Source organism: Paenibacillus sp. FSL L8-0641 (assembly GCF_038006265.1).
In the GTDB taxonomy this organism is placed as follows: domain Bacteria; phylum Bacillota; class Bacilli; order Paenibacillales; family Paenibacillaceae; genus Paenibacillus; species Paenibacillus polymyxa_D.
The window spans coordinates 2,858,156-2,915,826 of sequence record NZ_JBBOUW010000001.1 but is presented as its reverse complement, the minus strand read 5'-3'; the positions used below and the strand labels follow the sequence as shown (position 1 = coordinate 2,915,826).

The 57,671-nt window shown below is 45.2% G+C and carries 52 protein-coding genes and 1 riboswitch (2 of these 53 running past the window's edge); of the genes, 44 read left to right on the top strand and 8 right to left on the bottom strand.

What is annotated here, in order from left to right; translation table 11 throughout:
- The 26 genes from metH to MKY16_RS12785 all read left to right on the top strand — a co-directional run.
- On the top strand, positions 1–1,866 hold the 3' portion of the coding sequence (gene metH / locus MKY16_RS12910) for a methionine synthase (RefSeq protein WP_340955619.1). The gene continues 1,575 nt to the left of window position 1, outside the view; the window shows 1,866 of its 3,441 coding nt (coding positions 1,576–3,441); the start codon falls outside the window, past its left edge; its stop codon occupies positions 1,864–1,866.
- Between the two features lie 79 nt (positions 1,867–1,945).
- The gene (gene rnz / locus MKY16_RS12905) at positions 1,946–2,875 is read left to right on the top strand and encodes a ribonuclease Z (protein ID WP_029517417.1); all 930 of its coding nucleotides are present in this window, start codon (positions 1,946–1,948) and stop codon (positions 2,873–2,875) included.
- A 464-nt stretch (positions 2,876–3,339) separates the two neighbouring features.
- Positions 3,340–4,188, top strand: a complete 849-nt coding sequence (locus tag MKY16_RS12900; RefSeq protein ID WP_080658623.1) for a TIGR01457 family HAD-type hydrolase — start codon at positions 3,340–3,342, stop codon at positions 4,186–4,188.
- A gap of 73 nt (positions 4,189–4,261) precedes the next feature.
- Positions 4,262–5,080: an Fpg/Nei family DNA glycosylase gene (locus MKY16_RS12895; protein WP_025724124.1), complete on the top strand. Its 819-nt coding sequence runs from the start codon at positions 4,262–4,264 to the stop codon at positions 5,078–5,080.
- Positions 5,070–5,918 carry a deoxyribonuclease IV gene (locus tag MKY16_RS12890; protein WP_185156338.1) on the top strand — a complete coding sequence of 283 codons (849 nt, stop codon included), beginning with the start codon at positions 5,070–5,072 and terminating at the stop codon, positions 5,916–5,918. Before MKY16_RS12895 ends, MKY16_RS12890 begins: the two co-directional genes overlap by 11 nt.
- Positions 5,919–5,989: 71 nt before the next feature.
- Positions 5,990–6,328 (top strand): cyclic-phosphate processing receiver domain-containing protein, encoded by a 339-nt coding sequence (locus MKY16_RS12885; RefSeq protein WP_250239101.1) that lies wholly within the window; start codon positions 5,990–5,992, stop codon positions 6,326–6,328.
- Positions 6,325–6,639 carry a thioredoxin family protein gene (locus MKY16_RS12880; RefSeq protein ID WP_029517421.1) on the top strand — a complete coding sequence of 105 codons (315 nt, stop codon included), beginning with the start codon at positions 6,325–6,327 and terminating at the stop codon, positions 6,637–6,639. The genes MKY16_RS12885 and MKY16_RS12880 overlap by 4 nt, the downstream gene beginning before the upstream one ends.
- Positions 6,636–7,409, top strand: coding sequence for an ABC transporter ATP-binding protein (locus MKY16_RS12875; RefSeq protein WP_029517422.1), 774 nt, complete (start codon positions 6,636–6,638; stop codon positions 7,407–7,409). Before MKY16_RS12880 ends, MKY16_RS12875 begins: the two co-directional genes overlap by 4 nt.
- A 22-nt stretch (positions 7,410–7,431) precedes the next feature.
- Complete coding sequence (locus MKY16_RS12870) at positions 7,432–8,490, top strand: SAM-dependent methyltransferase (protein ID WP_340955618.1); 1,059 nt, start codon at positions 7,432–7,434, stop codon at positions 8,488–8,490.
- 180 nt (positions 8,491–8,670) lie between these two features.
- Positions 8,671–10,164, top strand: a complete 1,494-nt coding sequence (locus MKY16_RS12865; protein WP_340957571.1) for a serine/threonine-protein kinase — start codon at positions 8,671–8,673, stop codon at positions 10,162–10,164.
- Positions 10,165–10,206: 42 nt separating this feature from the next.
- The gene (locus tag MKY16_RS12860) at positions 10,207–11,193 is read left to right on the top strand and encodes an SAF domain-containing protein (RefSeq protein ID WP_340955616.1); all 987 of its coding nucleotides are present in this window, start codon (positions 10,207–10,209) and stop codon (positions 11,191–11,193) included.
- A gap of 22 nt (positions 11,194–11,215) precedes the next feature.
- On the top strand, positions 11,216–11,929 hold the full coding sequence (locus MKY16_RS12855) for a hypothetical protein (RefSeq protein ID WP_340955613.1): 714 nt from the start codon (positions 11,216–11,218) through the stop codon (positions 11,927–11,929).
- Positions 11,926–12,783, top strand: a complete 858-nt coding sequence (locus MKY16_RS12850; RefSeq protein ID WP_340955611.1) for a hypothetical protein — start codon at positions 11,926–11,928, stop codon at positions 12,781–12,783. Before MKY16_RS12855 ends, MKY16_RS12850 begins: the two co-directional genes overlap by 4 nt.
- Positions 12,784–14,619, top strand: coding sequence for an ATPase, T2SS/T4P/T4SS family (locus MKY16_RS12845; RefSeq protein ID WP_340955609.1), 1,836 nt, complete (start codon positions 12,784–12,786; stop codon positions 14,617–14,619).
- On the top strand, positions 14,609–16,693 hold the full coding sequence (locus tag MKY16_RS12840; protein WP_340955607.1) for a hypothetical protein: 2,085 nt from the start codon (positions 14,609–14,611) through the stop codon (positions 16,691–16,693). Before MKY16_RS12845 ends, MKY16_RS12840 begins: the two co-directional genes overlap by 11 nt.
- 50 nt (positions 16,694–16,743) lie before the next feature.
- Entirely contained in the window at positions 16,744–17,223 is a 480-nt protein-coding gene (locus MKY16_RS12835; RefSeq protein WP_023988985.1) for a hypothetical protein, read from the top strand.
- A gap of 40 nt (positions 17,224–17,263) precedes the next feature.
- A complete protein-coding gene (locus MKY16_RS12830) occupies positions 17,264–17,659 on the top strand; it encodes a hypothetical protein (RefSeq protein WP_340955606.1) in 396 nt (131 codons plus the stop codon).
- 1 nt (position 17,660) lies between these two features.
- The gene (locus MKY16_RS12825; protein WP_039271292.1) at positions 17,661–18,215 is read left to right on the top strand and encodes a hypothetical protein; all 555 of its coding nucleotides are present in this window, start codon (positions 17,661–17,663) and stop codon (positions 18,213–18,215) included.
- A complete protein-coding gene (locus tag MKY16_RS12820) occupies positions 18,202–19,191 on the top strand; it encodes a hypothetical protein (RefSeq protein WP_318627293.1) in 990 nt (329 codons plus the stop codon). Before MKY16_RS12825 ends, MKY16_RS12820 begins: the two co-directional genes overlap by 14 nt.
- Before the next feature lie 184 nt (positions 19,192–19,375).
- Complete coding sequence (locus MKY16_RS12815) at positions 19,376–20,929, top strand: ABC-F family ATP-binding cassette domain-containing protein (RefSeq protein WP_029517433.1); 1,554 nt, start codon at positions 19,376–19,378, stop codon at positions 20,927–20,929.
- Positions 20,930–21,023: 94 nt separating this feature from the next.
- A riboswitch (TPP riboswitch) is annotated at positions 21,024–21,132 on the top strand.
- Positions 21,133–21,397: 265 nt separating this feature from the next.
- Positions 21,398–21,991, top strand: a complete 594-nt coding sequence (locus MKY16_RS12810) for a thiamine phosphate synthase (protein ID WP_029517434.1) — start codon at positions 21,398–21,400, stop codon at positions 21,989–21,991.
- Between the two features lie 64 nt (positions 21,992–22,055).
- A complete protein-coding gene (gene thiO, locus MKY16_RS12805; protein WP_340955600.1) occupies positions 22,056–23,204 on the top strand; it encodes a glycine oxidase ThiO in 1,149 nt (382 codons plus the stop codon).
- Positions 23,201–23,404: a sulfur carrier protein ThiS gene (gene thiS / locus MKY16_RS12800; protein WP_029517436.1), complete on the top strand. Its 204-nt coding sequence runs from the start codon at positions 23,201–23,203 to the stop codon at positions 23,402–23,404. The genes thiO and thiS overlap by 4 nt, the downstream gene beginning before the upstream one ends.
- Before the next feature lie 2 nt (positions 23,405–23,406).
- The gene (locus MKY16_RS12795) at positions 23,407–24,174 is read left to right on the top strand and encodes a thiazole synthase (RefSeq protein ID WP_039271297.1); all 768 of its coding nucleotides are present in this window, start codon (positions 23,407–23,409) and stop codon (positions 24,172–24,174) included.
- A complete protein-coding gene (locus tag MKY16_RS12790) occupies positions 24,171–25,232 on the top strand; it encodes a ThiF family adenylyltransferase (RefSeq protein ID WP_029517438.1) in 1,062 nt (353 codons plus the stop codon). Before MKY16_RS12795 ends, MKY16_RS12790 begins: the two co-directional genes overlap by 4 nt.
- Positions 25,233–25,374: 142 nt before the next feature.
- A complete protein-coding gene (locus MKY16_RS12785; RefSeq protein WP_069011716.1) occupies positions 25,375–26,067 on the top strand; it encodes a response regulator transcription factor in 693 nt (230 codons plus the stop codon).
- A gap of 64 nt (positions 26,068–26,131) precedes the next feature.
- Here MKY16_RS12785 and MKY16_RS12780 read toward each other — a convergent pair whose 3' ends face one another.
- Both MKY16_RS12780 and MKY16_RS12775 read right to left on the bottom strand, forming a co-directional pair.
- Positions 26,132–26,629 carry a C40 family peptidase gene (locus MKY16_RS12780; protein ID WP_069011717.1) on the bottom strand — a complete coding sequence of 166 codons (498 nt, stop codon included), beginning with the start codon at positions 26,627–26,629 and terminating at the stop codon, positions 26,132–26,134.
- A 279-nt stretch (positions 26,630–26,908) separates the two neighbouring features.
- Positions 26,909–27,550 (bottom strand): thiamine diphosphokinase, encoded by a 642-nt coding sequence (locus MKY16_RS12775; protein WP_029517441.1) that lies wholly within the window; start codon positions 27,548–27,550, stop codon positions 26,909–26,911.
- Between the two features lie 148 nt (positions 27,551–27,698).
- Between MKY16_RS12775 and MKY16_RS12770 the strand changes: the two genes are divergently transcribed.
- On the top strand, positions 27,699–28,163 hold the full coding sequence (locus tag MKY16_RS12770) for a low molecular weight protein-tyrosine-phosphatase (RefSeq protein ID WP_029517442.1): 465 nt from the start codon (positions 27,699–27,701) through the stop codon (positions 28,161–28,163).
- Positions 28,164–28,306: 143 nt separating this feature from the next.
- Here MKY16_RS12770 and MKY16_RS12765 read toward each other — a convergent pair whose 3' ends face one another.
- Positions 28,307–29,041, bottom strand: a complete 735-nt coding sequence (locus MKY16_RS12765) for an alpha/beta hydrolase (protein ID WP_069011718.1) — start codon at positions 29,039–29,041, stop codon at positions 28,307–28,309.
- 255 nt (positions 29,042–29,296) lie between these two features.
- Here MKY16_RS12765 and pdhA point away from each other — a divergent pair, with 255 nt between their 5' ends.
- From pdhA to MKY16_RS12720, 9 genes are all read left to right on the top strand, one after another.
- Positions 29,297–30,364 carry a pyruvate dehydrogenase (acetyl-transferring) E1 component subunit alpha gene (pdhA, locus tag MKY16_RS12760; protein ID WP_029517443.1) on the top strand — a complete coding sequence of 356 codons (1,068 nt, stop codon included), beginning with the start codon at positions 29,297–29,299 and terminating at the stop codon, positions 30,362–30,364.
- 100 nt (positions 30,365–30,464) lie between these two features.
- Positions 30,465–31,445, top strand: coding sequence for an alpha-ketoacid dehydrogenase subunit beta (locus MKY16_RS12755; protein WP_013310510.1), 981 nt, complete (start codon positions 30,465–30,467; stop codon positions 31,443–31,445).
- A gap of 34 nt (positions 31,446–31,479) precedes the next feature.
- The gene (locus MKY16_RS12750; protein WP_208332708.1) at positions 31,480–33,093 is read left to right on the top strand and encodes a 2-oxo acid dehydrogenase subunit E2; all 1,614 of its coding nucleotides are present in this window, start codon (positions 31,480–31,482) and stop codon (positions 33,091–33,093) included.
- Between the two features lie 3 nt (positions 33,094–33,096).
- Positions 33,097–34,518, top strand: coding sequence for a dihydrolipoyl dehydrogenase (lpdA, locus tag MKY16_RS12745; protein ID WP_039271311.1), 1,422 nt, complete (start codon positions 33,097–33,099; stop codon positions 34,516–34,518).
- A gap of 252 nt (positions 34,519–34,770) precedes the next feature.
- Positions 34,771–35,565: a thymidylate synthase gene (gene thyA / locus MKY16_RS12740; RefSeq protein ID WP_069011721.1), complete on the top strand. Its 795-nt coding sequence runs from the start codon at positions 34,771–34,773 to the stop codon at positions 35,563–35,565.
- A gap of 17 nt (positions 35,566–35,582) precedes the next feature.
- Positions 35,583–36,071, top strand: coding sequence for a dihydrofolate reductase (locus tag MKY16_RS12735; RefSeq protein ID WP_069011722.1), 489 nt, complete (start codon positions 35,583–35,585; stop codon positions 36,069–36,071).
- A 238-nt stretch (positions 36,072–36,309) separates the two neighbouring features.
- Positions 36,310–37,797: a glutamate synthase subunit beta gene (locus tag MKY16_RS12730; protein WP_069011727.1), complete on the top strand. Its 1,488-nt coding sequence runs from the start codon at positions 36,310–36,312 to the stop codon at positions 37,795–37,797.
- Between the two features lie 526 nt (positions 37,798–38,323).
- The gene (locus MKY16_RS12725; protein WP_340955598.1) at positions 38,324–40,648 is read left to right on the top strand and encodes a type IA DNA topoisomerase; all 2,325 of its coding nucleotides are present in this window, start codon (positions 38,324–38,326) and stop codon (positions 40,646–40,648) included.
- Positions 40,649–40,803: 155 nt separating this feature from the next.
- Positions 40,804–42,164 (top strand): IS1182 family transposase gene (locus MKY16_RS12720; RefSeq protein ID WP_340954273.1). Its coding sequence is split into 2 segments (ribosomal slippage): positions 40,804–41,371 and positions 41,371–42,164, totalling 1,362 coding nucleotides; the frame shifts between segments, so codons are not numbered across the junction.
- A 91-nt stretch (positions 42,165–42,255) separates the two neighbouring features.
- Here MKY16_RS12720 and MKY16_RS12715 read toward each other — a convergent pair.
- Both MKY16_RS12715 and MKY16_RS12710 read right to left on the bottom strand, forming a co-directional pair.
- Positions 42,256–43,020 (bottom strand): HAD family hydrolase, encoded by a 765-nt coding sequence (locus MKY16_RS12715; protein ID WP_340955595.1) that lies wholly within the window; start codon positions 43,018–43,020, stop codon positions 42,256–42,258.
- Positions 43,021–43,086: 66 nt separating this feature from the next.
- Positions 43,087–44,004 (bottom strand): ArsR family transcriptional regulator, encoded by a 918-nt coding sequence (locus MKY16_RS12710; protein WP_340955593.1) that lies wholly within the window; start codon positions 44,002–44,004, stop codon positions 43,087–43,089.
- 442 nt (positions 44,005–44,446) lie between these two features.
- Here MKY16_RS12710 and MKY16_RS12705 point away from each other — a divergent pair, with 442 nt between their 5' ends.
- The 5 genes from MKY16_RS12705 to MKY16_RS12685 all read left to right on the top strand — a co-directional run bounded on the left by MKY16_RS12705 (position 44,447) and on the right by MKY16_RS12685 (position 49,864).
- Positions 44,447–45,604: an MFS transporter gene (locus MKY16_RS12705; RefSeq protein WP_340955591.1), complete on the top strand. Its 1,158-nt coding sequence runs from the start codon at positions 44,447–44,449 to the stop codon at positions 45,602–45,604.
- A gap of 82 nt (positions 45,605–45,686) precedes the next feature.
- Positions 45,687–46,412 (top strand): phosphonate ABC transporter ATP-binding protein, encoded by a 726-nt coding sequence (locus MKY16_RS12700; protein ID WP_258297008.1) that lies wholly within the window; start codon positions 45,687–45,689, stop codon positions 46,410–46,412.
- Positions 46,409–47,743 (top strand): hypothetical protein, encoded by a 1,335-nt coding sequence (locus MKY16_RS12695; protein WP_069011735.1) that lies wholly within the window; start codon positions 46,409–46,411, stop codon positions 47,741–47,743. Before MKY16_RS12700 ends, MKY16_RS12695 begins: the two co-directional genes overlap by 4 nt.
- A 1-nt stretch (position 47,744) precedes the next feature.
- Positions 47,745–48,443 (top strand): response regulator transcription factor, encoded by a 699-nt coding sequence (locus MKY16_RS12690; protein ID WP_007432526.1) that lies wholly within the window; start codon positions 47,745–47,747, stop codon positions 48,441–48,443.
- Positions 48,440–49,864, top strand: a complete 1,425-nt coding sequence (locus tag MKY16_RS12685) for a sensor histidine kinase (protein ID WP_029517454.1) — start codon at positions 48,440–48,442, stop codon at positions 49,862–49,864. The genes MKY16_RS12690 and MKY16_RS12685 overlap by 4 nt, the downstream gene beginning before the upstream one ends.
- An 87-nt stretch (positions 49,865–49,951) precedes the next feature.
- Here MKY16_RS12685 and MKY16_RS12680 read toward each other — a convergent pair whose 3' ends face one another.
- Positions 49,952–51,178: a glucose-1-phosphate adenylyltransferase gene (locus tag MKY16_RS12680; protein WP_029517455.1), complete on the bottom strand. Its 1,227-nt coding sequence runs from the start codon at positions 51,176–51,178 to the stop codon at positions 49,952–49,954.
- A 235-nt stretch (positions 51,179–51,413) separates the two neighbouring features.
- Between MKY16_RS12680 and glgB the strand changes: the two genes are divergently transcribed.
- Both glgB and glgA read left to right on the top strand, forming a co-directional pair.
- Complete coding sequence (gene glgB, locus MKY16_RS12675; protein WP_340955586.1) at positions 51,414–53,336, top strand: 1,4-alpha-glucan branching protein GlgB; 1,923 nt, start codon at positions 51,414–51,416, stop codon at positions 53,334–53,336.
- Between the two features lie 21 nt (positions 53,337–53,357).
- The gene (gene glgA, locus MKY16_RS12670; protein ID WP_029517457.1) at positions 53,358–54,800 is read left to right on the top strand and encodes a glycogen synthase GlgA; all 1,443 of its coding nucleotides are present in this window, start codon (positions 53,358–53,360) and stop codon (positions 54,798–54,800) included.
- An 87-nt stretch (positions 54,801–54,887) separates the two neighbouring features.
- On the opposite strand, the gene MKY16_RS12665 is transcribed toward glgA, so the two are convergent.
- Together MKY16_RS12665 and MKY16_RS12660 are read right to left on the bottom strand one after the other, a co-directional pair.
- Positions 54,888–55,958 carry a hypothetical protein gene (locus tag MKY16_RS12665; protein ID WP_340955584.1) on the bottom strand — a complete coding sequence of 357 codons (1,071 nt, stop codon included), beginning with the start codon at positions 55,956–55,958 and terminating at the stop codon, positions 54,888–54,890.
- Between the two features lie 42 nt (positions 55,959–56,000).
- The gene (locus MKY16_RS12660; protein WP_069011739.1) at positions 56,001–57,179 is read right to left on the bottom strand and encodes a M20 family metallopeptidase; all 1,179 of its coding nucleotides are present in this window, start codon (positions 57,177–57,179) and stop codon (positions 56,001–56,003) included.
- Positions 57,180–57,327: 148 nt separating this feature from the next.
- Between MKY16_RS12660 and MKY16_RS12655 the strand changes: the two genes are divergently transcribed.
- Positions 57,328–57,671 carry the start of an ABC transporter substrate-binding protein/permease gene (locus MKY16_RS12655; RefSeq protein WP_340955578.1) on the top strand. 1,120 nt of this gene lie beyond the right edge of the window, so only the first 344 of its 1,464 coding nucleotides appear in the window; the start codon lies at positions 57,328–57,330; the stop codon falls past the right edge of the window.

Genomic DNA, 57,671 nt, shown 5'->3' with positions numbered 1-57,671 from the left:
AAAGAGGCGCTTCCCGGAGTGCATACTATCTTGGGCATCAGTAACGTTTCTTTTGGTTTGCCGGAAGCGGGTCGTGAAGTGCTCAATTCCGTCTACTTATATGAATGTACCAAAGCAGGTCTGGACTATGCGATTGTAAACACTGAGAAGCTTGAGCGTTATGCATCCATTCCAGAGCATGAGCGGAAACTTGCGGAAGACTTGATCTATAAAACAAATGACGATACTTTATCCGCTTTTGTAGCAGCTTTTCGTAACAAGAAAGTGGAGAAAAAAGAAAAGATATCAAACCTTTCGCTCGAAGAAAGACTGGCTTCCTACGTAGTGGAGGGAAGTAAGGAGGGACTCATTCCGGATCTGGAGCAAGCGCTTGTGAAATATTCTTCGCTGGAGATTATTAACGGCCCGCTGATGAAGGGGATGGAGGAAGTAGGACGACTGTTTAACAATAACGAATTGATTGTAGCAGAGGTGCTGCAAAGCGCTGAAGTGATGAAGGCGTCCGTGGCTTATTTAGAGCCGTTCATGGAGAAGAATGAATCCTCAGTAAAAGGTAAGATTTTGTTGGCTACAGTCAAAGGTGATGTGCATGACATTGGTAAGAATCTGGTGGAGATTATTCTATCCAACAATGGTTACCATATTGTGAATCTGGGTATAAAAGTACCACCAGAACGCATTATTGAGGCTTACCGTGAAGAAAAGGCCGACATGATTGGCTTATCCGGGTTGCTTGTTAAATCGGCACAACAAATGGTGCTGACCGCACAGGATTTGAAAAATGCGAATATTGATATTCCAATAATGGTGGGTGGAGCTGCTTTAACACGTAAGTTCACTAAAAATCGTATCCGTCCTGAGTATGATGGTCTGGTTGCCTATGCAAAGGATGCTATGGATGGCCTAGATATTGCCAATAAGCTTATGAATCCTGAGTCCCGTAAAAAAATGGCCGAGGAGATGGAGGCTGAGCGAGAAGCTGAAGCGGCAATCGTCGTGGAAGCCAAGCCGCTCCCTAAACTCACTCGAGCTGTGCGCTCTAACATTGCTCAGGATCTGCCCGTCTATATTCCACCAGATACGGATCGCCATGTACTGCGTAACTATCCACTGAATTATATTTTGCCTTACGTGAATATGCAGATGCTAATGGGGCATCATCTTGGTTTAAAAGGCAATGTTGAGCAGCTGCTGGCTTCGGAAGATCCGAAAGCGATTCAGTTGAAGGAAACCGTGGACAGCATCATGTTTGAAGCTGTGACAGACGGAATCATCCAGGCACATGCCATGTATCGTTTCTTTCCAGCGCAGTCGCAAGGGAATCAAATTCTGATCTATGATCCGTCGGATGTGAGCAAGGTACTGCACACATTTACATTTCCGCGCCAGCAGGTAGAGCCTTATCTGTGTCTGGCTGATTTCTTGAAATCAGTGGAATCCGGAGTTATGGACTATGTGGGTTTCATGGTCGTTACAGCTGGTCATGGGATTCAGCAGATATCTACCCAGTGGAAAGATAAAGGGGATTATCTGCGCTCGCATGCACTTCAAGCGGTAGCACTCGAAGTAGCAGAAGGGTTAGCGGAACGGCTTCACCATATTATCAGGGATAGCTGGGGTTTTCCGGACCCTGCCGATATGACAATGAAACAGCGGCACGGTGCCAGATATCAAGGCATTCGGGTATCCTTTGGCTACCCTGCATGTCCAGATCTGGAGGAACAGGGGCCGTTGTTCCAGTTGTTAAAACCTGAGGATATTGGCGTTGAGCTGACGGAAGGGTTTATGATGGAACCGGAGGCTTCTGTATCAGCCATGGTGTTCAGCCACCCTCAGGCGCAGTATTTTAACGTCGAAAAGGTTTAACACCTTTATCAGATGGGATAGCAAATACCCTCCGAGCCTCGGAGGTTTTTTGCTGGTCAGCAGGAAGAAGGTTAATGTTATGGAATTTTATTTTCTCGGTACAAATGCAGGGGTGCCTACGATTCAGCGAAATGTAACGTCCATCGCTCTTCGTTTGCTGGAAGAACGAAGAAGCATGTGGCTGTTCGACTGCGGTGAAGGCACTCAACAAGAGGTATTGCGTTCGCCGCTCAAACTAAGCAGACTTGAAAAAATATTTATCACCCATTTGCATGGGGATCATCTTTTTGGTCTGCCGGGGCTGCTGTCGAGCAGAGCGTACCAGGGGGGAACGACACCACTGACGGTATATGGACCGCCTGGAATCCAGCAATATATTGAGCTATCTTTAGGGATCAGCCAATCGCGTATCAATTACCAACTACATATTGTGGAGCATACGGGCGGGGTTCTGTTTGATGACGGACAATTCCGGGTAGAGTCAGCTTTGCTGGATCATCGGATCGACAGCTATGGCTACCGAGTTGTAGAGATGGATAAGCCCGGTAAGCTTAACCAAGAACTGTTGGAGCGATATGGAATCAAGCCCGGCCCGGTGTACGGTAAGTTAAAGCGTGGGGAAAGCGTGGAGGTAGAGGGTGGAGTTATTTTGCACCCTCAGGATGTTTTGGGTTCGCCGAAAAAGGGGCGTATCATCACGATTTTGGGGGATACGAGACCTTGCCCGAATACGGTAGTGCTGGCTCAAGATGCAACTGTCGTCGTTCATGAAGCCACTTTTCTGCATGAACTGGCAGATACAGCGTACGAGTATCATCATAGTACGGCGCTTCAGGCAGCGGAGGCTGCAAAAGCCGCAGGTGCGGGTCAGCTAATCATGACACATTTTAGTTCTAGGTATAAAGATCAGGAGCAGCTTCAGCCATTGCTGGAGGAAGCGCGAAGCATATTTCCCAATTCATTGCTTGCGGAGCAGCATGTGTTGTTACCGGTACCCGATATCGGTTAATAAACGATTGGAGAAAGATATGTGCATGGGTACCGGGGCTTGCTCCGGTGCCTTTGTTTTTCACCGAAATTATTTTCCGGGAAAGCGCAGGATGCGACAAGAGATGAGAACCCGCACACGGTGGTGGGGATGAATTTGTTCTACCACATATGGAGGCATGTCATATTCGCGTTTCTATATATCGAATTTAAAGGATTTTATGTCTTGCGCATGACCAGGAAATACAGAAGATTTCCTTTGAGGAAATAGCGCCTTCGATGGATTTCGACGAAGATGTGAACTTATGTCATGTGAAAGCGACGGCTTTTAGCGAGGAATGGCGCTATTTTGCACGGTTTACCAGCAATTCATGGACTTCATAAGCATTTTTGACTTAAGATAGATGAGATGAATGGAGACGGCCGATTATTTTATGACCTGAATCATTAAGGTGGTTAAATAAGAAGGAGAACATCGTTCATAGGATGAATTATAATTTTCAATGCTATGATGTGAATGGATTTGAAGTGGGGGAGGGGATTGCGATAAAATCGTTACTAATTGATCTGGATGGAACCCTTTATCATGGAAATCGGATGATCAAGGGTGCGGATCTGTTCATATCCCGATTGCGTACAGACCAGATACCTTATGCTTATGTTACAAACAATGCTTCACGCACACCCGAATCGGTGGCTGAGCATTTGGTTGGTATGGGAATTAAAGCGGCCAGCCATGAAGTATATACTTCGGCGTTAGCAGCTGCACAATATGTAGCACAGCAAAGTCCTGGAGCTCGTGTATATTGTATTGGTGAGACAGGATTACGTGATGCACTCACAGGAGCCGGTTTGCAGCTTGTTGAAAACCATCCTGATTATGTGGTGCAGGGGATAGATCGTCAATTTACATATGATGCGCTGGCCGCTGCCATGCGTTGGATTCGGGAAGGAGCCACTTTTATTTTGACAAACCCGGATCTCCAATTGCCTTCACATGATGGGCTAACGCCAGGAGCAGGTACGATTGGAGCAGCAATTGAAGCGGCTTCACAGGTAAAGCCTATTGTCATCGGTAAGCCTTCAAGCGTATTGATGAATTATGCACTGAACCGCTTAAACATTAGGGCGGATGAAGCTCTGGTTGTGGGCGATAATATGCTTACAGATATTGCGGCAGGTGCAGCAGCAGGTTGTAAAACAGCTCTGATCCTGTCGGGCGTGACGACCCGCGCTAATATGGACGAACATGTGCGTACCGTTGGAGTAAAACCTGACCTGATGTTTGAAAATCTCGCTGAATTGCAGGACTGGATGAAAGAAGAGCTGAAATAATAGAAAAAAGTATATGTTTTAGAAAACTTGCGAGCATTAAAAGCTATGTAGCTACGAAAGGAAAGATGTTGAAATGCCGGAACTTCCTGAAATGGAAAACTACAGAATCTTATTATCCAAACAAATTTTGGACATTCCGATTACTGGAGTGACGGTTAGCCGTGAAAAGTCCATTAATACTGAAGTGGAAACGTTTGAGAAGCAATTGCTCGGAACGACCGTTGTATATTTAGAGCGTCGAGGCAAGCATTTGATTTTTCATTTAAACACGGGCGGGAGGCTCGTACTTCATCTGATGTTGGGAGGGCTGTTATTTCTGGGAACGGAGGAGCAGCGTCCAGATCGTACAGTTCAGATCGAATTAGATTTTAGTGGAGTAAAGCTTTATTTTATCGGACTGCGCTTAGGTTATCTGCACTTGCTGACGGCTAAAGAAACAGAGGAGGCTTTGTCAGACCTGGGACCTGACCCGTTAGACCGCCGCATGACGTTGGAAAAGTTTACAGCACGGCTGAAGGGACGCCGGGGGATTTTAAAAACAACACTGGTGAATCAGCAGATTTTTTCAGGTATTGGCAATTGTTATTCGGACGAAATTGCTTATATCGCCGGATTTACACCGGGTTCCAAAGTACAAAACATTGTGCAGTCGCCAGAAAAAGTGGAAAAGCTATACCATGCCACTCAATCCGTACTACGTGAAGCTACTGCGGAAGGCGGGTACATGGAAATGCCTCTAATGGAGGGAGACACGCTAACAGGTGGATTTGATCATCAGTGTCGAGTATATGACCGCGAAGGAGAAGAATCTCCAAGTGGCGGAAAAATTGTAAGGGTTGAACTGGCGGGGAAAAAAGCATTTTATTGCCCGGTACAGCAGCATGATGCCTAAATTGCTCATCGGCTCCCATGTGAGTACGCGTGGTGGCTTTTTCAAAGCCGCTATGCGTGCGCGAGAGCAGGAGGGGCGTTCATTTCAATATTTCCCGAAAAATCCTCGTAGTCTGAGACTGAAGGAATGGAGTGCTACTGATGCTGCTGCTTGCAACGCTTACTGTGTAGAGCACCAGCTTCAATCCATTGCTCATTCGCCATATCCCGTTAATCCGGCTCATGGGTCTGAGCGTGGTCAGGAACTTTATGAGCTGACGATTGCTTCATTACGCAATGATCTGGATATTGCTGAAGCCTGTGGGTCAAAAGGGATTGTCGTTCATTTTGGTCACATGCATTCGTTAGACCCTCTAGAGGGCTATCGTAACATCATTAACTGTTTTAATGATGTGCTGGAAGGCTGGCAGGGAAATGCTAAAATATTGATTGAAAATCAGGCGGGGGATCATGGACCTATGGGAACCACGCTTGAGGAAATGGTGCAAATCCGTCAGTTGTGCCGGTATCCTGACAGTATCGGCTTTTGCTTGGACACTTGTCATGCGTATGCAGCAGGATTGTGGAACGGTGGAATGGACGAGGCTTTGATCGATAAAGGAAACCGTCTCGGCTATTGGTCAGCTCTATGCGGAGTTCATTTGAACGATTCTAAATACCCGTATGGCTCTAAAAAAGACAGACACGCCCGTGTGGGACAAGGCTACATTGGTACTGAGGGCATGCGCTGGATGACAGATCAGGAGGCCGTAAGAGGCATTCCTATCGTTTTGGAGAGTGAGACGGGACCTGATGGGACACATCAGGAGGATATTCAAATGATTCTAAGCTGGGAGTAAATCGGTCTGATTAATAATAAATAACTTTAAGGCTTGCGAACTTGCATATATGGGAAAAGGAGGAGAAGTTGATGTATTTGTTTATGGACGATTATCGGCCTTGTCCTCCGGGCTTTAAGCTGGCAAGAGATGCGGATGAGTGCCTGCTGCTGCTTCATGAATACCCTATTTCGATACTATCGCTAGATTATGATTTGGGACCAGGTCAGCCTACGGGAAAAGATGTGGCTGCTGCTATCGCAGGGAAACGGTTATATCCACGTGAAATTTACTTGCATTCCTCCAGTCCAGAGGGGCGGCGAGCCATGTATGAGCTGCTCTATGCGAATAAGCCAGAGGGAGTCACCGTGCATAATGGGCCCATACCCGAGGAGCGTATGCGAGAGATCAGAAAAGGGTCTGAACAATGAAAGAGATCGGACAAAAAGACGCGCGCCGTGCCATATGGGAGGGATGCAAGCTGGCTTTGTTTGTGTACACTCCCATGTGCGGAACATGCGCGGCTGCCCGTAAGATGCTGGAGGTAGCAGAGCATTTGCTCCCCGAAGGAGCAGTGGTGCAGAGCAACATTAACTATATTCCTGAACTGGTACAGGAGTACCGGATATCCAGCGTTCCCGCGCTTCTTATATATAATGGTGAAAACAATAATCCTGAAATCATCTACAAAATGGAATCTGTAGAACACTTGCTGAGCAAAATAAGGAGCGTGATGGAATGATATCCATGAAGAGCATTACGTTGCAGCGGGAAGAAAGACGGATATTGGACGATGTAAGCCTGGATATACGAGAAGGTCAACATTGGGCTATTCTGGGTCGCAATGGTTCCGGTAAAACAACTTTGCTGGAAATGATGACAGGGTATATGTTTCCAAGTCGTGGTACGGTTGAAGTGCTTGGGCAAATGTATGGTCAATGTGATGTGCGGGAGGTCCGCAAGCAGATCGGATATATCAGTCAGACCTTATTGGAAAAGCTGGCGCTAAAAGATCCAGTTTGGGAAGTAGTCGCTACAGGTGCGTATGCTTTTTTGCGCTTTTATCAGGAAATTCCAACAGAGGCAAAAGAAAAGGCCATATCTTTGCTGGAGGGTATGAATTTAGGTGACTTGATTCATCATCCGCTGGGGACGTTATCTCAAGGAGAACGTAAAAAGGTGATGTTGGCCCGCTCACTGATGGCGGAACCCCGTCTGCTAATTATGGACGAGCCTTGTGCTGGGTTGGATCTATTTGAGCGGGAAAAAATGCTGGTCGAGATTGATCGGCTCCGCAAGCGGGACTTATCAGTGGTCTATGTGACTCATCACATTGAGGAGATTGTCCCCCTATTTACACATGTTGCATTGATTCGTGATGGTAAGGTTGCAGCAGCTGGACCGAAAAAAGAAGTTTTAACGAAAGAATTGATTATGCACACATATGAAGTTTCGGTTGAGCTGGATTGGGATGGAGAACGTCCCTGGATTCGGGTGTGCGCTGGAGGGTAATGTTATTTTGGAGGAACTATATATGAGTACAGATGAACAAAGTGAATCTACTTTGTCATCATCAAGATTTATTTGTACGGCCAATCACGGTTTTGCACCCTATGCTCAAGAGGAGCTTAGAAGGATATTTGGCTCTGTGAAAAGTACGATGCTTTTACCTGGTGAAATTTTTCTGGCTACATTACCTGCGGAAGAAATTGAGGCAGTGAGGACAATTACAGGTCAGCCGCCGATGTTTTTACGTCACTTGTTTCCTGTTCATTTTCAGGAAGAAGGAACGGATCTGGTTCAGGTGCAGGAGCGTCTGGTTGCATTCATCCGTAACCGCAAGGAACTGATGGATCAACGTGTTTCTTTACAAGTGCGCAAAGGATCTAATAGCAGCTGGACTGAAAGCGCAGGTGCACTTAAGCAGGCTTTGAGTGAACAATTAAGTGATCTACCTATGGAGCAAACAGTACAAGGCGCCGATGTTATTGTGTCCGTTTTTGCAGATACAGATACGTGGTATGCAGGTGTATCACGTCCTGAGGACAACCTATCGGATTGGAGCGGAGGTGCGGTTCGTTTTCAGAAAGAAGACGGACAAATTTCCCGTGCCAAATTCAAGCTATTGGAAGCAGAAGTAACGTTCGGTATAGATTTTGGCGCTTTCCATCAGGGACTGGATATTGGGGCAGCACCGGGTGGATGGACTTCCTTCTTACTGGAGCGGGGACTGAAAGTTACTGCGGTTGATCCGGCAAAGATGGAGCCATCACTGATGAAGTACGCCAATCTGACTTTTTTGCGTAAAAATGCAAGTGAAGTCAAATTTAAAGAGAATTTGTTCGATCTGCTGGTTTGTGATATGAGCTGGAGTCCTAAGCAAATGGCAAGGCTCGTTACTGATTTACTATATAGTTTGCGAAGTGGTGGTACTGCTATCGTTACGGTCAAGCTAATGCATAAAAAGCCCTTGGCGCTCATTCATGATGTAATTGCTTCATTTGAGGAGTCCGGCATGCAGATTCAGCGAGCTAAGCAGCTATTCCATAATCGAGATGAGATTACCCTGTACATGATTAAGTATGGAAAATAACACTTTACAATAGATACAGGTGTGCTATATAATAAATCCAAATTGTTCCTTAAAAATAATAATGATGTTTAAATCAAGGGAAAGCATCCCGCGAAAACGGTTTTCATGGCGACATGGAAATTTGATTTTGCGGCAGCTTTCCCTTTTTTGCGTTGTCTGCTTAAGAAAGGAGGTAGGAGAATAATGAAGCAACCATCACAGTTGGAATTCGGATCAATTGTTGGTGAACGTTACCGTATTGTGCGCACATTGGGTTCGGGAGGAATGAGCCGCGTGTTCATGGCAGAGGATTTAAAACTGCCAGGCAAGCAATGGGCAGTGAAGGAGTCGGTTGCCGAGCCACAAGTGATGAAGCTTGTACGCACGGAGGCAGAGATGCTGATTTCACTAAGCCATCCACGTTTACCAAGAATTGTTGATTTTTTTGAGCATCCCCCATCTGGTGCGGTATACCTGGTTATGGATTACATCAAAGGAATTACGCTGGAAGCATATATGAAGGGCTACCAAGGCTATATTCCACAGGAGCAAATCGCTCCATTCGCTTTGCAGGTACTGGATGTGTTGGATTATTTGCATACCCGTCAACCACCAGTCATTTACCGGGATCTGAAACCAACGAATATTATGCTGACACCGGAAATGGAATTTATACTGATTGATTTTGGAATAGCGAGGAGCTACAAGGCTGAGCTGGATCAAGATACGGTAAAGCTGGGCACAGTGGGCTTCGCTGCCCCGGAGCAATATGGAGCAGGTCAGACGGATGCTCGTTCAGACTTATACAGTTTGGGAGCGCTACTATTGTATCTCTGTACAGGAGGCAAATATAGCGAGTGGACTGCGGGAGTAGAAGGATATATACGCGGGGAATTGTCTCGTCATTTGATTCCAGTAATTCGAAAACTGCTGCGTCTGAATCCTGAGGAACGATTTCAATCCGCCGGGGAGGTCATTGGAGAACTGCGTCGCAGTGCTGATTTTCAACCTGCTCAACAAGAAATATCCGTTAATGATGCCTCAATGGATTATGCAGGCACAAGGGTAGTGGCTGTACTGGGTGTATCTGCCGGCTCCGGTGCTACGCATACAGCAATTACGGTGAGCCACTATCTGGCTCGAAGATCCCGCTCCGTAGCTTTGGTTGAGCTGCACAGCACAGCCAAAGCATTTGCCCGACTTCAAGAAGTCGTAGAAGGCACATCCGTTGGACAAATGAGTTCAAGTCGGCGTTTTGAAGTCGATGGAGTACATTACTGGCGACAAACATCGCGTGCGGATGTCATTTCTTTGTTGGGTGGTTCTTACAGATTTATCGTACTGGACCTGGGGAGTGGGCAGGATAATGAACGTCTGGAAGAATTCTTGAGAGCCGATTATCCGCTCGTCATTGGCTCAGGGGCCGAATGGAGGGTTCAGGATATAGCAGGGCTAGCCCGATCTCTTCAGCGCCACCCACAGCACAAATGGAATTACTGCTTGCCATTGGCAACTTCGGAGGCGGTTCGCAGGCTTCGTAAGGAGCTGGATCACGATAAAGTATTTGCTCTACCGTTCCACTCAGACCCCTTCGAACGGGATGATGAGATGGATCAGGTGCTGGACGAGCTGTTTCGCGGAGTTATTCCAGACACCCGGAGAAGACGCTTCGCATTCCTTAAGCGACGGCGCTAAATAGAAAAAGTATATATCAAAAAGAGGCAGGGGAGAAGTTGTGTGTCCAAGCTAAGAAAAAGCAGTAAACAAAAACTGTATGCCGGTTGCATTGGCGCTGGGATTGTTGGCATTATCTTTGCCGGCTACCTTATGGTTAATATCCATCAAATGAATGAGGTTAGGAAACAGGCTGAGGTAGAGGCAGAACTGAAATGGAAAGTGTATGAACAAGAGCAACGAACCGCGAAAAAAGGCTGGGCGGTTGTCCGTGACATTTCTCCAGGTGAACAGATTGCATCTAATGATTTGAAGGGAATTAAAGTTCCCGGTTCTCAGGCTCCATCAAATTTGCTGGCAAATAAAAGTGAAGTTTCCGGAACCACAGCCAAGATTGAGCTTAAAAAAGGATCTGTGCTTACATCGTCTATGATTACTGCTGATGAACCCACACCTAAAGATTTACGCAACCGTGAGCTAAAGGTGGTGGTACTACCCAACAGTCTAAAGTCGGGGGACGAAGTAGATATCCGCATACAATTTCCAACAGGTCAGGATTACATTCTATTATCCAAAAAGAAGATTTCCCGACTGGAAGGTCCAATTGTCTGGGTCACTTTGAATGAGCAGGAAATATTATCGCTTTCGAGCGCGATTGTTGATGCCTACCTGCATAAAGCATCCATTTATGCTCTGACATATGTGGATCCCCAATTTCAGCCCAAGGCAATCCCGACCTATCCGCCTAATGCGCAGGTATTAGCGTTAATGAATAGTGATCCGAATTTGATACACATTGCTGAACAAAAGCTGTCTAAGCAGCTGCGGGATTCCCTTGAAAATGCAATTAATTCATCAAACAGTGTGATTTCAACACCCGTGGAAAGAAGTCTGAGTGAGGAAATTGCAGCTCAACATGCGGGTGCTACTATAGAAAACCCAACAAGCGGGATTGATGTTACAAGAAATGAATATGAGAATGAGCAGGATCATCAAGAACAAACAAAGATTCTGACGCAGAGTGGAAGCTCTGACCCGTATGCCAAATAAATGAGAGAAAAGGAACGGAAGTATGAAAACATGGATATTTGCCGGGCTTTGTGACAAAAGCGATACCTTGTTATACATCAGCAGCATATTAGCAGCTTCCGGCCAACGAGTACTGCTTGTAGATGCTACGCTGCGGGGACGGTATCGGTATAGCATAGGGATGCTTGACAAACCACTTCCCATTACGCAGTTTAGTGGTTTTGATGTAGCAATTGGATTTACAGCATGGGAAGACCTGCATATAGGTATGAGGGCTGATCAGAAGGCAGAACAGGTTTATGACATTGTTATTTTAGATGTAGAGTTACTTGATTTTTGTCCAATTTCTGTTTGGAAAAGGGCAAAACTGCGAGTTTGGGTCAGTGATTATAGCCGCATGCTAATGCATAACGGACAGAATTGGCTTCAGCATTTATTCAGTCAACCTGAATTTCCCAAAGATCTTGTATTTCACAAGCTATTTTTACAGGCCGTGGATTGTGGCCTGGAGGAGCCGTATCTGTGGGAATACATGAATCATTTCCCGGCATCTTGGCAGCAAGAGCCATATATACTGCCATGGGATGAGGGGTTGCTTGCTCTGAAACTGGAAAATGAGCATAAAAAACAGCTAATACTAAAACCGCTATCCAGAATGTATAAGAAAGAACTATGCCGTTGTATTGGGGAATGGATGAGTTGGGAATTAAAGGTGATTCGTCGTGCGCTAAAGCGTGCGGAAAGGAGTAGAGCATGAGTACCATTTTGTTTTGGAGCCCCATTAAGGGGGCTAGTGGAAGTAGCTCTTTGGCGGCAGCAATAGCAATTACCATAGGCAATCTATATAGAGGAAGACTATTATTTACTCATTTGGGTCGTAGACATACTGGTATTGAATCAGGATTACCTATACAAGAGTATGGTATGGATGATCCAACCCTACAGCTTCAGGAAGGGGGCTGGGATGCTGCCGCACGTTTAGTTCTGCGAGGGACACTGTCTAAAGAAAATATTCGTAATTATACGACACCTGTACTCGAACATACTTTGGATGTACTTGAGGGAACCTCCAGCTTTGGAGCTGCACCGCCGTTACTGTCTCCAGGGCTTGTACGGGCAGTAATAGATACAGCGAACCAATATTATGATTTAACGCTAATTGATGCAGGAAGTGGAGCAGGATGGGGGGCTGTACAGCATGAAGCATGTGCACGAGCCAAACTGGCTGTTCTTTCACTCACTCAGAATATGCGAGAGTTAGACGCTTATTTTGAATCCGTGTCTCCGTTATCTACCTACTCATCGTTACCCTTATTAATAGTACTTGGAAAATATGATGTGCATTCTCAAGTGAATGAAGCGAATATTCGCAGGAGATATGGCTACAAAGGTGCTCTGTATACAGTCCCTTATAACACCGGATTTATGGACGCATGGAACCGCAGGGATGTGATCGGCCATGTGCAGCGTGAGGTACGAAGTGGAAAAGGGCAGCCTCGCAAGCTTTTTATGACTGTAGGATGGGCGCAGAGTATACGTCATATCAGCAAAGCTATTCTGGAGGCGGCAGAGTCCGATCTTCGGCTCAAGGCTTTGGAGAGGGGCGCTTAAATGCTGTCCGCTCAAATGATCAACGGATTGATTCTTACCTGTATAGTATTGATGTGCATCGTACTGATTATTGTAAAATATCGAGGGAATTTTCACTCGCGACATTCAACCCTTCGGGTAGAAAAAAAGAATGAAGATGCCACATTCGAAACATTAATAGAGTATATCAAAAATGCACTTCATGAACTAAGTCATAGCCAGATGGCGGATGCCGGATTGCATGAAGAGGAATATAGACGGCGTATCCATCAAAGGGCGGAACTACGCAGGGCATTAAAGGACTGTGCCAATGGCAGCAGTGGAGATAAACGTTTTGTTAAAAATCTGATGGCTGAGCTTCTGATTCACGGTTACGGCTTAAACGAGAAAATCGTCGATACTGTTATGCCATTCTCCAGACCTGAGTTGTTTAGCATACAGGATCAATTCGAAATTATATTTTACCAATACCAGCAGAAGTTTGGCGCTGATGCACTATCACGTTTACTGGATACTTATGACTTGGCCGAAATGAGATATTCACAGCAAGGTGAAGAAGATGGAAGTTATCTCGTTACCGCAGAGGACATTCGTTATATCTATGATTGTGAGTACCGGCCCCTTTCCTTTTTGGAGAAGGTGGATATTATTGTCCAGCGGATTTATCAGCATTACAAAGGCTTTTCCGTCATTGATGATATTCGTGACCAGCGGATCGACGGTGTAAGTGGGGGCGTCAGTGGTATGCCGGAAGGTGGGATTCCTGCATCATCAGACTGGGCTTCCGATGGGTATGTATTTGAACAAACAACTATGCCTACTGCCAATAGTTATGAGAGCGTATGGATTTTTTATAAAGGTAAAACGATCCATCTTTCATTCCTTTCTTTCGGATCTGAGCGTGAACTTAAAAGGGTGTGCCAAAATATTTACAAATACAATTACCCGGGACAGCTTTCCGAAGCGAATGGTTATAAGGTCAATGAAATGAAGGATGGGTCACGGGTAGTGGTGGTACGACCTCCTTTCTCAGAATCGTGGGCTTTCTTTGTCCGTAAATTTGATATTCAAAGCGCATCGCTGGAACAGTTAATTAAGGGACAAAATGCTGATTTTCCAATCCAGCTACTTTCTTATTTAATGAAAGGCAGCCGGATTACTGCTATCACAGGCGCGCAGGGCTCAGGTAAGACGACGTTGTTAATGGCGATGGTCAAGCACATTTATGCTTCGTATACGCTTCGCGTTCAGGAAATGGCTTTTGAACTGCATCTACGCAGCATCTACAGTCGCCGTAACATTCTTAGCTTTCGAGAAACGGATCATATTTCAGGACAACAAGGGCTTGACTTACAGAAAAAAACAGATGGAACCGTCAATATTCTAGGCGAAGTAGCAAGTGATGAAGTAGCTGCTTGGATGATTCAAATGTCGCAGGTTGCCAGTCTGTTCACCATTTTTACTCATCATGCCAAAACATTTCGTGATCTCGTGTTTTCACTTCGTAATTCATTGCTCAAAACAGGAGTATTTCAGCATGAAGGCATTGCTGAGGAACAGGTAGTTCATGTCATTAACTTTGATGTGCATCTCAAACGTGATGCGGAAGGGCGACGCTACATCGAACGGATCACAGAATGTGTGCCGCGTGACCCGGATCATACGGATGCAGGCTCCAATCCTTCAACGAGCTACAGTTATCGCCACGTTATGGAATATCAGAACGGAAGCTATATACCGATGGAGCCCTTAACAGCCAAAAATGTACAAGAAATGTGTGAGCAGATGAATGTAAATGATGCCAAAGATTTCCGCAGTTTTTTGACCCGCTATTGGGAGGAAGACTATGAGTCTTAAAGAAATTTTATTGTGGGTTTTACTTATATCAGGTGGGGGCTTTACGCTTCTATATATAGCTTTATGGGGGTTGCGTAAGCGCAGTAGTCATGCAGTTCGCAGAGGACGAATTTATTCTGTGAAGGAAGGGCGCAAGGGAAAAGCGGTACTGCAACGTGAGCTGCAAGCCTTACTGCATAAGTTGTACACGCTGTGTATGAAGGTCCCTTTCTTGTCCGGATACATCACGAGTATACGTAAGCGACTAGCTGGTCAGCATGCCTACGATGAGTACAAGCTTCGCCTACAGACGATGAAGATGACACTGTTCATCTGGGGAGCTTTTGCTTGCAGTGGTGTTGTGCTGGTCATGATGAAGCCAGGAATAGAGTTTGCTATATTAGCCGTTTTATGCGGAGTGGTAATCAACAGTCTTATTTTGGATATGGCCATTAGCCGGATGGAAAAAAGGCTACTTGCACAGATGATCGAATTATTCGCCAATGTGCGTCACTATTACCATCAGCACGGTATGGTGGAGGAAGCTATATCCGAAGCGGCCGATTTGGCGGAGGCAGAGGCCGGGAGACACGCACGACTCATCCATGAGGCGCTAACAGATGTTGATCCGCACGAAGCATTGGAAAGATACTATGAATCGGCTCCTAATCGATTTTTAAAAGCTTTTGCCGGTATCTCGTATATGGTAATGGAGTTTGGTGATCGGGTTGAGGAGGGCGGCTCCATTTACTTGAAGGGGCTCGGCAGTCTCGCACGCGAAATCCAGTTGGAGTTGCTGCGAAGAAATAAACTGGACTATCTGTTAAAAAGTCTAAACGTGATCGCACTAGCACCAGTTTTCTTTACCACCCCAATTGAGACATGGGCGAGATCCAGCTTTCCCTCCATGGATGAGTTTTATCAGGGAAAATTGGGTTATATCACAAAATTATCCGTTTATATTGTGATAATCGTATCTTATTTCCTGTTACAGAAGCTACAACAGACCGACGAGACAGGATATCGTGCGGGTAGAGGATGGAGGGTTTGGGAGCAGAAGCTATACCGTTTTCCCATCATTCGTAATGTGGTGGATTCTTTAATTCCACGTCAGCATATGTCTTCTTATTTTCAAATAATCCGCCTATTAAAGGAAAGTGGTGCGGAGATTAGGCTGGAGTGGCTCTACATACGCAGAATGGCTCTTTGTATCATAGGATTGGTGCTCAGTATCAGTACGATATTTTTTTTACATGAAGCTGAGAAAACGCATATCCTTCACGCACCAGTGCAATCGGGTCAAATGTTTGGACGTTTAAGTCCGGTGGAGCAAAAAGAAGCTTTGAAGCAGAGTGAGATTGATCGCAAAATCATGCATTCGCTGAACATGAGATCAAACAGCACATACGAACAGACGTACGCTGCTTTAGAGCATAATGCTAATGGAACTGCTACTCCTGAACAGTTATCCACAAATACTTGGCGTATCCTCCAAAAGCTAAAAGATTGGAATGATGAATACATCAAGTGGTGGGAAGTGCTGATTAGTTTGATTGTTGGGTACGCAGCCTATCAAATGCCTATGCTTTTATTATATTTGCAACGAAAAATGCGTCGGTTGGATATGAGGCATGAGGTGTATCAATTTCAAACAGTTATTTCCATTTTACGGGTTATGGAACGAATGTCTGTCGAGGAAATATTGGAGTGGCTGAACAGATTTTCAGTTATATTCAAAAGACCTCTGCAAAAATGTTTGCTTCATTATGAACATGGGCCAGAGGCAGCTCTCGACTTGCTAAAAGAAGAAGCGCCTTTGCCGGAATTTCAACGTCTCGTGGATAAGCTTCATTTGTCTTTAGGTAAAATTACGATTCGAGAGGCCTTTGATGATTTGGAATCCCATATGTCCTACTATTTCGAACAAAGAAAACAGGAGTATGAAAAAATAATAGACAGTAAGGCTATCTGGGGAAGGATGATTGGTTTTGCCCCGATGTATGGTCTTATCTTTTTATATTTGGTGATTCCGTTGATCGGCATGAGCTTTGTTCAAATGGATAACTATTATGAACAAATACAAAAAATTCAGTAAGAAAGTTAACCTATGACTAATACAAAATAACAAGCTAGGGGAGAAAAATAATGAATAACGCATCAACAGCTTTAAAGGTAGCCGCTGGGATATTTTTGACCATCGCTCTAATTACGATTGTAGTTATACTATTTATTTCAGCCCAGGAGGCGACTAAAACGGCACAAAATAATTTTGCTGATATTCAGACCGAATTGTCTCAAGCCTCTTTTACGGTATATGACGGCACAACGATTAGCGGTTCCCAGGTGACCAATGCGCTGCGGAAGTTTCAGGGGAAGGACCAATTCGGCATTCAGATTAAAACCGGCAAAAATATGGCAGGCCAGTGGTACGGTAATGCTCTGAACATTAGCCCAGACAGTGAACAGTATGGCGCCGTGAATGGTGGCAGTGATAAGACAGGTAAAATCACGAATACACTTAATGAGAAAGAGAATGAATACGTAAATCCGAGTGGTAAATTTAAAGCTGAAATCGTCAAAGACAAATCGAACGTGGTACGTGGGTTGTTGTTTACCCAGTCCTAAGCACTACAGCAGAGATAATAATCATAAAGGGGATGAGAGTATGTCTGATCACGCTTCAAGTATGCTGCGGCTTGGTGTGTCAGTTATTCTGTTCATAACCGCATGTGTAACGGCAGCAGACTTGTCCAGCCAGCTGGATGGTGCACTGGAATTAAGATCACAGCAAGAGGAGCATTCTGAAGGGCGAATAGCCCGTACTGCTGAGGTGGAGTTGCCGGAGCGGATTAAAGGAACTCAGGTAATACAGGCAATTCGCATGAACTTACAGGAGGGGATTTCGATTCAAGTCGACGGGACAGAGTATGATGTATTTTCTGAACCGTTTGAGCCTGATGTATCGACCCTGGATGCTTCCTCATTATATTCCATGTACCCTCAGCGTAATGGGAATGGGGACATAACATCTGTACGTTTTGAGAAATTGGGGGAAGACTGAAGTGGTTCAAACAATATCGAAGCTGTTGGGGGCGCTGCTCGCTGTATTGCTTTTGTACATCGTACCCGCAGCTCAAGCTGCTGAACGGCAGGATGATATATCCGGGTTAAATACATATCATTCAACTGTACGTTTTGTTGATATGGTAAGAACCAAGGGTTACATTACACCGACGATGTATAACGATTTTATGCGTGATCTGGAATTGACAGGCAATATGTACGAAGTTGACTTGGAGCATATGCACAAAAAGTATGTACCGGACTATGCAGATGCCGCGAAGCCAGACAGTTTTCTGGGCAATTATGAAGCTGTATATGATGGGTACTATAATTCGCAAATTTTTCCTGTACTGTTTCCTGACAATCAGCAGCCAAAATCAGATCAGACGCGTCGATATACCTTGATGGCCGGGGATTATTTTACGGTCCGGGTACATAATACGAATCGGACTCCTGCGGACTTGTACAAATCATGGCTTCTTGGTGGGGCAGATAGCGGCAAGCCAGCAGTTACAGCTTCTTACGGGGGCATGGTTCTGAATGAGGATTACTGATTTTGCGGTCATATTTATACTTTTGTTTTTGCCCTTTGGTGTAGTTAGTGACTTACGGGTGCAGAATCAGCGTGAAGTGCAGCAGCTAGAAATGAAATATACGTCGGCTCTGCGTACCGCAGTTCAGGATGCAGGGGTTGTGCTCTCACAGAATGAACGTCAGGAACGCGAGGCCGGATACGGATCGGATAAGTTTTTTCGGGTAGATAAAGAAGCAGCGCTGAACACGTTCCTGCACACCCTTTTTCTTAATGTAGGCATTGATGGGGATATAGTAGCACAACGTGCATTATTGGATTACATACCGGCTATTGTAATTCTGGATTATGACGGTTATTATGCGTTCACCTCAGAAGCCTATACAGACGAGCATGGACAAGCTGCTATTGGCCACAAATGGAGCGAAAAAAAGCCATATGCCTATGTTGATTTAGTAGGCAACAGTGTGGGGTTCACCTTGGATAATTATGTGCACGCATACGATGCTCGGAATCACAGGTGGATAGAGGGCTTTCAAAAGGAACTTCAGGATCAGACCGCTATATCTTTGCTGAATAATTCAGAAACTTTTGAGCAAATACGTCGTTCCACCATTGTTCGCAGCGTTCAAGAGGACTTGGCGCGAATTATTAATGTCCATAACGAAAAAGCAGCGCGTAACGGCATAACTTATTCGTTCACGCTACCGATCATTCCGCAAGAGGAGTGGTACAACACGGTAGATGATGTGGGGCTGATCGCGTTTATCCAAGGCATTCCGGTTGGAGACAGGTATTACAATAACTATGGATTTGGTGGTGGGAGAGTCGTTAGAAAGCAAGACATTATCGGTGGCATAGAACCAGATACTGGAATAAAGTATTTTTATAGAGATTCATGTCCAGCTCCCTTTAAAGCGAGTGAACGTTTCACGGATGAAAAATCTGCAGCAGCTGCGGGTTACTTTGAGTACAAATGTTATAATGGCTTAAAATAATCACCCTCATGGGTGGTTTTTCTTTTTTTAGGCAGATCCATACCAAAAAACCTTAAAATTCACTGTTTTCAATATTCCGATATGGTTGCAGAATGTGCTACAATAAAGCTTTGAGAGAAACGAAATGCATATGAAATAAGAACAGTCGGCAATGCCGATGACAATAAGGAGCCAAAAACAGCTTATGAGTTTATTGACTGTAGAAAATGTATCCCACAACTTTGGGGACCGCGCATTATTTAAAAATGTTTCCTTTCGATTGCTTGCGGGGGAACGTGTAGGTTTGGTAGGAGCTAACGGTGTTGGTAAATCGACACTCATGAACATTCTCACTGGAAAATTGCTTAAGGATGAGGGTAAAGTGGAATGGACTCCACGTGTGCGTTACGGCTATCTGGATCAGCATACCAAGCTGACACCGGGCAAAACGGTACGTGATGTATTGAAGGATGCTTTTCTTCCTTTGTTGGAATTGGAAAAGGAAATGATGCAGATTACTGACAAAATGGGGGATGCTTCTCCTGATGAGTTGGAAGTGTTGCTGGAACAGATGGGTGAAATTCAGGAGCAACTGGATATGGGGGATTTTTACCTCATTGATGTAAAGGTTGAAGAGATGGCGAATGGACTAGGTCTGTCGGCCATAGGACTGGATCGGGATGTATCCGCACTTAGCGGCGGGCAACGGACAAAGGTTCTTCTTGCTAAGTTGCTGTTGGAAAAGCCGAACGTCCTGTTGCTGGATGAACCTACCAACTATTTGGATGTAGAGCATATTGAATGGCTTACGCGCTATTTGAAGGATTATCCTTATGCTTTTATTCTTATTTCACATGATACTGAATTTATGAACCAGGTCGTTAATGTTATTTACCATCTTGAATTTGCCAAGATGACCCGTTATTCAGCTAATTATGAAAAGTTTCTCGAAATGGCGGATCTAAACAAAGCCCAGCATATTGATGCTTATGAGAAGCAACAGGATTTTATTAAGAAACAGGAAGATTTTATTCAGCGTAATAAAGCGCGTGCCTCTACATCAGGCCGAGCAAAGAGCCGTGAAAAGCAGCTTGATCGGATCGAACGTATTGATAAGCCTGAAGAAGCCGCAAAACCAACCTTTCAATTCAAAGAGGCACGTGCAAGCGGAAAGACGGTATTTGAGGGTATTGATTTTGAGATTGGTTATACACATGCCCTTTTGCCTAAAATGTCCATGACGATTGAACGTGGCGAAAAGATTGCAATTGTCGGCTACAATGGTGTCGGTAAATCGACATTGCTCAAAACCATATTGGGAAAAATTCCGCCAATCAGTGGAAAAACCTATCAAGGTGATTTTTTGCAGCCCGCTTATTTTGAGCAGGAAGTAAAGGCCGAGAAAATTACACCGATTGACGATGTGTGGAATGAATTTCCGCATTTGAACCAGCATGAAGTACGAGCGCATTTGGCGCGTTGCGGTTTGAAAAATGAGCATATCACGCGTCCGCTATCTGCGCTCAGTGGTGGAGAACAGGCTAAAGTCCGTCTTTGCAAACTGTTAATGCGTGAAAGCAACTGGGTACTGTTCGATGAGCCTACCAACCACTTGGATGTTAAAGCAAAGGATGAGCTGAAACGTGCTTTGAAGGAATACAAAGGGACCGTATTGCTTGTATCTCACGAACCGGACTTTTACGAGGATTGGGTAACCAAAACGTGGAATGTGGAAGAGTGGTCAAGTAAAGTTAACTAAAATCAGCTAAATCCAGTTCCAGCAAATTTCACACGAAGTGGGGTTTGCAGAATTAGAAAAATATGCTAAGCTATCTTTAGCTTATACAATAAAATAGTCACACTAGGGGAGCCGCCCATGCGGCTGAGACGGAATAAATGGATTTCGGACCCTTTGCACCTGATCTGGGTTATGCCAGCGTAGGGAAGTGAGCGCCGTACAAACAAGGCAACACCATCTTTATTTTTGTTTGTGCGTGGGACGATACACGTATACGGATATCATGGTCCGTTCGATTATTGGACGTTCGTTAAACCACTTCCTTGGGGAAGTGGTTTTTTTGCGTTTCGTTCATTTTAAGTAGTTCGAGCTTCCGTAGACGATTCACATATAATCCCCTTTCATTCCTGCTGGTAGACGTGGCTGGCTAAGCTTAGATCCTTTAGTCCAATGTGAGGTGAAGACAAAATCGAATTACACGCAATTTCGATGGAAAAGGGCACTTTTGCACAAGCCGCCCAAGTGGCTGCTGTGATTTGTCCGTATGTTCATTATGTACACGCACGTTTAAAACAGAATGGTGCCTCTGCATTGCTTTCTTTGACTCGCAGCCTGGTGGAGCAGGAAGTTCCTTTGCAACAAATTGTAGTAAATGATCGTGTGGATGTAGCTTTACTTACTTTGGTCGGAGCCGTTCAATTACCAGCTAATGGATTACCTGTTGTGGATGTGAAAAGCCTACTTCCAAAGGGTACACGCTGTGGAGTGTCTGTACATTCCTTGGAGGAGATGCAAATTGCTGAGCGGGCAGGAGCGGACTATGTACTTTATGGTCACGTATATGAGACCCATTGTAAGCCCGGTATTGTACCGCGGGGTTTAGCTCAGCTTGAACATATTTGCAGACTGTCAAACATTCCGGTGATTGCGCTAGGCGGCATACAACCGCATCATATCCCGGAGCTTTATAGGGCCGGAGCAAGCGGAATTGCGGTGATGTCTGGTATATGGGAGGCTGAGTCGCCCGTTGCAGCTGCAATGGAGTATAGGCGAATGGCAGACCTTGTAGTTCACAGCCTGTAGCGAGAAAACGAGAGTAGAGGCAAGCTGAAAGCAGAAGGGTTTATGGAGAGGAGATACGGAACAAATGCTAAAGATACACACAGAGGAAAGAGTGATTGGACACGCTGAATGCTTGGTCATAGGTGGAGGTGTCATCGGCAGTTCCATTGCTTATCATGTGGCCAAGGAGGGAAGAAGTACGATTATGCTGGAACGATTGATCCCGGGTGAGGGAGCCTCAGGAGCAGCGGTTGGAATGCTGGCAGCGGAAAGTGAAGAGTTCACCGGCTCTGAGCTATCACGATTTGCTCGCATAAGTCGAGATGCATTCCCTGAGCTTGTCTGTGATCTAGAGCGTTTGTCAGGTATTTCGGTGGAATTCCGTACTGAAGGGTTTGTGACCCCTTTCCGTACGGAGACTGAAGGCCAAAAACGCTGGAAAGCTGCTAAAACGCGAGAGGGTGATTCTCCTATCTGGTGGGATGCGAAAGAATTGGCCCGACGAATTCCAGGTTTGGATGAACAAGCGATCGGGGCAATATATCGTTCAAAGGAGACACAAGTGGCTCCTGTCCAGCTTTGCCGTGCTTATGCAGGTGCTGCTGCGGTGCTGGGAGCAACGGTATGGTCTGGTACACAGGCAGAGCAACTGGTCATACAGGATGGTCGAATTTGCGGTGTCCGTACAGATAGTGGTTTTTTTTCCTGCGATCAGGTCATTATTGCCGGAGGCTTGGATAGCATGAAATTGCTAGCGCAGGTTGGGTTTGAATATCCACTTTATCCGGTCAAGGGCGAAGCGGTAGCGGTCTCCTTGAAGGATCACCCGTTAGAATATACCATTTATGCTGATGATATTTACCTCGTGCCTAAACAGAATAACGAGCTTTGGATTGGGGCAACGAGCCTTCCACATCAATATGACGAAGAGGTGACCGTAGGAGGCTTGGAGGGGTTGCTGGCACGTGCCTCTGCCTGGCTGCCGCGCGTCCGTGAAGCTTCTTTTATACGCGCTTGGGCGGGCTTACGTCCGCAGGCTGTATCAGGTCATCCTTTTATAGGCATTGTTCCTGGGGGCGAGGGCGTATATGCTGCAGTCGGGCATTATCGTAACGGTGTCCTGCTGAGTGATGCTACCGGGCGTGCGATGGCAGCTATGCTTAATGGGGCTTGTGCAGCAGAACTTGGGATAAGTAGTTTTTCTTCTGAGCTCCTCAAGGAGAAAAGCTTATGAAGCTGACGATTAACGGCCAGAGCCTGACCTTTTCTAATCGAATCACTCATGTGAATCAATTGCTACATGAGCTTGATGTAAAGGTGAAAACCGTAGTGGTGGAGCTGAATCGGCATATATTGACCCGTGAAGATCATGATGAAGCGGTACTGAAAGATGGAGATTGCCTAGAGATTGTACATTTTGTGGGAGGCGGTTGATTATGTTAACCATTGGAAAAGCATCTTTTACCTCGAGGTTGTTGTTGGGAACAGGAAAATTCTCTGATCTAGATATCCAATCCCAAGCCGTAGAGGCTGCTGAGACGGAAATATTGACGTTTGCTGTACGGAGATTGAACTTGGAGGAACGGGATAAGCAGCATTTTCTCGATATGCTGGATTTGAGCCGGTATACACTTCTTCCCAACACAGCAGGGGCTACAACAGCAGAGGAGGCGATTCGTATTGCCAAATTGGCAAAAGCCTCCGGCCTGTGCGATATGATTAAGGTGGAAGTCATTGGGGATAGCAAGACACTGCTGCCGGACCCATTTGAAACGTTGAAAGCTAGTGAAAAGCTGTTAGAAGAAGGCTTTATCGTGCTGCCCTACATATCGGACGATGTGATTCTAGCAAAGAGGCTACAAGAGCTTGGAGTACATGCCGTTATGCCTGGAGCTTCACCGATTGGTACAGGACATGGTTTGCTTAATCCGTTTTCATTAGGTCTAATTATTGAACAGGCGGAGGTTCCGGTTATTGTCGATGCGGGTATTCGCTCACCCGGTGACGCGGCAATAGCGATGCAGTTAGGGGCAGATGCTGTTTTGTTGAATACAGCCGTATCAGGAGCGAAGGACCCGGTAAAAATGGCCGAGGCCATGAAACTGGCTGTTCGTGCTGGAAGATATGGTTTTGAGGCGGGGATGATTCCTGTAAAACGTTACGCTTCAGCAAGCAGTCCGATAGAAGGTATGGTTCAGGCATGAAGGTAACTGACAAATCCGGTGCAGGAGGAACACATTCAAGTGACCGTTATTCCAGACAGGAAAGATTCGCGCCCTTTGGACCGACAGGACAACGTCGGCTTGCTTCTTCCCACGTACTAATCATAGGTGCCGGAGCGTTAGGTACAGGTATTGCGGAAACGCTCGTTCGCGGGGGTGTAGGTACAGTGAGCCTCGTAGACCGGGATTATGTGGAATGGAGCAATTTGCAGCGCCAGCAGCTTTTTCAGGAAAGTGATGCTGCGCAAAGATATCCCAAAGTAGTAGCTGCTCAGCGAAGATTAAAGGATATTAATTCGGAAACGGTTATACATGCACATGTACTGGATGTTGGGGTGGAAGAGCTGGAAGAGTTGATCCAAGGGGTAGATCTCTTGATGGATGCAACCGATAATTTCGATACCCGACTTCTTATGAACGACATGGCACTCAAGCATCGGATACCTTGGATTTATGGGGGATGTGTAGGCAGCTATGGTGTAACCTACACCATTTTACCGGGTCAAACGCCTTGTCTTCACTGTCTGCTGGGAACTGTACCGTTTGGTGGGGAAACCTGTGATACCGCCGGGATTATTCCGCAGGCTGTACAGATGGTCACGGCTAACCAAACTACGGAAGCCTTCAAACTTCTTGGCGGATATCCGGAAGATTTGAGAGGAAAGTTACTTTCGTTTGATTTGTGGAAAAATGAGTATGTAGCGATAGCGGTAGATAGCGTTAAAAAGGAGAACTGTCCTTCTTGCGGCAGCCAACCGACGTATCCCTATTTGTCGGCCTCTCATCGGCAGAAAACAGATGTTTTGTGCGGTAGGGATACCGTTCAAATTAGACCAGCAAACCCGATCCATCTGAATCTTGCAGAAACGGCAGATAGATTTGCTTCTTTGGGAGAAGGAAAAGTAGAGCGAAATCCGTTTTTGGTTTCCTTTAGTACAAGCGAGCATCGCTTGGTTGTTTTTGCAGATGGCAGAGCGCTGATCCATGGGACAAAGGACGTGGCAAAAGCAAGAAGTCTGTATCATCGCTATTTGGGTTAAACGATAAAAGCAGAAAGCCATTCTTTGGAGAATGATTTTCTGCTTTTTTGTTACAATAATATTAATATGCTTTAATGGCTTATAACACAAACTTGTTCGTATCCAATATGTAATGCTATGTCCAAACCAGGTGGGTGAAAAGGTGAGCCCGTTAATTTTGCTTGTGGATGTAAATGAAGCGTCTCCCGTAATTGTTCGTCCATTGGAGCAGGAAGGTTATCAGGTGGTTCATGTTAGCAATACGACGGATGCAAGCTCTTATGTAGCCCATAATCCTGTGGATTTGCTGCTGCTCAATATAAAAGATGAACAGACAGTTTCGCAAGGTTTACTTCGCATATTGCAGCAATACCATCCTCATGTCCCGCTATTAGCAATGACTTCATCAGATGAGGAGGACCATATTGTTTCCTGTTTTGAACAAGGAGCACATGATGTGATCGTTCTGCCCTTTTATCCTAGAGTTTTTCAGGCTAGAGTGGCTAATTTATTGCGGATTTTTGGTATTGAACGTGATGTGAAAAGGGCAATCGAGGCGGGTGATTTACATATAGACAATGCAAGCAGATTGGTGAGCAGAGGGGGACAAAAGCTGGAATTAACTCCGAAGGAATTTGATCTTTTACTTCATCTGGCGATACATCTTAACCAAGTTTGTAGCAGGCAGCAAATTCTGAAGGATGTTTGGAAACATGATTATATCGTTGATACGAACGTTGTAGATGTCTATATCAGACATTTGAGGGTTAAAGTAGATAAGGGATATAAGTTTAAAATGATCCGTACGGAACGAGGTATTGGTTATTCACTCAGAACACCAACCGTATCAGAATAGTATTAGGTATAAAAAAAGCCGGAACTTTTCGTCCCGGCTCGCATATTTCAAAATGAGTTTCATACTACAGCACGCGGCGTGCTTTAATGTATGTTCTTTTCCAGTTGCCAGAGTTCAAATCGGAGATGGTCACGCCAGGTCCGCCGTAAGTGTGTAAAATTTTACCCCCGCCCATATAGACTGCTACGTGGGTAATGTTGCGTCCTGTAGCACGACTACCGCTTGAAAAGAAAACTAAGTCGCCTTTTTTCAAATTGGACTTGGATACGGCATGTCCAACTTTAGACTGTTGAACAGAAGTACGCGGCAAATTTACTCCGTATTTCTTGAATATGTGCTTCATGAAAGAAGAACAGTCAAAATTACGTGTAGTGCTTGTGGAAGCTCCAAACTTATAAGGAGTTCCCATATATTTTTCACCGTAGTTAATTACTTTTTGGCCTACCGAAGTCGTAGTGGCGGCTTGTGCCGTATTTGTTCCCTCAATTGCAAAAGTGCCAAAGCCGATCGTGGCTGCGACCCCTGCTATAATTACCTTTTTTATGATTTTCTGCATATTCATGTTGTAAGTACCTCCAAAAATTGATTTGTGCAATATTTTGCTGAGTTGCTAACTAACTGACAGCGTTGAGTATAACAGTTTTGAAGCCGCCTAATAGTTGGAAAAGAACGCTCAAATGCTTGAGGGACAAGACTTACACAGCGATTATTAAAAAACGATTAAAAATTACAATTTGTAAAAAATATATCGATTCATTGATCTCTATAAACGGAAAAACCCTTGTTCATCAAGGGTTTTGAGTGAAAAACAATTTATATAATGGTTACAATAATGTCATAATTAATCCTTGCTTTGAATAACGAGTAGCAGACCGCTTTTGATGGAAATCGTACCTTTTGAAGCCGTTAGCTTATTACTGACAGCACGTGATTGTCCCATTTTGAGGGTGGCATTATGTAACGGATACATAAATCCTTCTAGTTGTATGCCAGTTACTTCGGCGGTCATAGGAAGCAGGGAGGTATATGTATAGCCCATAGGTTGGATTTCAAGCGTTGATCCGGTGAGCTCAATATAATTATGTGCGTCCATAATAGCGCAGCTAATATGATGCTGCATTGCACGTACCAATATTTGAACATTAGCCAATGTGTGGTCCATCCGGGTGCCAGTCACACCAAGCATCAGTACTTGATCTGCCTGTTCGTCCATAGCGATTTCTAAAGCAAGCTCAGTATCTGTTAAGTCTTTAAGTACTGGATCGCACGCAATCATACGTTGGCTTGCTGATTCTACCTTTTCTTTTTCCTCTGGTGTGATTGAATCAAAATCTCCTACAGAGATATGTGGTGTAATACCGTGCTCGATCAGGAAAAGAGCACCTTTATCTGCACCTATAATAAAATCATCGGGCTGTATTTGATGTAAATCTTCTTCATTAAGACGACCACCTGAAAATACAATCGCTCGTTTTTTTGTCATAATCAACATCCTTTCTTTCTGATACGATCCTATATATACCATCGTTTTTAAGTATACCGCGTTAAATATGGCTTGCACAATTTTGGAGGACATGGCTACAATGAAACAGAAAAAAGGAAGTGTAACGTGTAATAGGAAGGAGAACGAAATGATTAACGTTTTGTTTGTGTGTTTGGGCAATATTTGCCGCTCTCCGATGGGGGAGGCAATACTGAGACATAAAGCGCAGGAACGGGGATTGGGTGCAGAAATCGGGGTGGACTCGGCCGGGACAGGCGACTGGCACATCGGAAATCCTCCGCATGAGGGAACACTAAAGCAACTTAAACTGCATGGAATCAGCGAACAAGGCATACAGGCGCGGCAAATAACGGGCCGTGATTTTGACGCGTTTGATTATATTGTGTGCATGGATGACTCTAATGAACGAAACATGCGAAAGATTGCAGGTGGAGCGGAGGCAGATATTCTAAAATTTATGGATTTGCTCCCTCAAGAAAAATTAAGAGAAGTACCCGACCCATATTTTACAGGGAATTTTGAAGAGACCTATCGATTAATGGACGCAGGTTGCGACGCCTTGCTGGACAAGATCGTAGAAGAAAAGCTATAATGTGAACGACAGATGACGGCAATCATTGCCGTTTTTCGTTATACATTTTTGAAAGCGCAACCAAATCATGAAAAAGAAGAAGGAGCTTTATGACCTAGTAGGTCAAATGCTCCATTCCCTTTTAGTTACCTGGGAGAATTTACTCAGGCGCGATCCAAAAAATACATTAGCGCGTCAGGCAACTCGTTTTGCCAAAAGCCCCACAAATGTTTGCCATCCTTTTCACGGTAAGAAACTTCAACGTTCCGTTCGCGCAGCAAATCTGCGCATTGACGGTTAAGCTCTACAAAGTTGTAAATGCCAGTATCACTCTCAAATGCATCTTCCTGAAGGCCAACCGTCATCCACACCCGCAAATGAGACAGATCTTTCTCACGGGCGATGATTTCCTGCGAAGCTTCATAGTAAGCACCTGAGAGGCTGATAATGCGGTTGAACAACTGAGGATACATCAAAGCCAAATGCAGAGACACACTGCCTCCCAGTGAATCCCCCGCCAAAATACGGGACGCTGCATCTTTTCTTATAGGATACTTTTGCTCTACATAGGGAATAATCTCTTCTGCAAAACAGGCGGTATACGCCTCAAAACGATTGCCAAAGGGAGCATACTCCTGCGTTCGAATTTTTGTATTCACTTCCACACCTACAATAATGAAGGGTTCGACGCCCTCATCTAGAATGAGGCGGTTGGCATGAGTTGCAATGCGGCCAAAATTGAAAAATTCTTCTCCGTCCTGACAGTACACGACCGGGTAGCTCAATATTTCATTATAGCCGGGCGGCAAATAAATCCGGAGAGTTCTGGTCTCGCCAAGAAAGCGGCTGTCTACTTCGTCTTTAAGGATGGTTCGTTTTAAATACCGAGAATCCGTCATTTTTCGTCACCTTTCTTGGGTATTATTTTGCATTCGGGATCACAATAAGTTAAGATTACCCTGATTGCAATAGATGTTTAAAATTTCAATCATGTACTAAGCTGTTACAGTAAAAAATATACCCTGTTACACACACAAAAATGTGACAAACTCAAAAAAAATAACTAAATCTTTGACGCGAGCGGTATAACAGGTGTATAATAATCCTATAACAGCGGAACTTGATATTCAAATTTTTTTGTTGAGGTGAAGAAAATGAGCAAGGTTCCTTATGAAGTTTACACAGAGGAAGTTGAGGCGCTGTCCGTACTTTCTCCGGATGGTGAAATTATCAATAAAGATATGTTGCCTAAACTTACAGATGATCAATTGAAAGAAATTATGTATCGAATGGTATTTACACGTACTTGGGATGACCGTGCCGTTAACTTAGGCCGTCAAGGGCGTCTCGGTTTCTATGCTCCGGTATCCGGACAAGAAGCAACCATGGTTGGTAGCGAATATGCGCTCCAAAAAGAAGACTTTATTGCTCCAGGCTACCGCGATATTCCGCAAATCGTTTGGCATGGCCTGCCATTATACCAAGCTTTCTTGTATTCCCGTGGTCATCAACACGGCGGCCAAGTGCCGGACGGTGTTAATGTACTGATGCCGCAAATCATCATTGGCGCGCAAATTTTGCATGCTATGGGTATTGCTATGGGTTACAAGCTGAAAAAACAAAAACAAGTCGCCATTACATATACAGGTGACGGCGGTTCTTCCGAAGGTGATTTCTACGAAGGCCTGAACTATGCTGGTGTATACAAGTTGCCAGTTATTTTCTTTGTGCAAAACAATGGTTACGCGATCACGACTCCATTCTCAAAACAAACGGCTGCTCTTTCGATCGCTCATAAAGCAGTAGCTGCTGGTATTAAAGGCGTGAAAATTGACGGCATGGACGTGCTTGCAGTTATTAAAGCCGTTCAAGAAGCTGCAGAGCGTGGACGTAATGGTGAAGGTGCTACTTTGATTGAAGCCGTAACGTACCGTTTCCGTCCGCATTCCCTTTCTGATGATGCAACAAAATATCGTTCTAAAGAAGAAGAAGGCGAATGGAATGCGAAAGATCCAATTGCCCGCTTTGCGAAATACCTTGAGAAAAAAGGCCTTTGGACTGAAGAAGATACAGCTCGCGTAAAAGAAGAAGCTAAGGCAAAAGTGAACGAAGAGATCAAAAAAGCCGAGAAAACAGAGAAAATGACAATTCCTGGCCTGATCGATAGCATGTTCGAAACAACGCCTAAGCACTTGGAAGAACAAAAAGCTGATTTTAAATAATTGAACTTGAAAGAGACCGGGCCGTAACCCGATCCGGTCTGCTTTTCGATTGACCTGAACTGAAATTGATCTGTCAATGTTTAAGGAGGAAATGAAGCAAATGGCACAAATGAACATGAAAGAAGCGATTCGTGACGCACTGCGCGTAGAGTTGAAACGCGACCCTAACGTCCTGCTTTTCGGTGAAGACGTAGGTCATGTAGGTGGCGTATTCCGCGCTACAGAAGGTCTGCAAAAAGAATTTGGCGAAGAACGTGTATTCGATACTCCGCTGGCGGAATCCGCAATCGGGGGTCTTGCTGTCGGTTTGGGTATTCAAGGCTTCCGCCCTGTAGCTGAAATCCAGTTCGTAGGCTTTATCTTTGAAGCGCTTGATCAAATGGCAATTCAAGCATCCCGTATGCGTTACCGTTCCGGTGGACGTTACAATTCTCCAATCGTATTCCGTACACCTTTTGGTGGCGGTGTTAAGGCAGCCGAGCTGCATACAGATTCCTTGGAGGGCCTGCTGGCTCAAACACCTGGTATCAAGGTTGTTGTTCCATCCAACCCTTATGATGCAAAAGGTCTCATGATTGCGTCTATCCGCGACAACGATCCTGTGTTTTTCATGGAGCATTTGAACTTGTATCATGCATTCCGCGCTGAAGTTCCTGAGAATGATTACACAGTTGAACTGGGCAAAGCTAATGTAGTTCGCGAAGGTTCCGATGTGACGATCATTACTTACGGTATGATGGTACACACTTCGATTAAAGCTGCGGATGAGCTGGAAAAAACAAAAGGTATCAAAGTAGAAATCATTGATTTGCGTACCATTAGCCCGATTGACATTGATACCGTTGTTGCTTCTATTCAAAAAACCAATCGTGCCATCGTTGTTCAAGAAGCGCAAAAGAGCTCCGGTGTAGCTGCTGAAGTTATTGCACAAATTAACGAAAAAGCAATCCTGCATCTGGAAGCACCCGTTCTGCGTGTAGCAGGTCCGGATACCGTTTATCCTTTTGCTCAAATTGAAGATACTTGGTTGCCAACGCCAACACGTATCATTGATGCGGTTAATAAAGTATTGGAATTTTAATTAAAGCACACCGTAAATTTGGGAGGTTTTAAACGTGGCTAAATTTGAATATAAATTCCCGGAGCTAGGTGAAGGTCTTCACGAAGGCGAAATCATCAAGATGCACATTAAGCCCGGCGACAAAGTAACCGATGAAGATATCATCATGGAAGTACAAAACGATAAGGCTGTAGTTGAAGTTCCTTGTCCGGTTAATGGTACAGTACAAGAAGTATTTGCCAAAGACGGTGACATCTTTAACGTAGGTCAAGTCGTAGCTGTAATTGATGCAGAAGGTGAACTTCCCGAACAAGAAGATGCACCAGAAGCACCAGCTGCTAGCCCTGAGCCAAGTGCTGCTGCACAAAGCGGAGCTGCAGGTACAGCTAGATTTGAATATAAATTCCCAGAGCTGGGTGAAGGTCTTCACGAGGGCGAAATCATCAAGATGCACATCAAGGCCGGCGACAAAGTAACCGATGAAGATATCATCATGGAAGTACAAAACGATAAGGCTGTAGTTGAAGTTCCTTGTCCGGTCAATGGCACAGTACAAGAGGTATTTGCCAAAGACGGCGACATCTTTAACGTAGGTCAAGTCGTAGCTGTAATCGCTGCAGAGGGTGAACTTCCTGAACAAGAAGAAGCACCAGCTGCTGCTAAACAAGAACAGGATGCTGCACAAGGCGGAGCTAACACTAAACCAGCTGCAACTCCTGTTGCTTCTAACAAAGATGTACTAGCTACACCTAGCGTCCGCAAATTTGCTCGTGAGCAAGGTGTAAACATCGCTCAAGTGAGTGGCTCCGGCAAAAATGGTAAAATCACCAAAGAAGATGTAGAAGCTTTCAAAAATGGTGGAGGCCAAGCGGCTGCACCAGTAGCGAAAGAAGCTGCAAAAGCACAAGAGCCTGCTAAGAAAGAAGCGAAAGCTGCAGCAGCATCCGCACCAGCAGCAGATCCACGTGCTGAGGAAGAGCGCGTACCATTTAAAGGTATCCGCAAGGCTATTTCCAATGCTATGGTTAAATCGGCTTATACGGCTCCGCACGTTACGATTATGGATGAAGTAGATGTAACTGAACTGGTTGCTTTCCGTACTCGTATCAAACCAATTGCTGAGAAGAAAGGCACAAAAGTAACATACCTGCCATTCATCGTAAAAGCTTTGGTTGCTGCTTCCCGTCAATTCCCGGCTCTGAATGCCTCAATCGACGAAGAAGCAAACGAAATTGTCTACAAAAAATACTACAACATCGGTATCGCTACAGATACAGACAACGGTTTGATCGTTCCTGTTATCAAAGATGCTGATCGTAAGAGTATCTGGATGATTGCTGATTCCATTCGTGATCTGGCTGTGCGCGGTCGTGATGGAAAATTGGCAGCAAATGAGATGAGAGGAAGCACAATCTCCATCACTAACATCGGTTCCGCAGGCGGTATGTTCTTTACTCCAATCATTAACTTCCCTGAAGTTGCGATTTTGGGTACTGGACGCATCAGTGAAAAAGCAGTCGTGAAAAACGGTGAAATTGTTGCCGCTCCAGTAATGGCTCTTTCTCTGAGCTTTGACCACCGTATTATTGACGGTGCAACTGCTCAAAACTTCATGAACTATATCAAACAGCTGCTCGCTAACCCTGAGTTGCTTGTTATGGAGGTGTAATCAATGGTAGTAGGAGACGCTTCTCTGGATATTGACACATTGGTTATCGGTGCGGGTCCTGGCGGCTATGTAGCTGCCATCCGTGCCGCACAATTAGGACAAAGCGTATTGATCGTTGACAAATCTGAGCTGGGCGGTGTCTGTCTGAACCGTGGATGTATTCCATCCAAAGCTTTGATCTCTGCAGCTCATCAATACGAAGCAGCTAAACATGGCGAGTCTTTCGGTATTTCGGCTGAAAATGTAAAAGTAGACTTCGCTAAAACACAAGAATTCAAAAACGGCGTTGTTAAGAAAATGACAGGCGGCGTAAGTGGCTTGCTCAAAGGCAACAAAGTTGAAGTTTTCAATGGTGAGTGCATGTTCATCAACGAAAACGAAGCGCGTGTATTCAACGAACATGAATCACCACGTTACCGTTTTAAAAATGCAATTATCGCAACAGGTTCCCGTCCAATCGAACTGAAACCATTCCCTTTTGGTGGACGCATTCTGTCTTCTACAGAAGCATTGAACCTGCCTGAAATTCCGAAAAGCCTGATCGTAATCGGTGGTGGATACATTGGTGCAGAGCTCGGACAAATGTACTCCAAATTCGGTTCCAAAGTAACGATTATTGAAGGTATGGATACAGTGCTTCCTGGTTTCGACAAAGATATGACTTCGATCGTTGCGAAAAGCATGAAGAAAACGGGCATCGAAATCTTCACTGGCGCTAAAGCGGAAAGTGCAGAGCAAACAGATAAAGACGTAACAGTGAAATTCTCCGTTAACGGCGAAAGCAAAGAAGTAACTGCTGATTATCTGCTTGTAACTGTTGGACGTCGTCCAAACACAGACGGTGAACTGGGTCTGGATCTGATCGGCCTAGAACTGGATGAGCGCGGAATGGTGAAAGTTGATCACCAAGGACGTACTAGCATTCCTCACATCTTTGCAATCGGCGATATCGTAGCTGGTCTTGCTCTGGCGCACAAAGCTTCTTACGAAGGTAAAGTAGCTGCTGAAGCAATTGCAGGCGAGCCGTCTGTAGTAGATTACAAGTGTATGCCGGCTGTCGTTTTCACGGATCCAGAATGCTCCAGCGTAGGCTACACAGAGTCACAAGCCAAAGAAAAAGGCTACAATGTCAAAGTTGGCAAGTTCTCTTATGGAGCAAACGGTCGTGCGGTTTCCCTGAACGCTGCTGAAGGTTTTGTGAAAATCGTTGCTGACGCTGACACAGGTTTGGTACTGGGTACGCAAATCGTAGGTCTGGAAGCTTCCAACCTTATTGCTGAGCTGGGTCTGGCGATTGAAATGGGTGCTACACTCGAAGATATCTCCTTGACTATTCATGCTCACCCTACACTGGGCGAGATCGTTATGGAAGCAGCGGAAGTCGTGCTGGGTCATCCGATCCACGCATTGGCACCACGTCGCTAATACCATTTTTCATTATCTCGTTTTCGTTTTCATACATGACAAAGAGAGGCAAGGAGCGCTATATCTGCGCTCTTTGTCTCTTTTTTTTCAAACTTTAGGATTTTCAGGACTACCATGAAAATTCACACAGTACATGGTCAACGAAGTACCGTACATGATAAACTAACTATAGATATGGGTGCAGAAAAGAATTTTAAAGTTTAGAATCTGGCGATGCCAGGTTTTTATTCATGCTCAAAGGAGAGGAATAACGTGCGTAACTATTTGGAACTGCTGGAGGATATTTTAGAGAATGGAGTAAAAAAAGAGGATCGTACAGGAACAGGTACACTATCTGTTTTCGGAAGGCAACTCCGTTTTGACCTGGCCAAGGGCTTCCCCTTGGTGACCACCAAAAGAGTACATTTGAAATCCGTTATTCATGAGCTGTTATGGTTTTTGCGGGGAGATACCAACATTTCTTATCTCAAGGAGAACGGAGTTACCATTTGGGATGAGTGGGCAGACGAGCAGGGGAATCTGGGGCCTGTATATGGGTCGCAATGGCGCTCGTGGGAAACAACAGACGGACAACATATTGACCAAATTGCGAATGTCATTGAAGCTATTAAAAAAAATCCGGATTCACGTCGACACATTGTCAGTGCTTGGAATGTGGCTGAAATCGAATCGATGAAGTTGCCGCCATGTCACTTTGTATTTCAGTTCTATGTAGCTGGAGGGAAGCTTTCCTGTATGCTAACGATGCGTTCTGTGGATACCTTTTTAGGGTTGCCGTTTAATATCGCAAGTTATGCATTACTAACGCATATGGTTGCACAGCAGTGCGGTTTGGAGCCCGGCGAATTTATTTGGTCAGGCGGCGATGTGCATATTTATTCAAATCATATGCAACAAGTGCATACACAGTTGGAACGTGATCCTTATCCGTTGCCTCAGTTGAAAATTCTGCGCAAGCCGGATTCGATTTTTGATTATACCTACGACGATTTTGCTTTTGAAAATTACGAATATCATCCAGGGATTAAGGCGCCTGTCGCCATTTGATTAGAGGAGGTGGGGAAATGGGCATTTCAATGATATGGGCTATGGCACAAAATGGTGTGATCGGCCGAGATAACAAACTTCCCTGGCGCCTCCCTAGAGACATGGCCTTTTTCAAAGAGCAGACGATTAATAAAACGGTACTCATGGGACGCAAAACGTGGGAATCCTTTGGAGGAAAAAGCCTGCCAAACCGGCGTAACGTTGTCTTGACCCGAGATCTGCGCTATCAGACGGAAGGTGCGGAAGTAATTCATTCAATGGAAGAAGGACTCCAATTAGCAAAGCAGGAAGAGTTAATGGTCATCGGAGGAGCAGAGATTTATTCACTGTTTTGGCCACATGCTGATCGGCTGATTGTGACTCGGATTGAGGAGGTTTTTGAAGGCGATACAACCTTCCCTGAGCTGGATTGGAACGGCTGGAATATAGTTAGTGAGACCCCAGGTATCAAGGATGACAAAAATCCCTATGAGTATCGTTTTGTTGTTTACGAGAGAACCGAATAAGAATAGACTATATCCGACCCCACTCATTTGAAAAATTAATAAACCATATAAAAAATCCTTTTGGCTGTTGATGCAGAAAGTTGCATAAGTTTTCATCACTTTTACGCTGTATTGTGATACAATAAATCAAATTCAATGAGAACAGACCCTTTCATAATACAAATAGACAAATTCGAATTTGACTTAAATTCTGAATGGATGATCGGGGTTCATAAGCGAAGAGATGGGGGAACGTAACATGTCTACACCAACTGGATTTATGGAATACACACGACAGCTTCCTACAGACCGGGACCCGGCAGAGCGTATAAAGGATTGGGAAGAATTCCATAAGCATATGTCTGAAGAAGAGCTGCGTACCCAAGGGGCGCGTTGTATGGACTGCGGAACTCCTTATTGTCATACGGGGATGGATATCATGGGAGCAACTTTAGGCTGCCCGGTTCATAATCTCATTCCGGAATGGAACAATCTCGTATATCGTGGTTTGTGGAAGGAAGCGCTAGAGCGGCTGCACAAAACGAATAACTTCCCAGAATTCACAGGTCGTGTTTGTCCTGCGCCATGTGAGGGTTCATGTACTGTGGGACTGATCGGACAGTCTGTTACAATTAAAACCATTGAGGAAGCTATTATCGAAAAGGGTTTTGAGGAAGGCTGGGTTGTCCCTAATCCGCCAGAAAAGCGTACAGGCAAACGAGTGGCTGTTGTCGGTTCGGGTCCGGCAGGTTTGGCTGCAGCGGCTCAGCTTAACAAAGCAGGGCACAGCGTGACTGTGTATGAGCGTGCAGATCGTGTGGGTGGATTATTGATGTATGGCATACCGTCCATGAAATTGGATAAAAAGGTTGTTCAGCGGCGTGTGGATTTGCTGGAGGCTGAAGGTATTCAATTCATCACCAATACGGAAATCGGCAAAGATATCCCTACCGATCAGTTGATTGGTGAATATGATGCTGTTGTTCTATGCGGTGGTTCTACGAAGCCAAGAGAATTCAACATTGAAGGTAGCGATTTGAAGGGTGTTCATTATGCGATGGATTATCTGAATGGTACCATCAAAAGTTACTTGGACTCCAATCTGGAAGATGGCAACTATTTGTCTTCCCAAGGTAAGGACGTTATTGTAATCGGTGGCGGTGATACGGGTTCGGACTGTGTAGCTACTTCTTTGCGTCATGGTTGTCGGAGTGTCACTCAATTTGGCACACATACCAAAGCACCTATGGAGCGTGACCCGATTGCCAATCCTTGGCCACAATTTCCAAACGTGTATTCTCTTGATTATGCACAGGAAGAAGCTAAGGCGCTGTTCGGAGAAGATCCACGTGAGTTCTCCATCATGACGACCAAATTTGTAGGTGATGAAAACGGTAATCTGAAAGAGCTGCACACCATTCAAATTCAACGGATTGTTGATGAAACAGGGCGCAAAATCTATCAACCGATTCCAGGTACGGAGCGCGTATTCCCTGCACAAATTGCTCTTATTGCCATTGGATTTGATGGTCCTGAGCAAACGATTGTAGAGCAAATTGGCTTGGAGACGGATCGTCGTTCCAACGTTAAAGCACGTTATGGAAAATATGTTACTAATGTGGATAAGGTTTTTGCTGCAGGTGATATGCGTCGCGGACAAAGTCTTGTTGTGTGGGCTATTAATGAAGGTCGAGAAGCTGCACGAGAAGTTGATAAATACCTCATGGGCGCTACCGTTTTGGTGTAATTATAAATTTTATGTTACGGATCAGTCAAAGCTCCATCTTCGGATGGGGCTTTATTGTATTTCAAGCTGAGCCTGCCAGAAGCGAAAAATGAATAAATGATTATTGAGCTGTGAAACATTGTGAAATATATGTTATATAATATAACTTAAATTTAATCGTATCACCATATATTTCTTATCTAAATTGATCATAACATAAAAAAGAGTGTTTAGTGTAGCTTTTTTATAGAAAAAAGAATTATTTCATAAGAAAATTTGATAAAATCTGATATATATGTTATGTAAATTAACATATACATAACTTTCGTTGACTATTTAAAATCATGACCTGAGAGAACCATGGTATCTATGGTATAATACACGTATATTGTTGAAGCGTTTGACTAAATGAATTTACAAAGGAGCTTTCGTCGGGAGAAGGCTCCTTTTGCATGAGGCCGGGATACCTGTGTTTTCATTAATATCCATGTATATGTATGATTCATGGAGGAGAAACAGAAGGCCGTCAGGAAGGAATGGAGTATGAATGAAGACGTTGATTATTGCTGAGAAACCGGATATGGGACGGACGATTGCCGCTGTTATGGAGCCGCGGGCTAAAAATAACCGTACCTATTTGGAAGGGGAGAAATACATTGTAACCTGGGCGATCGGGCATTTACTGGGTTTGGCTGAGCCGGATGCATACGATGCTAAGTACAAGCGATGGAATATTAAGGATCTTCCTATTATCCCTGAGCAGTTCAAAATTGTACCGAATCCGAAAACAAAAGATCAGCTGAAAATGATTGGTGAACTGGCCAAACGCTGTGATGCCATCGTAAATGCTTGTGATGCTGGACGGGAAGGGCAATATATTTTTGCGTTGATCCAACAGCAATTAAAGTTGCGTCAGCCAGTTAAGCGACTGTGGATTTCAGACTTGACAGCGGAAAGTATTGCGACAGGCTTTGAACGATTGCGAGATGCTTCGGAGTTTGAATTTCTGACTCAAGCTGCGCGGGCACGAAGTGAAGCGGACTGGCTGATCGGCATGAACGCTTCCAGAGCGTTCACAACACGACATAACACACTGCTGTCGGTAGGACGGGTGCAGACTCCCGTGCTGGCACTGATTCATGACCGGGAAAAAGAAATTGAGGCATTTCAGTCTCAAACCTTCTATGACGTGTGGGCAGAATTTAAGCAAGATCAGATCAAGTACAAAGGTGCGTGGCAGGGGGATCGGCTGACGAAGCCAGAGGAAGCTGAGGAAATCGCTGCGGCTGTTCGCGGAAAAATAGGTAAAATCACCAAATATGACACCAAGCAGACAAAAGAGTATCCTTTTAAATTGTACGATTTAACACTGCTTCAACGCGAGGCGAATGCCAAGTACGGTTATTCGGCCAAAAAAACACTGGATGTGGCACAAGCGCTTTATGAGCGCCACAAGGTCATTTCCTATCCGCGTACCAATTCTAACTATGTGACAGAGCAAAATATAGACGGCATGCACAAGGCACTACGGATGCTGGGCACAGGTCCTTATGCTGATCTGGTCCAACAAGCCAACCCCAATTTGGTTCATAAACAGAATAAATCGGTCTGCAATCCATCTCGTGTTGAGGATCACCATGCTATTTTGCCGACGTTAAAAAGGCCAGGAACACTAAGCAAAGAAGAGCAAAATGTATATGACCTGGTTATTCGCAGGTTTTTGTCGCATTTTTTTCCGCCTGCTGAATATAAAATGCATACCGTAATGACGCAGGTGGACAAGCATCTGTTTAAAACAAATATTAAAGAGCTTCTTTCCTTGGGGTGGAAAGTAGTTTTAAGTAAGGTTGATCAGGATAAAGGTAAAAAGAGCAAATCACCGAAAAAAGAAGATGAAGAGGAAACGGACGAGTGGACGGACAAGAAGTTTGAGATTGATGCGGGGCGTCCCGTGGATTGTGTTCGCGCCGAGATGAAAGAAAAGGCGACTCAGCCCCCTAAAAGCTACACGGAGGGTACATTGCTTAAGGCGATGGAAAGCGCGGGTAAACAGATGGAGAATGAGGAATTGCGTGAGGTCATGAAGGATGCCGGTTTAGGCACACCTGCGACGCGGGCCGCCACAATTGAACGATTGAAAAAAGTTGGCTATATTGAAATGAAGGGTAAAAAGATTCTTATTACGGAAAAAGGAAAGATGGCTATTGACCTGATCCGTCATGCTGGGGTTGATCTATTAGCCTCCCCGGAGATGACAGGTCAATGGGAACGTCGCCTACATCAAATTTCCAAGGGTGAGGCGGCTCAAGAGAAGTTTATGGAGAACGTTAAAAGATTTACGTTGTCCATCATTGATAAGGTGAGGCAGCAGCCGCCGGCTCCGGCAAATGCCTTTGGTGAGGAAGCAAGGGGGAAGCGTGCGATTGGAAAAGAAGGCGCACGTAGTGCGCGTGCGAGCGGACGCACCGCCGCCAAAGGGGTGGGGCGTGCTACATCAGGACGCGGTGGCAGCGCTGGAAGCGCAACGCTAGAGCAAGCAGCACCACCAGCACGCAGCTCTTCCGACGGATCCTCAGGCATTTCAGGAAGCCAAAGGCAAGCTTTAGGTAGCTGCCCACGCTCTAATTGCGGCGGAAGCATTATTGAAGGCCGTAAAGGGTATGGGTGCAGCCACTACAAGCAGGGTTGTGGCTTTGTCGTCTGGAAGGAATATGCTGGAAAGCAGATTACCGAAACGATGCTCAAGTCCTTGTTGACGAAGGGACAGACGCAATTGTTGTCTTTTAAGCGTAAAGATGGATCGACCGTCAAAGCGCGAATTGTTCTGAATGAACTTGGTACAGGACAACTTAGCGTTCGAGAGGAATCCTGAGACAGGGTTTAGACCAATACAAAAAGGACCCTATCCGAGGGTCCTCAGGCTGTCGAGAAAGTCTCGACAGCCTATTTTATGTTAATTTTGTTTAAGACGACACCGCATTAATGTTATATAATATAGGTAACTATTGTAGAACGGATGGTGTTGATATGCTACGCTCCAACCGCGAAAAACAACAATCCTACGAATTTGTTTCCATCGAAGATCTGGTTCCTCAAGATCACTTGCTCCGCAAAGTAGATAAGTATATCGATTTTTCGTTTATCGATGATAAAGTTCGACCACTGTATTGTGCAGACAACGGGCGTCCTGCCATTGATCCTACCGTATTGTTTAAAATGATCTTTCTCGGTTATTTCTATGGCATTCGCTCAGAACGGCAACTCGAGCGAGAAATTCAGACGAACCTAGCTTATCGTTGGTTTCTGGGGTTGGGCTTAACGGATAAAGTTCCGGACCATACGACGATTAGCTGGAATCGTCGCACTCGCTTTAAAGACACCACGATCTTTCAAGATATCTTCGATGAAATTGTGCTGCAGGCGATCTCTCACCGAATGGTGGGTGGGCGTGTTCTCGTCACCGATTCCACACACGTCAAAGCCAATGCTAACAGGCACCAGTACATCAAAGAACAAGTGTTGCAGAATACTAAAGACTATATGGACGAGCTGAACGAAGCGGTGAAGGATGACCGGAGAAACCACGGAAAAAAGCCTTAAAATCCCGAGAGGAAGTGAACGAAGAAAAAGAAATTAAAGTGAGCAAAACAGACCCGGACAGCGGCTATATGATCCGTGATGGCAAGCCCGAAGGCTTCTTCTATCTGGACCACCGCACGGTGGATATGAAGTACAATCTGATTACGGACGTGCATGTGACACCAGGGAATGTACATGATTCTGTCCCCTATTTGTCCCGTTTGGATCGCCAAAGAGAACGTTTTGGTTTTCAAGTAGAAGCTGTTGCACTAGATTCAGGTTATTTAACAACGCCGATTTGCCGAGGTTTGCAGAACCGAAAGATTTTTGCCGTGATTGCTCACCGAAGATTCCATCCCAGACAAGGACTGTTTCCGAAATGGAAGTTTGAATACGATGCCAAACGCAATGCGTATAGATGCCCAGCCCAACAGGAACTGCCCTACCGAACGACGGACCGTAAGGGATACCGGCAGTATGCCTCTGACCCAGCTCAGTGCCAGCATTGCCCACTGCTAAGTCAGTGTACCCAGTCTCGAAACCACCGCAAAGTGGTGACTCGGCATGTCTGGGAAGACAGCAAAGAGTGGGTACGGAGCAACCGGCTGAGCCCATCTGGTAAAAAGCTGTACCGCAAACGAAAAGAGACGATTGAGCGAAGCTTCGCGGATGCCAAAGAGCTCCATGGGTTTCGCTATTGCCGTTTGCGCGGTCTTCCAAACGTCAGGGAACAAGCCCTTATGACGGCAGCCGTGCAGAACATGAAGAAGATGGCGATCCACCTAGATCGCCTGGAGAAACAGGGGTAACCCCCCCTGCTTCTCCAGAGACCAGAGCATTATGATGTAAAAAAGAAACCCACGTCTCAAAATGACGGGGTTTCTCGACAATCTGAGGACCCTATCCGAGGGTCCTTTTTTGTTGGTGCAATTGTATGCTTTCGTGGATAACCCGTGGTACTTCCGTTAGCTTCTGTATCGTATACATCACGGAGTTCACGTTTTTTTGCAGTTCAACCATATTGTAAATCCATTCCTTAGGCTGCTTGAGATATACAGCATGAATACCTGCGGCAAGGGCTGGAGAAACATCAGTGCGCAGAGAATTCCCGATCATCCAGGTGATGCTTCGGTCCAAGCGATTCATCTGGATGATTTCTTCTAGGGCTTCGACATTTTTATGCTGGCGAATGTAGATGCGGTCATCAAAGTAGGTAGCCAGTTTCATTTGTTCAATCTTTCTTTCTTGAATGATCTGCTCACCGCCAGTATACAGATGGAGGGAATGCCCTGCTTTTTGGAGGGAGTTCAGCGTTTCGACCATGCCTGGATATGGTTCGATTTCCTGTTCGTACACACTTCGGCCAAGAGAGCGAAGCTCCTGCTCTTCCCGAGAATTGAGACGGCGTCCGAATTGTTCCGAGAAAAATTGGTACGTATCTATCAAAGATTGTGGGAAATGCTCGCTGGCAAAGCCTACTTGATGAACTCCAGCCACATCAATTTCGATTTGTTTTTCACGAATCGTATTTTTCGTTAGGTTATGAGTTGCAAACCATTCTTGAAGCAAATCGAAAAAGTGGTTGAGGATCAGGTCAAAATACTTGTTGCAGTGGACTAAGGTGTCATCAAGATCAAATAAAATGTGCTGCTTCGGATACGACATGATGCATACTCCTTCCAAGCCAAAGCTTTAACGTTGCTTCGGTTATAACTAAAAGTACAATTCAAATTACAATCCAATATAGGATTCCAAAAATACCTGTAAATCAGCCGCGCCATCGGGACGGATGCTGAATCTTTCCTTATGATAACGTCCGATGTGAATTCGGAGCAGACCAGCGACTCGTAAAATCATCATATCAGACATGAGTGTATCTTCCAAACGGCTCAAATCATGGCGCATATCTTCGAGAGACTTAGGACCTTGAGCTACATAACGCAGAATTCGTAGCCGCTGCGGATCATTAACCGCACGAGTGAGCCGTAGCAGAAGCGTAGGCGGTTCTTCCTCGTTCTCCTCGGGGATATCTACTGGATACTGGATCAGCAGTGTGCGGGTATAAAAACAGTATGAATTAATCGGGCGATTATGGACAACTGGAAATAGGACTACTGTATCCAGGTCTTCCATGTGTGGCACGACTAGTCCAGCTGTCGCATATTCAACCAGTGCTTCCGGTTCCATTTTACTCAGCAGCATGCGCTTTTCCGCAGCGTCTTCTTCTGCCAACACACGCAGTTCGCCTTCCAGGGCCCGAAAATAATCACGATCCCACAATCTGAGGAGTGGTGCGTATACCTTACGAATGCGTAAAGATTCTTCAAAGGTTAAAAAAGGGATATGCGGAACGAGCAACTCAAACATATCTTTATCCGGACCGTGGTCCAAATAAGAGATATAATCAGATATTTCATCTGATTCCGGACGAAGTAACGCCCAAGCATAGAGTGCGTCATAATCGCTAAAAGGGCAATCCTGAGCTGTAGCCAGCTCAGTACGAACTTCATGTTGTAGTCGTGCATCTACCTTGTCGATCCATTCATGGCCCAAGTCCATATCTTGAACCCACTTTTTAGTCACATAGGCCATGAAGCTGCCGAGCAATTCATAAATTGGAGAAGTGTCTATTTTAATTTGATAACTCATGGAACCCAATGCCTCCTATTCTGTCTTCTAGCCCAGAGCGGTGAACGTAATTAAGCCCGTCCATAAGCAAAACATGAGCATTTTAATGATTGCTCACTTATTTATTATGGCTTGTTCTGCCAGGGATTGTCCACTATAATATGAAATAGTGCGTTGTGACGTGAATGGGTTCGGATTGAACATACGAGGCTCCTTAACCGAAGGAGTCGGATACATACCAGACAAGCTCTTTCCGTAAAATCGTCATCTCAGATGGCGATTTTTTTCTTCAATTCTTTAATACACTAATTACACCTGAATTTGTATATGTGATTTGCCGGTTTTGCAGGACGGCATGGAATACATAGTGATAAGAATTATTATTGATTATGGAATCAGATGCAAATCATTTCTTAACATTGATTTTTTTATTATTTTATTTGTTCGATCAGGAGGAGCTAGGATGTCGTCGTCGTTACGGGTTCATTATTTTATTTTAATTGCTGTTATTATTGTTGCCGGATTATGCCAAGGTTTATTATTACCTATTCTGTCAATCTCGTTGGAACAAATGGGAGTTTCATCTTCACTAAATGGAATGAATGCGGCTGCTCTGTATATTGGTTCATTTGCAATGACGTTGGTGGCAGAACGGACATTGGGCTGGTTAGGGTTTAAAAAGCTGATGGCCGGTGGGCTTGTGCTAGTGCTCATTACGCTGCTGCTGTTTCCGCTAATCCCTGATATTCGAGTATGGTTCATACTGCGTCTGCTAGTAGGTATTGGTGACAGTGCATTGCACTACTCTGCGCAGCTATGGATATTGCTGGTGACTCCAGCAGAGAAGCGAGGCCGCAACATTTCCTTTTATGGTATGTCATATGGTCTGGGTTTTGCATTAGGACCATTGGGATTATGGCTACTTGATTATGGAATGCTGGTTCCATTTGCTGCGTTGGCCTTATTGTGCTTGCTTGTTTTGCTGTTGGTGTTAATTAAGCTGCCGGACTCCAGACCAGAGAAGCTGGAGTCCGAGGCGCGTCCCACTCAAAGATTTCGTCGCAGCTACAGCTGGGCATGGTACGCTCTTTTGCCTGCATTTCTATATGGCTATATGGAAGCGAGCCTGAACAGTAACTTTCCAGTCTATGGCCTGCGTATTGGCTTTCATACCGATGAAATCGCCGCCTTGCTGCCGTTCGTCAGTTTGGGAGGGTTAGTTCTGCAGCTGCCGCTAGGGATATTGAGTGACCGTTGGGGACGTAAAAAGGTGCTAATGAGCGTAGGCATAGCAGGGGGAATGACCTTTATGTTGCTACCATGGAGCGGCAATCATTTTATGTTCGCTTTGATATTGCTGACTCTAGCAGGTGGTTTAGTAGGCTCCTTTTTCTCCCTCGGTTTGGCCTACGCCGCTGATCTGTTGCCCAAATCATTTTTAGCAGCCGCGAATGTACTGGCATCCTTTCATTTTAATCTGGGAAGTGTGATCGGACCTAATATTAGCGGGGGGTTGCTGGACTTTGGAACTCAAGGCAGCATGTTTCTTGTCCTTGGTGGTAGTTACATTGTTTTCGGATTGTTAGGTTTGTTTTCCAGAAAAAGAGTAACGGCGGTTTAAAACTGCGGTTTGCATGGTATTTGTTTCACATTTACTATAAAATATAAACAGTATTGATGGTGCGCAAAGGGGAATCACTTAGATGATTAAAATTCGGAAGCTGACCAAACAAGTGGGACCTGAACGGACCCAGCTACTTCGAGGAATTGATGCTGAAATTCATCAAGGCGAATTCATAGCCATAGTGGGGCCAAGTGGAAGCGGCAAAACGACGTTGCTTCGCTGTCTTGCTTTACAAGAGCCATGGGATGAAGGCAGTTTAATTGTAGGTGGCAATGATGTGCTGAAATCCGGTTGGACTGGCAAGATGAAAATAAAGCGGGAATGGGCATACCTGGAGCAAAACCCGCATCTAAATATGAATCGAACCGCTCTTAAAAATGTGCTCATTGGCAGATCCGGTCAAACTCCAATGTGGAGAATGGTGACCGGTATGGTGCGTTCCGACGATTATATGGGAGCGATGGACGTACTGGAGGATCTGGGTCTGCTGGATAAGGCGCATGATAAATGCGACAAGCTCAGCGGTGGCGAGCGGCAGCGGGTAGCGACTGCGCGTGCTCTCGTGCACGGAGCTAAAGTTATTTTAGCTGATGAGCCTGTAAATGGACTTGATCCAGCTTCGGCAGCGCATGTATTGGAGACTTTTCGCAAGCTGTGTTCTGACGAGCGGGTGACGATCATTACTGTATTGCCGCTGGAAATGGCTGAACGCTTTGCTTCCCGTATATGGGGGTTGAATGATGGTGAATTGGTGTTTGATATTCAGGGAAGACGATTGACACAAGCGGAAAAGAACAAATTGTGAAGGGGACGGCAAGAGAAGTGAAAATAATGCTGTTGAGAATGGTGACTGGCTGCTGTTCCTTGCTGCTCCTTGCTGGATTTTTAAGCGGCTGTAATGTTATTAGCGATCCCATTTCGCTGATGGAGACACCGACGATGTCTGACGAGAAGCAGGAACTGAATGGTGCAGTGAATACGCAACTAGGGGCGGTACAGCCTTTAAGGCCGAATGATCCAGATGACCCGACGCCAATTCGAACGGGTGATTTGAACAATGATGGCACAGACGAAGCAGTGCTCTTTTATGAAACTCCAGATGAGAGCGTAAAAATACATGGTGCCTTGTTCGAAGATCAGGGCGGAACGTGGGTAAAGAAGCTGACGTTTGATGGGGAAGGAACTGTGCTGGAGTCATTTAAGCTCGTGGATTTAACGAATGATGGAACACTCGATATTGTAGCGGGTTTTTCCAGCGGAGATAGTGGCGATGGCGGGGACCAGAAGGGACTCATCGTGTATTCCTATACCGGAGGAACTCTGGAGAAAATATATGCTACAGGTTATACGGACTTCGTCGTAGATGATTTTAAGCATAACAAGATGGACTTAAACGGGGATAAATTGAATGATTTGACGATTATCACGCTGCGACGTAATGAATTCTTTACAGTTAAAACATTCCAATTCAGTGGGGGAACCTTTAAGGAAATCGGATCGTTGGATTTGGACAGTCAGGTCTTAGATGTCTATAATGTCGTTGCTGGCAAGGTAGCCGAGGGTAGGCAGGGGATTATTATAGACACCAAAATTGCCCAGACCACTACCGTTTCCAATGTTATTGTGATGGATCACGGCAAGCTTAGGAAGCTTAATCTTATGGATGTCACCTTCAAGGATGCGACCATCGCCAGTGGTGATGTGGATGGTGACGGTATTCTGGAATTTGGTAATTTGGAGAAGCCTAAAGGTTGGAGTAACAAGCCGCTGGATGAGGTTCCATATTTTGTGTCGTTCTATCAGTGGGACGGGGCGAAAGGAACGGTTTTTAAGCAGCAGCAGTATCGTGATTCTAATGAACAGGTCTACTTCAGATTACCGAAAGAGCTGCATGGCAAGGTGACGATTGATCCGAAAGTTTCGAAGAAGGACAGCTATTTGCGCTTTATTTTGGATGATACAGACAAAACGATAGCGGAAATTAAATTTTTCTCGTTGTCACAATGGGAGCGAAACAACGAAGGGTATAGCCAACTGTGGCGAACGAATGCGCAGGTCATTGGCATTAAGCGATCCAGTGAGCTGGAACCGCGTAAAACCATTAAAAACAAGCTGGGGGAAAGGCAGGTAGAGTAGAGTGAGTAAAGTTTTAATCATGGAAGACGAGGAATCCATTCGCAGCTTTATCGTCATTAATTTGAAACGTAACGGTTTTGAGGTGCTGGAGGCGTCGGAAGGGCATGAGGCTCTGAATATTTTGAACACGGTGCGGGATATTGATATTGCACTGCTTGACGTAATGGTGCCCGGTATGGATGGTTTTGAAGTCTGTCGGAGAATCCGGGAGACGAATGAGCGCATCGGCATTATCTTTCTCACAGCGAAGGTACAGGAGCAGGATAAGGTTTATGCCTTGTCTGTAGGGGCCGATGATCATGTGAGCAAGCCTTTTAGCCCAACGGAGCTGATTGCACGTATTCAATCGTTATTGCGTCGGGTGAATGTTCATCGTGAAACAGCAGCCAAAGTGTCCTTCCAGTCTGGACCGTTCACCCTAGATTTGATTGCTAAGCAATTTAAGAAGAACGGGCAGCTGATTGAGCTGACACCGACTGAGTTTTCCCTGATTCAATTTTTTCTGGAAAAAGAGAACACGCCGCTCAGCCGAGATGTTCTACTTGATCACGTATGGGGCAAAGAGTATATGGGCGATCCGAAAATTGTAGATGTGAATATCCGACGTCTTCGGCAGAAAATTGAAAACAATCCATCCGAGCCGGCTTTTTTACAAACAGTTTGGGGACATGGATATAAATGGAAAGGTCAGTCTCAATGATCAAAAAGGGAATTCGCCGACAGATTGTGCTTCACTATTTTTTCGTAGTGTTCTTAGCGCTTCTGTTAGTAGAAGTCATTTTTATGTTTGCACTCCGGTCGTACTATTACGATTCCATTTACAAACATATCGAAAGCCGTATCGAATCGGTAAGTGAATTTGCACCCAAATTTAAAGAGCCGGAACAGTCTTTGCAATCGTATTTGTTAAATACATTTTCTCTGCCCTTTACTGAACTGCAGTTGCTCGATGAACAGGGAAATGTAATTGATAACTCGACGAATTTTGCAGCAGATCTAAGTGTGCAAACAAGTGATGTGACACAAGCATTAGCTGGAGATACGGGCAAATGGATCGGAAAGCAACCGAGCACGGGACAGCAGGTGATGGCGGTATCTCAAAAACTGGACAATATCGTCGGAGACCAGGTGTACGTTATTCGGTATACAACCTCGCTGGAATTGGTAAATGATAAGCTGTTTACGATTACGCTGTTTTCTCTTGGCATCATGGCAGCTGTACTGGTTATTGTATTTGTGGTCAGTACAGGGCTCGCGAATTCCATTGTTAGACCGATTAATAATATCCGCGATGTATCTGCTCAGATGGCTCAGGGGAGGTTTGATACACGCATTGAAGGCGATTATCGGTATGAGTTGGGTGAACTGGCTTCGACTCTGAACTATATGGCACAGGAAATTGTCAGAACAAATCAAATCAAGGATGATTTTATTTCATCTATATCTCATGAATTGCGTACTCCGCTTACATCTATTAAGGGTTGGAGTGAAACGTTAAATTCTGGCGGCTATGACCCCGAGGAGACGAAAATCGGGATGAAGATTATCTCTAAAGAGACGGATCGGCTGATTGGCTTGGTGGAGGAAATTCTCGATTTTTCCAAGCTGGAGCAAAATGCCATGAAGCTTGTAATGGGAACGGTAGATCTTCGGGAGCTTTTGCAGGAAATTATGCTGAACGTATGGGCCAAAGCAGAAATGAAGCAAATAAAACTTCAGCTTGATTCGGAAGAAGCGGCATATTTCGTCCATGGAGACGGTAACCGTCTAAAACAGGTATTTTTGAACATTGTGGATAATGCTATCAAGTTTTCGCATGAAAGCTCAATTATTTTTCTGTCGCTTCAACGGGTTGATGGCAATATCGAGATATCCGTACAAGATACAGGAATTGGAATTAGTGCTGAAAATCTTGCCAGAGTAAGAGACCGCTTTTTCCAGGTAGACCACCAAAACGGTGGTACTGGACTGGGATTGGCAATCTCACAACAGTTTGTCGAGCGCCATCATGGTCAGATGCTCATCAGAAGTGAACTGGGGGCTGGCACCACTATTACGGTTTCATTACCTGCTCTGCAAGCAGAGCAATCCGTGGAACCACCACAACTCACTGAAGAATAGATTTAAAGCCTACTTATAGGTGCAATTAGAAAAACAGCCAGTCCTCTCAATATCGGGAGGGCTGGCTGTTTTTGATTTGGGGTAACGTTATGAAGTAAAACCTTCGGCACGCAAGCGTGTATTGCGCTCGTAAGCTTCTTTCAGCATACGTGTAGTTTGCGGCCGTACCGCCATTTTACCAAATACCACTTCATTGGGTCCGATGACCATAATTTCGCCCGGACTGCCTTTAATGACAGCACCATCGCGAATCACAGCACCTTCACCGATAATCGCATGTTCAATATGGACGTTACGTCCAATGCGTGTGTCCGGCATAACGATACTTTCTTTGATGGCTGATCCTTTACCTACCTCGACACCACTAAATACAACGGAGCGTTCAATTCGGCCCTCTACTTGACAGGAATCATGCAACAAGCTGCCCAATGGCTGCGTTTGACGGTTAGGTACCTTTTGTGCGCTCAACCTTGTGCGGCGTTCACGTGTATACATCGGCCAATCCTTACGTTGAAGGTCGATCGCACAATTCTCGTGTAACAAATCCATGTGTGAATCCCATAGGCTTTTAACGGTACCTACGTCCTTCCAATAGCCCTGGAATTCATAAACGTACAAGGATTCTTGATCCGCTAACATTTTAGGTATGATATCTTTACCAAAATCATGACTGGATTGAGCATCCTGTGCGTCTTCTAACAGGTAGTTTCTCAAGTAATCCCATTTGAAAAGATAAATCCCCATAGAGGCCAAATTACTTTCCGGTTTCTCAGGTTTCTCTGCAAATTCTGTGACACGTAGATCTTCATCCGCACTCATAACACCAAAACGGTGTGCTTCATCCCAAGGTACCTCCATGACAGAAATGGTAGCCGCAGCTCCTTTTTCCTTATGGTGGTTCAGCATTTCGCGATAATTCATATAGTAGATATGATCACCGGATAAAATAAGCACATGCTCCGGATTTTGGCTGTCAATATATTCAATATTCTTATGAATAGCATCTGCCGTTCCTAAGTATTCAGCGTTACCTGTGTTGTAAGATGGAAGCAGGGTAATTCCTTTGTCATCTGTTTTTGTAAGACCCCATGGTGTTCCATCCCCGATATGTTCGTGCAAGGATTCTGCCTCATATTGCGTCAGTACACCTACAGTATCAATGTCTGAATTTACGCAGTTACTGAGAGGAAAATCGATGATTCGGTAATGACCGCCAAAAGGTACGGCGGGTTTTGCAATCGTTGAAGTAAGGGGAGCAAGACGGCGTCCCTCTCCGCCTGCCAGCAGCATGGCAATGCATTCTTTATTAAACATTTCGTTTCCCTCCCGGTTTAGTTGTCAGTGTAGTACATACATAAACGGTATGGGGTACTCTTGAAACCATTAGGTATATAAGATTCCCCAAAAACTAAGGTTTATTTTTTTCCTAGTCATTTTTCTGTTCATTGTGGCTAGAATGGGGTAATAACTCAAGTCAGCTTTGAGCCAAAAGCGAATGCATTACCGATTCATACATTTTTACTTACAAACATATAAGGGTGGTGACGTGATGACAGACCAAACTCTTCCGCAACAGGCTATTTCATCGGAAGATATTTATTTGTTTCATGAAGGAACGCTTTATCACAGCTACCGATCTTTGGGTTCCCACCTTACTGTGGAGAACGGAGAACAGGGCGTCCGTTTTACGGTCTGGGCTCCTCATGCTCTCCATGTCGGGCTTGCTACAGATCGCAACAACTGGAATGGGGAACAGGATTCCTTATATAGGGTTCCCAAATCCGGTTTTTGGAGTCGTTTTTTTCCGGGGATATCCCAAGGAACTTTTTACAAATACGACATTACGGGTGCAAACGGTGAACGATTTCTGAAAGCAGACCCTTACGCTGTACGTGCTGAAGTGAGACCGGCAACGGCTTCTGTGGTAGCTTCTATAGATGGTTATACTTGGAACGATGCGATTTGGCGCCGAAAACGTAGAGCACCGTATGGAAAGCCTCTACACATATATGAGCTTCATCTGGGCACTTGGAAGCAAAAAGAAGATGGTACGTTTTATACATACAGGGAAATAGCTGAGCTTCTTGTGCCTTATGTGACTGATATGGGGTATACACATATTGAACTGATGCCGCTGAGTGAACATCCGTATGATCTTTCCTGGGGCTACCAACTTACTGGATATTTTGCACTCACAAGCCGTTATGGAGAACCGCATGATTTTATGTATTTGGTGGATCGTTGCCATCAGGCGGGAATTGGAGTGCTGATGGATTGGGTGCCAGCCCATTTTGCAAAAGATGCTCATGGATTAAGGCTGTTTGACGGATCGCCCCTGTTCGAATACGCGGATCCGCTGATTGCGGAAAAGCCCGGCTGGGGAACGCTGACGTTTGATTACAGCAAACCGGAGGTGCGTTCTTTCCTGATATCTAATGCGCTATTCTGGATGGATATGTACCATATTGACGGCCTGCGCGTAGATGCTGTGACGAGTATGCTTCGGCTGGATTTTGAAAAGCAGGACGGTCAATATCGTTTTAACTCTAAAGGAGGCATTGAAAATGAGGAGGCTATTGCCTTCCTTCAACAACTGAATGAAACAGTATTCCGCTACTATCCGTATGCTCTGATGATGGCAGAGGAGTCCAGTGCTTGGCCGATGGTGACTTCCCCGGTAAGTGATGGAGGACTCGGTTTTAATTACAAATGGAATATGGGCTGGATGAACGATACGCTTGATTATATCGAATCGGATTTCGATCAGAGGCCGGAGCGCCATAATTTGCTGACATTCCCCATAGCTTATGCGTACAGCGAGAATTTTACACTGCCGTTGTCGCACGATGAGGTTGTTCATGGTAAGAAGTCGCTGCTTGATAAAATGCCAGGTAACTATGAGCAAAAATTTGCCGGGCTTCGAGCGCTTCTCGGTTACCAACTCACCTCGCCGGGCAAAAAGCTATTATTTATGGGAGGGGAATTCGGCCAATTCATCGAATGGAAGGATGAGGAGCAGCTTGACTGGTTTCTGCTGGATTATGACAGTCACCGTTCGCTGCACGCTTTTACGAAAGCGCTGAATCATTTGTATATTCAGGAAAAGGCACTATGGGAACTGGATCATTCGTGGGATGGATATCAGTGGATTGAGGCGGAGGACCGTGGGCAGAGCGTAATTACGTATTTACGTAAAAGTAAAAAGCCAGGAGATACATTGGTCGTGCTTATTAACTTTCAGCCCGTACCGAGAGAGAACTATCGAATTGGGCTGGAAAAGGCCGGGAGTTATATCGAACTGCTGAACAGTGATCATAAGGACTTTGGGGGAAGTGGCCAGCTAAATACCGGAATGATACGGACCGCCCGTATTCCTTGCCACGGTCAGCTTCACAGCTTGGAGGTGACCATACCACCCCTGAGCATCGTTATACTCAAGAAAGCGCCTCGGAGGCCTAAAAAAGCAGATTAACCACATAAGGAGGAAGCATATATGAACATTTTGTTTGCGGCAGCAGAAGCACATCCATTTATTAAAACAGGCGGGTTGGCTGATGTCATTGGCGCACTGCCGAAGGCACTTCGTCAGGCGGGGTGCGACGTCCGAATCATTTTACCTAAATATGCGGGGATTCCCGATACTTATAAAAAGTCTCTGCGTCCGGTAGCGGTAAAGCAAGTAGCCGTAGGCTGGCGTAATCAATATTGTGGAATAGAGGAACTGACATTAGACGGAATCAAGGTTTATTTTATAGACAATGAGTATTACTTCGGTCGTGACGGTATTTACGGTTATATGGATGATGGCGAACGCTTTTCCTTTTTTAACCGAGCGATTTTAGAAATGCTGCCTGAATTGAACTTTCGGCCGGATATTTTGCATTGTCATGATTGGCATACAGCGATGGTTCCGCTACTTCTGAATGCCGATTATCGACATTTACCCTTCTACAGCGATATTCGCACGGTGTTTACGATACATAATCTGCTGTATCAGGGGGATTTTCCGTATGAGGTCTTAACTGAGCTGCTCAACCTGGATGGGAGCTATTTCACCTCCGAGGGTGTGGAGTATCATGGCAGACTGAATTTTATGAAAGGTGGGCTTACGTACTCGGATCATGTCACGACCGTGAGTCCAACCTATGCAGAGGAGATTCAAACGGAATTTTACGGATATGGGCTTGAGGGTCTGCTTCGTAAATTGGGAGATCAGGGTCGCTTAACAGGGATTGTGAACGGAATTGACACCAAAAGCTATAATCCTGCTACGGACAATCGTATTTATACGAAGTACCGAACGAGTCTGACAAAGAAAAAGGAAAACAAAATTGGTCTGCAAAAGGAGCTGGGTCTGCCGGTACGGCCGGACGTACCTATGATTGCCATGGTAACCCGACTTGTAGATATGAAGGGGCTAGATCTGGTAACGAGAGTGCTTGATGAAATCTTGTATTATGATGATATCCAGTTTGTCGTTTTGGGAACAGGGGATCCGGCTTTTGAGCATTGGTTCCGTGAGGCAGCGGGACGCTATCCACTGAAAATGTCGGCGCAGCTTGCTTTTAGCGAACCTCTGTCACGAAAAATATATGCGGCAAGCGATATGTATCTTATGCCATCAAGGTTTGAGCCTTGCGGGATCAGCCAACTGCTAGCGCTTCGTTATGGAAGTATCCCTATTGTGCGAGAAACTGGAGGCCTTAACGATACTGTGCAGGCTTACAATGAGTCTACAGGGGAAGGAAACGGATTTAGCTTCACGAACTACAATGCACATGATATGCTGAACACCATTCGTCGTGCTGTTCATTTTTATCGCCAATCTGAGCATTGGTCGAAGCTTACACAGACGGCTTTCGCAGGAGAATATAGTTGGGATGTTTCAGCCGAAGCGTATATGGATATTTATCATTTGCTCACAAAGACGGACTGAACGGAGTAGGAACACCATATTCATATTAATGAAAAAGGGAATCCCTTTAGCCAGTGTTTGGCTGAGGAATTCCCTTTTTTGCTATGATCAGTCGCCCCCGCCACCACAGCTGCTTCCACATGAAGAGCCGCTGCTACACGAAGAATGGCTACCAGAATCGCCTGAATCATGGTGAGAAGAGCCTCCATGATGAGAACTGTCATGGGAGGAATGATGATGCGAGTGATGCGTATCCCAGTTCGAGCAGCCGCTTGCCGAGCTACAACCAGATGAGCTAGCTAACCCGGCATTGCCTGTAGCATCCGGGTGCATGTGTATGGCAAATTGTTCAGGTTGATACCATGAATACCATACAACAGCTAATAACAGATAGTCGACCTGTAAATAGTTGACCTTAGGCAATTGCTTACCCTCAGGATCATCCACCGCTTTATTCACCCGCTCGCGCAGATGTTGTACAATCTTATGAACCGCTTGTTGGGCTTGCTGTGAAATGGCTATATTCTCCTGAGTATTCCAACGGTTACCTGCTGGCTGCGCCGAAGTTGTGAGTTTGTAATAGTGTGAAAGCTCGTCGTTCGGTAATGGATGATTAAAAAAAGTCCCCCACAAACTGGCGCTATAGCGGTTCCAGCCAAAGCATTCCACATACAACCAATCAAACCACGCACGCTCCTCCGGCATCGGCTGAGAGCCGCCAGAATGGGGCGCATGGTGAAGCATACGACCAAAAAAAGCTTCCGAGAATTGCTGATATTCGCGGGTAAACATCAACATTTCGTGCCATAATTCATCCACATCACTACTGAACATAGGCACACGATTCATAATCGCGCATAGCATAAAATATCGTTTTAGCTCATGCCAACGCCAATCATATTCTTGCTCCGTAATCTCTGGGTGGGCTTCCATTACACGATTCCTTACGCTATGAGCATAGGAGACGGGAATGGATTGCTCCAATAGCTGCATCAGCTCCGTAATCTCTGGATGACGCTCCTGCGTAAGGGAAGAAGGAGAAGGGGAGCTGAGGAAAAAAGCATTCCGGCGCCGTGTTTTTCTGTTTCCCCGGTTCCTGCGTATTGCACGGAATATAAACCAAAAAATGATGAGGTCTATCACAATAAACAACGTCCAAAAGCTACTCATACTATCCATGATGGCTGGCTACTCCTTTCTGAAATAACACGGAATTAAGATTTAGCGTTCGTTATTCAGCAGAGCGAATTCTTTTTTTATCTGGGCTAGCAGTTCAGGATTCGTGATTACATCGCAAGCAGTCCATGCCAAAGTTCTCGCAGCCAGCAGCATTCCTTCCATGGCTCGGTCCTGCATCGCCAAATCGCGGAATTCTGGTGTATGCAAGGCATGCTTCTCGTCAATAACTTGAATGTAAGGATGAATAGCAGGGCAATGAAGCGATACATTTCCGATATCCATGGAGCCATGATCTTCGCCTTCCGTTATATCTTCTTGCGAAATGCCAGCCTGCACCAAATTTGCGGTAAACGCATCGGAAAGTACACGGTTCGTGACCATTTCATCATAAGAAGTCTCATAATTGGAGGTCTCCAAACGACACCCGGCCTGTAAAGCAGCTCCTTCAGCAATTTGAATAACACGGCGAGTCAGCGGGTTCAGTTCTTGACGTGTAGCGGCCCTTACATAAAATTGGGCTGAGGCGTAATCAGGAATAATATTGGCTGCTTGCCCACCCTGATTAATGATCCCATGGATACGCACTGTACTTTTTACTTGTTGACGGAACGCATTGATGCCATTGAACGTTTGAATCACAGCGTCCAGCGCGTTAATGCCTTCGTGCGGGCTGGCAGCCGCGTGAGCGGATTGACCAAAAAATTCGAATTGTACAGCATCAATCGCCAGCGATTTGCCTGATTTTTCGTAACGATCATAAGGATGCGTCATAAGTGCTATGTCGCAATCATCAAACAAACCGGCAGAGGCCATAGGGACCTTAGCACCACGAGTTTCTTCGGCAGGTGTGCCGTATACCCGTACTTCTCCACCAGTTTCGTCGATGATCGACTTGAGGCCAACGGCAGCACCGGTACTCATCATGCATATCAGATGGTGCCCACAGGCGTGTCCTAAACCTTTCAGAGCATCATATTCTGCCAGAAAAGCAACAATCGGTCCGGATTTTTCAGCTTTGTAAGTTGCAATAAAGGCTGTTTCTATGCCCAAAACGGGTGCCTGGACCTCAAAACCGTGAAAAATGAGTTCTTCTTTTAAACGGGCAGCGGCCAGAAATTCCTCGTTTCCAAGTTCAGGATTTGCCCCAATATATAACGAAATGTCCTTAAAGCGTGGGGCATGCTGCTCAATTGTCTTTTGAATGGTCTGTTTAAAATCCATGCTGAAAACTCCTTTATATAAGCTGTAATGTAGGTACTGCGCTAGGTATGCTGAAATTGTACTATAACATTCATTGCATAATCATGCATATTCATTTATAATGACACAATCTTATTTATTATAAAGAATTTAAGGAGAGAAAAAAAGATTGAAAAAGGCATATCGTTTTACCGCCCTGGTTTTGACGGCGGTTATCTTGCTGTTGACGGGTCTTCCCATGCTCAATGCATACGGAACGGAAGCAAAACCACAGAAAAAACTTGTAGTGGGCATGAGTGCCGACTTTCCGCCGTATGAGTTTTATAGAGTCATTAATGGTAAGAAAACCATTGTTGGGTTCGATGTGGAGATTGCCAAGGAAATCGCCAAGGATCTGAACGCAGAGATGGTCCCAGAGGACATGAGCTTTGATTCCTTGCTGCCTGCTCTGCAAAGTGGTCGTGTAGACTTGGTACTGTCCGGTATGACACCGACGGATGAGCGCAGAAAGAG

Excerpts from the sequence above, each read along its gene's own strand:
- MKY16_RS12665 (WP_340955584.1), bottom strand. The coding sequence starts at position 55,958 with ATGGATAGTATGAGTAGCTTTTGGACGTTGTTTATTGTGATAGACCTC.
- MKY16_RS12900 (WP_080658623.1), top strand. The coding sequence starts at position 3,340 with ATGAATTATAATTTTCAATGCTATGATGTGAATGGATTTGAAGTGGGG.
- MKY16_RS12855 (WP_340955613.1), top strand. The coding sequence starts at position 11,216 with ATGAAAACATGGATATTTGCCGGGCTTTGTGACAAAAGCGATACCTTG.
- MKY16_RS12895 (WP_025724124.1), top strand. The coding sequence starts at position 4,262 with ATGCCGGAACTTCCTGAAATGGAAAACTACAGAATCTTATTATCCAAA.
- pdhA (WP_029517443.1), top strand. The coding sequence starts at position 29,297 with ATGAGCAAGGTTCCTTATGAAGTTTACACAGAGGAAGTTGAGGCGCTG.
- MKY16_RS12770 (WP_029517442.1), top strand. The coding sequence starts at position 27,699 with ATGATTAACGTTTTGTTTGTGTGTTTGGGCAATATTTGCCGCTCTCCG.
- MKY16_RS12875 (WP_029517422.1), top strand. The coding sequence starts at position 6,636 with ATGATATCCATGAAGAGCATTACGTTGCAGCGGGAAGAAAGACGGATA.
- MKY16_RS12820 (WP_318627293.1), top strand. The coding sequence starts at position 18,202 with ATGAGGATTACTGATTTTGCGGTCATATTTATACTTTTGTTTTTGCCC.
- glgA (WP_029517457.1), top strand. The coding sequence starts at position 53,358 with ATGAACATTTTGTTTGCGGCAGCAGAAGCACATCCATTTATTAAAACA.
- MKY16_RS12680 (WP_029517455.1), bottom strand. The coding sequence starts at position 51,178 with ATGTTTAATAAAGAATGCATTGCCATGCTGCTGGCAGGCGGAGAGGGA.
- MKY16_RS12830 (WP_340955606.1), top strand. The coding sequence starts at position 17,264 with ATGTCTGATCACGCTTCAAGTATGCTGCGGCTTGGTGTGTCAGTTATT.
- MKY16_RS12780 (WP_069011717.1), bottom strand. The coding sequence starts at position 26,629 with ATGAATATGCAGAAAATCATAAAAAAGGTAATTATAGCAGGGGTCGCA.
- lpdA (WP_039271311.1), top strand. The coding sequence starts at position 33,097 with ATGGTAGTAGGAGACGCTTCTCTGGATATTGACACATTGGTTATCGGT.
- MKY16_RS12795 (WP_039271297.1), top strand. The coding sequence starts at position 23,407 with ATGTTAACCATTGGAAAAGCATCTTTTACCTCGAGGTTGTTGTTGGGA.
- MKY16_RS12730 (WP_069011727.1), top strand. The coding sequence starts at position 36,310 with ATGTCTACACCAACTGGATTTATGGAATACACACGACAGCTTCCTACA.
- glgB (WP_340955586.1), top strand. The coding sequence starts at position 51,414 with ATGACAGACCAAACTCTTCCGCAACAGGCTATTTCATCGGAAGATATT.
- rnz (WP_029517417.1), top strand. The coding sequence starts at position 1,946 with ATGGAATTTTATTTTCTCGGTACAAATGCAGGGGTGCCTACGATTCAG.
- MKY16_RS12850 (WP_340955611.1), top strand. The coding sequence starts at position 11,926 with ATGAGTACCATTTTGTTTTGGAGCCCCATTAAGGGGGCTAGTGGAAGT.
- MKY16_RS12880 (WP_029517421.1), top strand. The coding sequence starts at position 6,325 with ATGAAAGAGATCGGACAAAAAGACGCGCGCCGTGCCATATGGGAGGGA.
- MKY16_RS12705 (WP_340955591.1), top strand. The coding sequence starts at position 44,447 with ATGTCGTCGTCGTTACGGGTTCATTATTTTATTTTAATTGCTGTTATT.
- MKY16_RS12715 (WP_340955595.1), bottom strand. The coding sequence starts at position 43,020 with ATGTCGTATCCGAAGCAGCACATTTTATTTGATCTTGATGACACCTTA.
- MKY16_RS12890 (WP_185156338.1), top strand. The coding sequence starts at position 5,070 with ATGATGCCTAAATTGCTCATCGGCTCCCATGTGAGTACGCGTGGTGGC.
- MKY16_RS12840 (WP_340955607.1), top strand. The coding sequence starts at position 14,609 with ATGAGTCTTAAAGAAATTTTATTGTGGGTTTTACTTATATCAGGTGGG.
- MKY16_RS12710 (WP_340955593.1), bottom strand. The coding sequence starts at position 44,004 with ATGAGTTATCAAATTAAAATAGACACTTCTCCAATTTATGAATTGCTC.
- MKY16_RS12815 (WP_029517433.1), top strand. The coding sequence starts at position 19,376 with ATGAGTTTATTGACTGTAGAAAATGTATCCCACAACTTTGGGGACCGC.
- MKY16_RS12735 (WP_069011722.1), top strand. The coding sequence starts at position 35,583 with ATGGGCATTTCAATGATATGGGCTATGGCACAAAATGGTGTGATCGGC.
- MKY16_RS12685 (WP_029517454.1), top strand. The coding sequence starts at position 48,440 with ATGATCAAAAAGGGAATTCGCCGACAGATTGTGCTTCACTATTTTTTC.
- MKY16_RS12810 (WP_029517434.1), top strand. The coding sequence starts at position 21,398 with ATGGAAAAGGGCACTTTTGCACAAGCCGCCCAAGTGGCTGCTGTGATT.
- MKY16_RS12870 (WP_340955618.1), top strand. The coding sequence starts at position 7,432 with ATGAGTACAGATGAACAAAGTGAATCTACTTTGTCATCATCAAGATTT.
- MKY16_RS12765 (WP_069011718.1), bottom strand. The coding sequence starts at position 29,041 with ATGACGGATTCTCGGTATTTAAAACGAACCATCCTTAAAGACGAAGTA.
- thiO (WP_340955600.1), top strand. The coding sequence starts at position 22,056 with ATGCTAAAGATACACACAGAGGAAAGAGTGATTGGACACGCTGAATGC.
- MKY16_RS12835 (WP_023988985.1), top strand. The coding sequence starts at position 16,744 with ATGAATAACGCATCAACAGCTTTAAAGGTAGCCGCTGGGATATTTTTG.
- MKY16_RS12775 (WP_029517441.1), bottom strand. The coding sequence starts at position 27,550 with ATGACAAAAAAACGAGCGATTGTATTTTCAGGTGGTCGTCTTAATGAA.
- MKY16_RS12660 (WP_069011739.1), bottom strand. The coding sequence starts at position 57,179 with ATGGATTTTAAACAGACCATTCAAAAGACAATTGAGCAGCATGCCCCA.
- MKY16_RS12755 (WP_013310510.1), top strand. The coding sequence starts at position 30,465 with ATGGCACAAATGAACATGAAAGAAGCGATTCGTGACGCACTGCGCGTA.
- MKY16_RS12790 (WP_029517438.1), top strand. The coding sequence starts at position 24,171 with ATGAAGGTAACTGACAAATCCGGTGCAGGAGGAACACATTCAAGTGAC.
- thiS (WP_029517436.1), top strand. The coding sequence starts at position 23,201 with ATGAAGCTGACGATTAACGGCCAGAGCCTGACCTTTTCTAATCGAATC.
- MKY16_RS12885 (WP_250239101.1), top strand. The coding sequence starts at position 5,990 with ATGTATTTGTTTATGGACGATTATCGGCCTTGTCCTCCGGGCTTTAAG.
- MKY16_RS12845 (WP_340955609.1), top strand. The coding sequence starts at position 12,784 with ATGCTGTCCGCTCAAATGATCAACGGATTGATTCTTACCTGTATAGTA.
- MKY16_RS12700 (WP_258297008.1), top strand. The coding sequence starts at position 45,687 with ATGATTAAAATTCGGAAGCTGACCAAACAAGTGGGACCTGAACGGACC.
- MKY16_RS12725 (WP_340955598.1), top strand. The coding sequence starts at position 38,324 with ATGAAGACGTTGATTATTGCTGAGAAACCGGATATGGGACGGACGATT.